Here is a 49,011-nt window from a genome sequence, read left to right on the forward strand (position 1 = left end):
CGAAGCTACACGCCACGCCGGGTTTCGTTTATGCGCAACACCGTGCCGACGGTGTCTACCGCCGTGCTGACAGGCGTGACCAAAAACATCGGTCACGTTCATCGGAATCAGCGGTCACGTTGCCGGAATCCCTCCGGTCACGTTCACCGGAATGTCGGTCACGATCCCGGAATCACCGGTCACGTTGGTCCGGAATACTCAATGGGACTCGCGGGACCCACTGGCCGTGAACTGACTGACTCATTTCCTTAACCAGAACTGAGGTTATGGAAGGGCAATCGCCTAGCCAAGTGAAGGCGGCGCTGCGCACTTCGCCCGGCCTGGCGGAGCGCCATCCCGATGCCGAGCAGTATGTGAAGGAAGCGGTGAAAAATGCGGACCAGGCGCTGGATGCCTCGGCGCCGTGAGCCGGGCCAGAAAAAGGTAAGCTTGACTGACTGGTCATTTTGCCCGGGTGAACCCGGGTCGATGGTCTGCCGGGTGTGCATGCGGCGCCATGATGTGGCCAAGGTCTCCTGCTCTCTATTCCGAGGGCCCGTAACCAAAAGCCTCCTGGGGTTCGTTCCCCCAGGGGAAGCCCTCTTCCTGATCCCCTTTTCTTTCTCTTTTCAACCTCGCATCACTGCCCTGCCTGCCCGGCAGGCGGTGTCGCCCGTCAGTCGGCCATCGGCGCCATGAGCTCGAAAAATGTGCCATCGGCTAGCCGCCAGATCTCCTCCTTTTCAAGATCAGTAGGCGACCTTGAAAGTCGGCGAATCCTCCGGCCTGGAGCCGCGCCGGTCATAGACCCGGGTAGTGCCGATGTTCGCGTGGCCCAGCCACTCCTGGACCCGAGCGATGTCGGCGTGGTGCTCCAGGGCGGAGGTCGCGGCGGTGGCGCGCAGCGCATGCGGGCCCATGTTTTCGCCCGTGATGCCGACTTGGGCCATGTACCGCACCACCACCTCCGAATACACGCCGCCGGGCGTGAGCGCCGTGGCGGCCATCCCCGCTTTGGGCGTACGGATGCGCCTGAAAAGCGGCGCGTCCGCTTCTCCGCCATGGCCGGCGGCGGCCAGGTACTCGGCCACCAGGCGCAGCGAGTGCGGGTGCGCGGGCAGGTAGCGCAGCTTGCCGCCCTTGCCCTGCACGCGCAAATGCGGCACGCCCCGGCGCTCCTGACTGAAATCCTTGACCAGCAATTTGGTCAGTTCCTCGCGCCGGAGCGCGTGGTACAGCAGCACCGACAGGATGGCCCGGTCCCGTTTTCCTTTCAGCGTGTCGCTGGGGGGCGCATCGAGCAGCCGGCGCGCCTGGGCGTCGCCCAGCGCGGGCGTCTTGCCTTCGCTGGTTTCGGCCTTGGGGCGCCTGACGCCCCGGACCGGGTTGTGGGTGACCGCATTGCACTCGCACAGGTAGTCATAGAGCGACGCGAGCGCGGCGAGCTTGCGCCGGATGGTCGCGCCGGCCAGATTCTGCTTTTCCAACTCGGCGCGCCAGGCGAGGATGTGGGCGCGCGTCACGGAGCGAAATTCCTCGGGCTGTTGGATGCCGGTGAAGGCCATGAAGGCGCGCAGGTCGTTTTGGTAAGCGCGCTTGGTCTGCATGCTGACCAGGTTGGCGAACCATGCCGCCTCGGGCGGTACGTCAGCGAGGCGGGCAAATTCGGGTGCAGTCAGGGCGCGCGGCAAGCTAAGCGCCACCAGATCATGGGTTTTCATCCCATCTCTTTCAAGTCAGTACGGCGCTGTCCTGATAGACCGTCACACTCATGGTTGGGAAAATTTAATACGCAGCTTGGCCAACTCATCGGAGGCATTCCAAAAGGTAGGAAATGACCCATAAGCAGCTTTTTTATCGTAGTCAATCACAAAAAATGCTTCTTCCCCGACGATCATCAATTCAGGATTAGCTGCAATGTAAAACCTTTTCTCCCAATTTTGAGAAAAAACGTTAACCTGCAGAAGGGCTTCCATAGCTGCCTTCAAATCGGCTAAATCCTTGCCGAGAATGATGCCGGCCTCGATCTTTTTTTCGATTGCTATCCATTCCCTAGCTTTTTCCAAGGTGTGTGTGACAAAGACAACCTGGGTAGTGCCCCTGATCACAAAAAATATCTTGGTCGGCGTATCCGCTGATTCATATTTCTGAGCAATCCATAGATCTTTATCAGCACCGTTTGTCATGAGCTCATCCTTTTGATTAAACTGATGATAACGGTTTTTATCAACGGTTGGAGGGCCTTAAAAACGTAGACGAAGCCGTTTCTTATGCAAATTCGAATCATGGAATGATGCGGCCTCGCTGTCATTACAAGGCCGTAATGTTATTGCCCTCTTTGTCATAGGCTTTCGACGAGTCGCATGTGCCACAGCAATTGTGTGACGGAAAAGCGTCGTAATCCATCACAAATGACCAGCAGTCTTAGCCGTATCAGTACGGCAGCCTACACTTCGAAAGCCGAGGAATTATGCATACGACTTGTAGGTCAGCTTAATCTTATTAAGAGTATAAATTATTCAGAATCAACTAAATAATTATTTAATAATATATGCTGGTCTAGCTTTGACCTCATCGTACAGACGTGCAATGTAGTGACCAATGATTCCTAAGCCCATTAGAATGGCACCACCTATGATAACCAGTAAAAGAATCACAGTCGTAAATCCATCTATTGAATGACCATTTATTTTTTGAAAGAGGCTGATTGCGCCGAACAGTGTTCCGATGATCAAGGTCAAAAATCCTATGATCGATACAATTTGCAAAGGGGCACTGGAAAAATTTGTGATGTTATTGATTGCATAGCGTAGCAACTTTATCCGGCTCCAGCGACTGGTCCCTCCAACACGTTGCGGGACCAAAAAATAAATTTGAATACTGGGATAACTTGTCCAGTGGACTAATCCTCGAAAAAACCGCACCTTCTCAGGAAGTGAGAGGTAGGTATCAATCACCTTGCGATCAATCAATTTAAAATCTGACTGACCATTAATATCAAAGCCTGAAAAATACTGAAAAACCGAATAAAAAAGTTTTGCGTATAAGCGGTTGGTAAGACATTCGTTCCTGCGGTCCTGCTTTCTAGCTTCAACGATCAATATGCCTTGACGCCAAATTGAAATCATTCTAGGAATTAATTCCGGAGGATGCTGTAAATCACTATCAAGGATGACGGCTACTGCGCCACGTGCATCGGCAAGTCCGGCTTGGATCGCGGCTTCCTTGCCGAAGTTGCGTGTGAAAGAAATGAGTCGAATCCGCTTGTCGTGAGTCGCCGCCATACTGATTTGTTTTTGGCTTTCATCCCGGGATCCGTCGTCGACCGCAATTAGCTCAAGATCGTACCACTGTGTCTGAGCAGATTTTAAAATCGTCTGTAGATTTGCAAGAATGTGTTCGCCTTCGTTATAAATCGGAACCACGAGACTCACCAAAGGTTTGGCTTCGTCATTTTTCGTCATGACAAAAAATGGGTTCCGTTTTTTGTCTGAATTATCGCGTTGCATTGCAACTGCAGTCTGTTCTTGGAGTTCCTTGACGTGCTTACGTAGACGCAGAATCTCACGCTCTTGCTTGTTGACGATATTGACTAAATCAAGTAGGTCGATGGTATCCGTTGAGAGAGACTCAATGATAGCTGTCGTCGCATTTTGGTCTTTCACCTTTTTACACTCTTTTTACTCCAGATGTTTGCTGGATAATTCTGGTTTAAACGTTGCGTCCAAGCATTCGCTTGGTCGAGGTTCCCTTCTGTTCGGGCCAACTCAGCAGCCGTGTAAAGTGCTTCCGGCACCCAGTAACCACTATATGTAAGGATGAGTTTTGTATAAAGGGCAAGAGCTTCCTTTTTTCGACCACCTAGTTCGCTTGCCTTTGCTGCCCAGAAAATAGCTTCTTCTGACCTGCCACGCCCGCGGCGTTGGCCAGCAGATTCGATGAAATAAAATTGCGCTTTGGCATAATCGTGATGCCGCATGGACTGCCATCCCAAGCGGTAGTTGCGCTCCGGAGACAATGCATGAATGACCATGGACGTTATAAAAAGTATTGCGATCCAGGCTATATATTTACTTGGTTCTGTTATATCAGTTAGTACATCACGGTGTAGCCTAATTTTCTGTTTGTAATTATAAAAAATCAGGATGCGCTTTATACAGATAAATGCAAGAAAAAAGCATGCAAAAGTTGAAACTACTTTGCCTACTTTTCCGATCAACGTAGTAGAGTAATGCAAGACTACTTGCGTTGTTTCAGGGACTACCAGCATAAATCCGGGTGCGGCCAAGGTGAGTGTTCCAGGGGATGCGAGTTGCCAGCGAGGATGAAATGCCATCTTGATCAGATGTGGCGTGCCTATGCCGGTTGTTGAAAATCGAATTTCTTCGCGTGAAATGTGTTCATCTGACACTTTAATTCGAGCAGGATCGGCATGAGAAATATGGATCTCGTGTTGATTCTTTCCCAGGTAATATGGTTGTGATCCGTCTCGATGGTCCTGGCGCCTGAACCAGTCAAAGGCATTTTCCATCCATCCTGCCATGGGAGTTTGCAATAGATCCCACGTCACAGGCGTAATCATTTGGCTGGAAAAATTCCGAAGCTGATACACAGCAAAAGGTGGCGCCTCACCAATTTTTTCAAAGAGCTTACTGGTTTGCGCTGCAAGTTTGGCAGCGTCGCTGCGGAGCAGTAGCGTGTCAGCATGCAGCCACTGCATGTGTACGGCCGCTTTCTCCAGGTCCAGGCTGCCGGATGGAAATCGGCTTAGGGGGGAAGATGGCTGCGCTGAAATTTCGGATTGCAACCAATAAATTGCAGGCCCCAGTAACGCTGATTCCATATATAGGCCTTCGAGCACGGGCCGTCCGCCAAGAAACATCGGGAGCGCTTCAAGTGCTCGTGTCGACCCCAGATCGCTGTTGGCTGGGGCATGTTCAAAAACGAGGCGTGATGAAGTCGGCGTGCCTTTAAGCAGGGGAAATAAGCGAGTCAGATTTTGCCATTGTGGTTTGGCCTCATATCCAGAGTAATTCCAGAAAGCCCAGTCGGGAGCCCGATGAACGCTGTGAGCAATCCAAGTGGTCGTACCGACGAGTAACACAACGGCAGAGCAGGCTATAGTCAGCATACCCCCCCGAACTGCTATGGCTGCGAATGCTTCACCGAACACAATCCCAGCGGTGATACCGCCGCATAACCAGGCCAGCGGGAAAAACCTAATATCAGCCATGCCAAGCGACTCGGCAGCAAGCCATCCGGTTACCGAAACGACAGCGGCAGCGGCAAAAAAACTTGCCGCCGTCACTGCTCCTGGGGATAGCTTTTTTAAGATGGATGGAAATAACCAAGCACTGCTGCCGATCAAACCCATGACGGTAAAAGGCAGAAGGCTGTTGGGAAGTAGATCATGCCAGTCTTCAACAAAATAGGCATTGTCATTGGCAACCGTATAGCCATGCATTTCAAGCAATGGCCACAACCAGCCGGCCAGAAGACAAAAGGCCAGTGCGTTTCCCTTGATGATAATCCACATTGTCTGCCGACAATTCTGACGAATGAAAAGCAGAGTGAAGCTGGAAATTCCGACGACCAATAATGGATACCCATGACTAGCTCCGGTAAAGGCTTCCAAAACACCCGCCACAATCCACATCCCGTCGCCATCTTTTGCTCGCAACCATGCGACAAGCGCCAATACCGCGAATAGTTGACCATAACTGTAGGCGAATTCACCGGATAGAGTTGACAAAAGGTTGCCACCCCATATCGAATTTTGCTCGTGCAGAAGATAGGCTAAGCTTGCCAGCGCCGCTGTTAATGCTGACAACCAGTGAAGTTGTAAAAATCTTCTCACAACGACAAATACAGTTCCAGGCAATAATAGTGAAGGTAAAACAGTTGCCCATTTAAAGCCAATAGCAAATCCTAATATTTTCTCTAGAGCCGCTATTGTTATAAACGGAAGAGGAAAATAATATGAAAGTGCTGGAAGCCCTCCAAATACTTCTGGCATCCAGGCTGTTAATTTTCCGGAAGGTAGAAATTCAGTTGTGAAATACCAGGCAGTCAGAACATGAGAGGCAAGGTCTCCGCCAGTCGGTAGCGTTGGCAGGTTTAGTAGCGGCCATTGCAGAGTAAAAGCAATAAGGCAAACAAAAAAACCGGTAACTCCGCAATCAATAACAATTAGCGGAAAGGCTTTTTTGATCATATACCGTCAAAATTGAAAAGTTTGATTATTCCTAAGTGAACTGCATCCGGGAATTGGAATGGTATTACCGTTTCCATCGCTTATGATAAAGGCAACACTTCCTGTAGTTGTCGTGCAAGTTCCGGAATGGCCACTCGATGCAATACTTGTTGCCGAGCATTGAGGTGACGATAGTCTCTCAATCTTGTCGCTATTGCCGTTTCCATGCGATAAAAAATTAATCAATTTTGACTGACATAAAGTTGTCGTAGTCGATGGAGTTACAGTGGTTGTCGTGGTCGTCGGTGATGTCGTGGTCGTCGGTGATGTCGTTGATGTGGTGCTAGACGAGTTGGTCGTCGTCGTTGCTGTGGTTGTGGTGGTTGAACCAGCAGTTGTCGTGGTTGTACTGGTCGTAGAAGAAATCAGATAGCCGGTCTGCTTTGGATCGTTGGACGCGATGTTGCTGTTGAGTGTGATAGATAAGGTGTTTGCCTTGCTATCGATCCATGTCACAGTAATAGCCACTTCCTTGTAGATTGGCGCCGTGGTATGGGAAGTGACCGTCCATGCCCGGTTATAGGTAGCATCACCACCAATGATCGAATCACTGCCAGTTGCAATATTTCCGTAAGCGGTCAAGTTGGCATATGAGCGAAGTTCATCGAGTTTTTGCTGAGCCCGCATGGTTGCTTCGGATCGCTGCTTTGCCTGGGAATTAACGTTGAAAAGCGTTGTTTGAAATTTCATTAAAGAAATAAGACCACCGGTCAGAATAACAAGGGTAACCAGCACTTCAATTAAGCCGAATCCGCGTTGGGAAACTTGCTTTAAAAAAACAAAAGGCAATAATTTTCGCATATTAAAAGTCCCGCCATGAGCCGGTTACTTTTGTGACAATTGCCGATGTTGATGCAGTATAAGGAGATATATTATTGCCGCTGTTAACATAAAGCTCAGTATTGGCAGTGAACTGTGTGAGTGGCGTGTCAATAATTAAAGAACCAAAAATTTTGGTTCCGCCCCAGCCATTCATATCAAAGCCTTTGCCGCAGTAAACTATTCCAACAATGGTCTGCCCTCCGTTAATTTTTGGGCAGTCGGTTGTTGTTTGTATATCGAAAACAAGAATAACTGGTTGACTTAAACTACCAATAGTTGATGGACTATAGCTGCCAATTGTTGCATCATTGTAGTAATATATAGGACCGGCGGTAGCTCCACCGGGTTGAGTTTTTGCAATCTGCGCCATGTCAGATTTTGAAATATCAAAAACATAATCCCATGAAGTACCCGAGAATCCAATAGGAGTCACTGCCACTGGGTTTCCATTTTCATCTTTCATGTGGCCCATATCAATGCTACTTAGTGGCGCGGAGCTGACTACTGCTTGGCCAATTGAGTTAGTTCCAACAATATTTGGATTGCCTGTTATTCCAGAAATGGGACCATTGACAACCAATGGCGCAATTGTCGGAACCTTGAATTTCAGTGTTACTAGATTAATAATCTGCTTTACAGTTGCTGTAGCATCTCCAGTAGAGATCGCATTGATTTCTACCACCTTAGGACTTGTAGTGCTTCGCCATAAGGTCGTTGTGACAAGGAATTTACCAATCGTCTGCGCAGGTAAAGATGTCGTGTTTCTTTGGTTGTAAGGCGGATAGGATGTATTACTGGTCCATGCAGCACCGGTGGTCCCTGCTACTGCGTTCCATGCAATACTGCTTGCATTTCCACCAGTTGCCAGCCAAGCCATCGTATAGTCAATACCACCTTGTGCAGCTTCGAACGACCCGGAGTGGTTGTACTGGTTGGCGGACATTTTCTGTTCAAGAATAGCGCCTCGGTTTGCATAAAGCGTAACAAACGTGATTAGAAATAAAATTATCACGGATATAGACAGGATTGCGGCTCCACCCTGCTTTGTACGCGAAACAAGTGAGTTCGGAGAAAATGGCTTTTTTCGCCAGCTACCGCGTAACGGCTTATGTTGGGCTAAATAAATCATTTTGCAGCTTTACCGTTTCAGTCAGCGATTGAGTAATTTTCCCATCACTTTTGACCTGCCCAGTCAAAGTAATAACAATCTGACGAATTTTAATATTTGGACCAGATGTGCTGTTGACATAGATTGGCACGGAGTTGGTTTCGGCAAAAGTCAGTGCTGTGATCGTGGTGGTTTTGGTATCTGACAAGTTATCCAAGGCGTTGGTGCTCGCTGTTGTACAGTCAAAAGTGGTAGCATTCACCCCAGTCCGCATCATGATACCGCCGGCATTAAGTAGAAAACCGAATTCTTCATCTGAAGTTTTTACTCCGTTGCCATTTTTGTCATACGCATACAAGATACATCCGGGTGTTGCAACGTTAACGGTTGCAAATGGGTTGCTATATGTGGATCCATAGCCAATTCCGTTGATGGCTCCATTTGAGAAAAGTGGGCTGCCCCAATAACTGGCACGCCGTATGTCGCGAACCATTAAGGTCATGACAGCTCGAAGCTCCTGATTCAAACTGGCCGCCTTCAAAATAGCCGCGTTAGCCCTCAGATGCGCGGCAAGAAAAGAGGTCAACCCCAGCATCAGGAAAAGCCCTATAGTGATTGAAATCATTAACTCCACTAGCGTGAATCCCTGCTGCCTTGCTTTATTCAGCATGAGGGATACCCTGCAGATATTGCGCCGGTGGGCGTGCAGATTGCAGCTTTTCCGAGGAGGGTAAGACTAATTTTCGCCTGCTTGCCGAGGGGAGATTCGAACAGGGAACTGCCTGTTGGCGTAGCAAGTCCCCGTATTGGGTCAAAACTAGGATCTGTCGAAAATGTTGATGTTGAAAGCGTTGCACCCCTAAAGTCGGTTGAACTGACTCGTTGGAGATCGCAATAGTCCGTGTCCGTCGTAGTTGCGCTCGTGCAAGTACATGTGGCACCTAATTTCATGCCGTAACACCATGTGATGCCCGTAGAGAAATTGATAAATACGGTCTGGTTGTTTTTTATTGCCGATGTTCGGGCAAATTGAAGATTTGTCAGTAGCGCGTCGGATGCGCCTTTGAGTCGATATTTATCCAGTGTGGACTGGTAGGACGGTAGCGCAATGGCAGCAAGAATGGCGATGATGCCAAAAACGACAAGCACTTCTATCAGTGTTAAGCCTGATTGAGGCTTCCGATAGGTCAAACCTAACCTATTCATCATTTTCCCCAGCAAGTCAAAGGGGTGTAGCTCGTTACAGCTCCAGTTTGCGTAAGCGTCAAACTCGGACATTCAGTGTCCGACCCCTGTGCCTTGGTTGTCACAGGGGTCGCAACCAGCGTGTACGCCGTAGCCGTACCAACGGGGACCGTTAACGTGTAGTAGCCACCTTCAGAAAGGGACGCACCGCCGATTTGCGCGAGCGTGCCGTAGGTTGTGTTGCTGATACGATATTTCTCTTGTGCCAACTGCAACGTGCTGAGGGCCACTATCGCATCAGACCGGTTTGATTTCCTGATATACGATTGATAGGAGGGCAGTGCGATGGCGGCCAAAATGCCGACAATGGCAACCACAATCATCAGTTCAATCAGGGTAAAGCCTTGACTCTTCGTGTAGTCTTTGAGAAAACGGTGTCTCACCGAAGTCTCTGTTGGACTAAAGAGGTTTCTTTTGCGATCTAAAAAAATTTTTTTCTCCCAGCTATTCACCGTGTAGCCACCTAATGGGTACCCATCTTAGGGTAGTAGCTTTTGAGCGATATTGTGCCATTTTGTAAAAAACATTTATATGTAATTTCTACTGCTATGCGTCTCCGGGACGTTCAGTGGAGCCACTTTATGAGTGCTGGCGATGTGCACAAAGCCAAAAAACGTGAAGTCGCGCTTGTCAAAGCAGGTGGCCACACGGCGAAAGACTTTCATGCGCTGGAAGAGGTTTTCAACCAAGTGGCATGCCTTGTAGCGGTGCCGGTCCAGAATGCGTAGTTTTTTGCGGTTCACCCTGGAGGGGATGACGAACTGCATGCCACGCTTTTGTGACGCCTGGACAATCTTGTCTGAGTCGTATGCCTTGTCAACCAGCAGGGCCTGGGCCTGCAGGACATCAAGAAACTCGGGCACGGGTTTGAGACAAAACTTCGGAAATTTGCCAGGCTCATAACTTGTAAGTTGTGGGCCTGGCCGAAAAGCCTCATGAAGCCAGGCTCAAAAGACGCTTAAACAAGTTTCGAGCCTGGCTTAAATTTGACGAACTATCTTTTGAACCAAAAATTGGCGACATTGCCAACTGCCGTGTCTCCACCTCGCAGGGGAGCATCGAAGCCCAACGGGTTGGCAGGGGCCTGGCGCCAAAATAGCTGCAAGGCAAAAACAGGCAAGACTACCTGATGGGCCCAGTCAATTGAATACGCCATTAAAGCCAGCTTTCGAGCAGGCTTTTTTATGCCCGGCGTATGCCGGTGGTAAAAAATATTGCGCCTTGATGACCACCATCAGGCGCAAAGCCTGGTCAGGAGATTCGATACGCTGGTTTTATGCCAAGTGCGCCGGCGCGGCGTAAGGATGCCCCGTGCATTGAGCGCCCTGGCGATATTGCCCAGGGAAATGATGCCTTCTCCTTTCAGGGAATCGATTACCGGCCGCAGATCGGCCGCGTGGTGATCGGCTTTGGCCTTGATGACCGATATCGCTGCCGTGTTTCCTTTTGCGGCTTTTTTCAGTGCAGCAGCGCCATTGGGGTTTCCAAGAATCTGCCTTCGACGTTTTGCTGCCTGTAAAGCGTCCTTGGTGCGTTTAGAAATGGCTTCGGCCTCCTGCTGCGCCACCAGGGCCATGATGCCAATGGTCAGGTTGTTGGCCTGGGGCAGGTCGGCGGCGATGAACCGCACGCCGGCGTCCTGCAGCGTCATCAAGAAGGCGGCGTTGCGGCTGAGCCGGTCGAGCTTGGCGATCACCAGGGTCGCGCCGGTCACCTTGGTGAGGTGCAGCGCCTGGGCCAGTTGCGGGCGGGTGTTGAGCTTGCCCGTCTCGATTTCAGTGTAGGTCGCCAGGATGCTCGCGGGCAGCGAGGTGGCGTAGTGCTCGATCGCCTGGCGCTGCGCCTCCAACCCCAAACCCGACGATCCCTGCCGAGAAGTGGAAACGCGCAGGTAGCAGACGATTTTTTTCACTTTTGGCCTCAGGTATAGAAATGGCTAACGGTCGTTACGCCATCTTATACCGCACCAAAATGGAGAAAAAATGTGTCTTGGGTTCCGGGAACCTGGCACTTGAAAATAGCCAGAGGCCGGTGCGTGAAAGCCGATCGCCATCAAAACCGTGCGCTGGAACTGGTGGCTGCGGGGCAGTCGTACCGGGAGGTCGATCTGCCCTTGAGCATCAGCAAGCGCGACCGCGCAAAACAAGCAACGATTACAGGCTGAGGTTCGGTGGGTAGTTCCACCAAAACGTATCTGTCAAATCCCTGAAATCCAAGCCTGGCGCGGGTTTGCGGGCGATCTTACTCATTTACGAACGAATCCTTACGCCTAGCCAATCCCAGCCGACCCTTTACTAGTCCCCCCAATCCCGTTAAGCGTTGGCAGTCCGGATTCTCGCTCCTCAGCCGCACATAGAACTATCTTTTCGTTCAGGCTCAGGCCTGTCGATGGCAGTGCGCGCTTCCCTTTCCTGGTAGTTCACCGGGGCGAGGACAATGATGGTGGGAGGTGCCTCCGCGGTAAGCATCGATTGCAAGGTCCTACCGTCCAGTAAGCACAGGCCCTCAGGCAGCGAATCGGAGGTCGCGAGATCTGCCTCAAGCGCGAGTCGCTGCTCTGGTTTCATTCCAATAACGATGAATAAATACCAGCGACTGCCCAAGCATAAAATCTCGCGATTGGCAATGCTCGGCGACTCATTGGGTACGCCCCTCCGGCAAAGGCTGATAGCAGCCCCGAGGTCGGGCGCATAACCGACTACTCGGCTAGGCGGCTTCAGACCTCGACTGCGCGCTGGCTGGGCCTCGAACGCGCCGAATTGGCAACCACTCGGCCCATCGTGAGGAAAGAGTACGAAGTCCGGTGGCTGTATGACTGTGGCTGTAACGGTGACGTGATAGACCGACAGCGGTACTAATTCCGACAGGGTGCCCCCATGTCGATCAAAGAAGTCGACCCACTGTGCACGTGGCGTTTCGTCTTCAAGTAGGACGGCAAACGTCAACGATGTCGGCGGAGTCCGATCCTCAGCGGAGGAGGGCGAAGGGTTCATTGAGTGCTCCGGATTGCCAAGCGCGAACGCCGAGATTTAGCGGGAACAATGGTCATGGGCTCACCAAAGGTTCGTTCGTAAAGCGCGCAAGTGCGCTCAAATGCCTCGTACTTCCTCTGCAGACGCAACTCGCTGCCAAAGCCAAGGTACGGAAAGTGATGGAGATACTCGCCGAAGAGGGCTTGCATGTCTTTGTGGTAGCTATGAGTGTCGAGGATGTGCGCATGCCAGACCGCGTCCGCGAACTTCGTCGGAACCAAAGGATAGGGAAGGCACGAATTCCAGAGCCGCAAGGTTAGCAAGCGTTTATACTCCCGCTCGGCCAAATCTGCCCGCTTGACCGACCAGCAACGCTCTGCCCGCAAGGTTGCTTTCACCGCCTCAAGGTTGATCGCCGCGACGCGAGGATCGACGCCGTCGCGCAGCAATCGCTTCAGGCACGCCTGGTCCATCGGAAGATCAGGGCGATTCATCAGGTAATCGCCCTCGCGGAGGCTTTGCACGGAGCGGGTCTTGCTGTCGAGCGTCATGCCGTGAACCTCGACGGTCAGCCGGGACCGATCCCGCGCTGCAGCCAGAACTCGATGAAGGAACGAGCATCGGAAACATCGAGCCCGAAGCCTTCGAGCACCGGAAATATCGCCAAGAAGTCCGAAAATCCCGTATAGTTGGTCTCCAGTACGGCGGCTACGTTGCAGGCAAAGACGGTGTTCTGGTCGTGAGGCAGGTGGCGCAGCATCCGCAGAACGAGCGCTCCGGCCTGTGTTGTCAGCTCGAATATGGGTGGCACCTGGATGCCCAGTCGTGCAAGTGATTGCAGCACGTCGATGAAGATCTGGCCTTTCCAGCCATCCCTATTGGAAATCGTGCGCAGCATGTAGGGGTCCACCTTGTCGTACCACGGCGCATGCCCATCACCATTTCTGGACAACAGGATGAGGTGGCGCTCGTTCGGAGCAAAGCCACGGTTCTCCGGGTCAATGTGCGGCCATTGGATAACACCCAGCATTTCCAGCGGTCGCGCCCAGTCCATCACCTGCTGCAGGCTGCAGGACCATTTCACAGCCGCATTGAGCAGATGACCCAGCGGCAACTGTCCGTCGATGCGACGGAAATCCCTACCGCCCAGGCGCAGATACTGGGTGAGCAGCACCAAGTGGCGCTCTTCGGGGATGAAGTCACGCACTGGCGCGACCTTCTCATGCAGTGCTTCGGGCAACGCACCCAACACAAGCAGCATGTCTGCCGCAATCCCCAGTGACATTTCCAGTTCTCCGCAGGCCCAGACGAGGTGGCTCGCGTTGACCTCCTGGACCCAGGGTGCCTGGCCATCCAGCTCTTCCGACAGCAGTATTTTGAACGCTTCGGTCGGACGGACGCCGCGATAGCGATCAAGGGTCGGCACCTGAATTCCCAGCGCGTGGAGCGATGCACAAGCGGCGACCACCGCCTCGTACTTGAAGCTCGACCGCGACAACGCTTCGACCACTTGACCGGGGGGAACCGTCGAGCGCCACGGCTCGCGCCCATCCAAGCGCCGCGACAATAGACGTGCCATCAGGTCGTCAGGTCGATAATTTGCCGGCAAGCCACTGCACGGTGGAATCTGCACGCCCAAGGCAGCCAGAGGCTCCGCCACCGCCAGAACGTCGCCCAACGTGCAAGACCAGTCGACGCAAGCCGTCACCAATCGAGCCGGCGCAATCGTGAAGGACCCCGAGCTATCTCTTGTTGAGGCCATCAGCGCCACATGCCGCTGCGTCGGCTGGAATTCCGCCGGCATGGGCGGCGGCGTCTCACCCGCCAGCGGCGGCAGGCGAGCTAAGGCCTTCTCGACATCGCCCCACGTCATGTCGTACTTGGCGGCCACCTCGACAAGGGCGGTCCATGGTCGTCCCATCCGAGAGAGGGCATCGTGTAAGTCGAGATCGCGCTGTCCTGGAACGAATTCCGCGTGTCCTCCGGGGAGGGACTCCGCCTCGAACCCGAAGTCCCGCAGCGCGAGCGCTGCTTCGGCGACAACCGTTAGTGGCAGCCTGTGCAATACGGCCACGGCAAGCTGGCGCCGCGCCGTCACGCACTTGGACAGGTAGGTTCTGTCATGGAATAGCAGATCGAGACGTAGCGGGTCGTTACCGAGCGCTTCCAGCTTTTCGATGGAAAAGCCCAGGCTCGGCAGCGACCGCAAACACTCAAGCGCCGATGACGCACCGCAGCTCAAGTGGTGCATCACCAACTGGAGGTCATCCGCTGTCAGGCAATTCGCACCCTGCAATGTCTCCTCATCATTGTTCCCGAGTTGATCCAAGAATTTCCGGTGGTCTGCGGTCAGCTTCGAGAGGTCCGCAGTGATCGGTGGCACGACAACTCGCAGCCCTGTCGATCGCAACTCGGCGCATGCCTGGGAGATATCTGCCATCGACATGCCCATCGACAACGCGGCGCTGAGAATTTTCCCTAGGGAGAGTACGTGGTGAGGATTACGATAGTTCCCACTAATCCTGCGAAGAAGGCTGATGGCAGCAACGCCAGGGACTTCGCAGCGCGCGAGATGGTCGACATCCGGCAGAACCACGCCTAGGTCGGCCAGCGGTCGGGCCAGGTCGGCGATCTCGGCAAGAGTCAAGGCCCATGAATCTGCGGCCTCAATCAGGCGAACGAGGGAAAGCTTCACGATGCCCGAGGCATTCCAATTCCAGCTAACGTCCGATGAAAGCAAGCGCAGGCCGAGGCTCTCCACGTCCGACCACCCACGCTGAGCCGCGTAGAGACCGAGCATTTTGTACGCTTCAGGAAGGACGGCGCTTGGCGCCAGTGCAGCCGCGCGAGCGGCCAACCAGCGAGCCAACGCCCCACCGCACGACGAACAAAAAAGGGCAGTGAGCCCGTTGATCTGCTCGTCGCGCCTGCCCCGGCCGTGCCAGAGCCATTCCTGCCGAAACAGCCAGGCATCGAGCATCGGCGCCACGCCGATGGGTCGTTTCAGCAGCATGCTGCTCAGCGCAGGAAACGCGGCTGTCTGCGTGCTATCGGCCCGCGCGGGCAGCAGAGCAGCGGCCAGGCTACCGCTGCGCCAGTTTCGGTCGATGAAAGCCAACGGCAAAAGCCAGTCTTCGAACGCCGCTTCCAGAGCAAAGAGATCGACCTTAGGCAGATCGAGCAGAGCGTGCCACCCGCCGTCACGGATGGCTTGGGTGAGGTGGTTGAATCCGCGTGGCCATGATGTCACCTCCGAGCGATCGACCTTCAGCTCCGGCCGCAGGTCCTCGTTGAGGTTGGCGAGCAGGTAAGGCGCACGCAGCGTCTTGGCAGCCGCCGTGGACACGCCGTCGACCAGCAGGTGAAGAGCACCGGCGTTGTCCTGCTCGCCGACCGAATGCCAATAGAAGCGAGCATGCCCATTGCGGTCGCGCCCGTGCGACATTGCCACGGCATCCGGCAACGCCCGCTTGAACCCCGGCGCTGGTTGGCCTGCTTCGAGCAGCAATGGGGGCTGTCCCGGTCGCTCGAGCTTCGTCTCGAATTCCGGCAGCCACAACCATCCGTGCATCGACTCCAGCAATTCATCCAGGTTGATGGCGCTTCGCAAGTAAAGGCGCACGGAGGTCCCGCGCGATGCCTGCGACGTGTCCCGCTGAATCCTGAACAGGTTGCTGCCGGCAATCACGCGCGCGCCGACGCCCGGATCCCGGTCCACGCCGTTGCGGCTGAGCCGGCGCGTGCGCAACAGCAATTCCTCGGCCACCATGAAGTAGCTGAAGACGCCGATGCCAAAGCGGCTGTTCGGGAAGATTTCAATGCCCATCTCGCTCCAGGCTGCCTTCTCGACGTGGAACTCGTGGCTGTCGGTGAAGCGCCGGCCGGCTTGCGCAAAGAACGAGCGCAAGTGACGCTCAGTCATGCCGATGCCGTCGTCCACGCATTCGACATAGGTCCGCTGCCGCTCTCCTTCGTCGTAGCCGGCGCGGAACACGATCAAGCCTGTATAGGCCGGAATGCTCGAATCCGACAATCGCAGGTAGTCGGTCCTAGCCCGCCGCAGCCGGCAGGCATCCATGGCGTTCTGGTAGAGCTCGCGCAACGCCAGTTCGGGTCGGCCATACAACTCCTTGCCCATCAGGAGCTGCATCACCCGACCATGGTCGAGTATGAATTGCAGGTGCGGCCGGATGTACACCTTGCGGCCGTGGGCGTCCTCCTCGGGTGTGACCCGGAGATCCGAGAAATGCCGCGGTAGCACCGAGAGCAACCCGCCGGCGTCGACGCGCGCCCTGGGTGCCAGCTTGTGCCCATGCGCGTCCAGCGCTTCCACCAGGCGTTGCGCCGCCAGGTCCACCGCCTCATGCGGGCACACTAGGCCCAGCACCAGCCCGGTACCTTCCGCGTACCAGCCGATCTTCGCGAAGATGCGCACGTAGGCCGCGGCCGAACTCTGCGCAGCCAAGCCTAGGTGGTCGACCAGAACCCTGTCGAGCCGGCGCGGATCCGCGCTCATGCTTGCCGCAAGGGACAGCAGGTGCGCTAGCGTGGCCTCGTGCAAGTGCCAGTCGCTAGGCGGCGGGCCGATCCGCTCATCGTCGAGGAGCTTGCCACCGCCCAGCGGTTCGCGACCGGCCTCGATCTCCTCAAAGTCGGCATACATCAGGCGAGCGAGCTGGACGATGCGTCGACCGCCGAGCACGACGCTCACGCGGTCGTCCCGCACGGCAAACTCAGGCAGGGCGAACAAAGTGCCCAGGTCGGCGTTGATCCAGCCGCCGATCGAATGCTCGGCCGCATCGGGCACGTATTCCCAGAGTTCACCGCTGACGTGGAGGAACCGGTTCAGGCACCAGGCCGCGAGATCCTCGGCTTCCGTCACGGCGCCGCGGTGCCAGAGCTGCGCATGCCGCTCGGCCAGCATCTCTTCCGAGCGGAACGAGTTGCGCCACGCGATCCAGGGGGCGCTCGGGTTCGCATCCGCTTCGTCCACCAGCGGGCGCAGAGGATCACCTCCAATTGTCAGCATCAGCGTACCGGCCGCCAGGATGGCCTCGTAGACATGGGGCACGACCAGAGCAATGGCCGCTTCCGCGGGCGACAGCATGGCAGCCTTGTCGCCCAGAAGCACCAGCAGTTGCCGGATGACGCGCGCCGGTGCTTGCAGGTCGCGCCAGCGGTCGGTCGGTACCGCCGCCACGGCGCGATGGACCATGGCCTCGGCATTCCAGACGATCTGCCGGATGCCAGTGGCCAGTTCCGGCGACCCGTCCGCCACCGTCTGCCACAGCGGGCTGCCCTCGATCTCGACGCACCACGGAGACCTCCGGCCCTGCTGGAGGGTGGGGCTGCCCGAAAGCGGATCGACCTCCCCGGGTTTGTCGTCAAAGTCAAGCTCCAGAGTGCCGTTGGAGGCTGCCCGGTACACGGCGCCGGAGGGATGCCAGTGCCCGTTGGGCGACCAGGCCCAGAACTTGACCCGCGCCTGCTGTGGGTGTCCGGTCTCGCCGACTGAGAGCTCGATCACCTGAAAGCCGTTGATCCAGCGCGGACCTTCGTCGCCCTCGTAGAGTGAGCCGGCGGCGAGGACACGCAGTTGACGGTCCGGATCACGGGTGGTCGTAACCCCCGGGTCGTGCATGTGCCCACGCAACGCCACGTCCACGTAGGCCGCCAGCAGGTTGAACGCTAGCTTCTCGTCGGCCAGATCGGTTAGCGGGTGGTGCATGAGCGCAATGGTCGGACCTTCCAGCCGCCTACCCCGGTCAGACGCCAGCAATTCGATCTGGTTCTCTGTCAGTTGCAGACGTTTGGCATCGTCATCGCCGCCCGCCAGCCACGCCGTGTCAAGCCCAACGATGTTCACGTGGAAGGGAAATCCCGGAAATTGCACGCGGGATCGATAGCCCACGGTTCGATGGGGATGCAAGCGAGGGTCGAGATCGCCGCGCCCGAGATGCGTCACCCAGTTCCAGAAGTTCTGGCTGCGGCCTCGTAGCGTGGCGCGCCATTCAGGGTGTTCGCCCAGCGTTCGGGTAATCCCGGCCAGCCAATCGCTGAACTCCGCCTGGCGTTCGTTCGCCACGGCACGGATCTGCTCCCAAAGTTCCTTCTCGTGCGTCCGCAGGATGTCGTGGTTGCCGGGAACCACGAAGAAGCGGTCGATGCTGAGCCCGCAGATCTTCAGCAGCCGGCGTACCAGATCGGTGGCAATGTCGTACTCTTCCTTCAGGCCCCAATCGGCGATGTCGCCGGTGAAGCAGATCAGGTCGATCGGTTCCGATCGGCAAAACTTCAATAGCTCGGCTTCGAAGTTGCTGGCCTGGAGCACGCGGTGACGGCCCGGCGCCTTGACCTCGATCAGGCGCAGGCGCTCTTCCTTCATCCAACTTAACGCCACGCGTTCGTGCAGATCCGAGATGTGAAGGATACGCAGTCGATAAACCATGAATCGCTGTCGTTGTTGGTATCTCCGAGTGCCCGTGACCGGCGGCCGTAATGCGTTGTCGTGAGCATGGCGCGCAGCCTGCGCGTACGAACGCTGGTTCATTCAGTATGCACGAACTGCGTTCAATATGCACGAACCGCGGATATACGCACGGGCGCCAGATCGCCTAATTGGTTTTAGGTTTAGGGAGCAATAGAACGTAAAACCCCGTTAAGGCTGCGCTTGTCGCATTCGCCAGTCTCTAGTTCCAGGGGAAACCGTGCACAAATTATCCTTTGCGCAACAGTACATTGGCTGTTGCCTTAGAAGTTACCGGCTCAACATCACTGAGAAGCCCTGCCTTTGACGACCAAAAGGTGCTGTACCGCAGCGACACCAAGGCGCCCTTGTCAGTGGTCAGCAGCCGCTACCAGGTAGTCCAGCCCAAGGCCGTGCTGGAGTTCTACCGCGACCTGACGGAAGTCTCCGGCTTCGAGCTGGAAACCGCCGGCGTCTTGAAGGAAGGCCGCAAGTTCTGGGCACTGGCGCGTACCGGCAAGTCCATGGCGCTCAAGGGCAATGATGTCGTCAACGGCTACCTGCTGCTGGCCACATCCTGCGACGGGAGTCTGGCCACCACGGCGACGCCCACGACCATTCGCGTGGTGTGCAATAACACGCTCACCATTGCGCTGAATGGCGCCAGCAGCGCGATCAAGGTGCCGCACAGCACCAGCTTTGATGCGCAAGCCGTCAAGAAGCAGCTCGGGATTGCCGTCTCGCAATGGGACAGCTTCATGTACCGCATGAAAACGCTGTCCGAGCGCAAGGTCAAAAACCACGAGGCCATGAACTACTTCCTCAAGGTGCTGTGCCAGACCGACAGCCAGCCCGATCAGGCCGCCGTCCTGACGAACGAGCGCGCGCTCAAGAAAGTCCAGTCCATGTACGAGGGGCAGGGACACGGCGCGGAACTAGCGTCGGCCAGCGGCACGGCCTGGGGATTGCTCAACGCGGTCACCGAGTTCGTGGACCACGAAAAGCGCGCCCGCAGCCAGGAGTTCCGGCTGGACAGCGCCTGGTTTGGCCAGGGCGCCAGCCTCAAGCAGCGCGCCCTGCACCACGCCTTGCTGCTGGCGGCTTGAAGCGATCTGTCTTCTTGCGGCCATCCGGCCAGCCACCCCTCCGGCCAAGCGCCGGCATAGATCCCCGTTCAATTTTCCGAATTGAACGGGGTTTTTCATTTGTGCCAACCCATTTCACCAACCCCAAGGAACCACCATGAACCCCTTCACCCAGGCCTCACCTACCGCTCCATCCACCGCCAAACCCCAGGCAGCCCTGAAGCTGGTCAAGACCAACCAGATCAACCGCGACGAGTGGCTGGCCGTGCGCAAGCGCGGCATTGGCAGCTCGGACGCGGGCGCTGCCGTCGGGCTGCACCCCTACAAGTCCCATCTGGAGCTGTGGATGGAAAAGACCGGCCGCGACGGCAATCTGCCCATCACCGACCCGAACGATGAGCTGAGCCCGATGTACTGGGGCACGCTGCTCGAATCCATCGTGGCGAGCCACTACACCAAACGCACCGGACGCAAGGTGCGGCGCATCAACGCCGTGCTGCAGCACCCGACTGAGCCCTGGATGCTGGCCAACATCGACCGGGAGGTCGTTGGCAGCCCGGACGTGCAGATTTTGGAGTGCAAGACCGCCGGCATGAACGGCGCCAGGCTCTGGAAGGATGGCGTGCCCGAATACGTCCAGCTCCAGGTCATGCACCAGCTGGCCGTCACTGGCAAGCAGGCCGCCGACGTGGCCGTCTTGATTTGCGGGCAGGAATTGCAGGTGCATCGCATCGAGCGCGACGACGCCATGATTCACCGCCTAATGGCGCTGGAACGCCAGTTCTGGAGCTATGTGGAGCGTGACCAGGCGCCGCCCGCCGATGGCTCGGACTCGGCCGATCTGGCGCTGCGCGCTTTGTACCCGCACGACAGCGGCCAGACGCTGGATTTCTCGCAGGACACCTCCATGTCGGCCGCGTTCTCGGACCTCCTGGTGATTCGCCAGGTGCTGGCCACGAACACCCAGTTCGAGGCCCAGGTCAAGCAGCGTATCCAGCAGCGCATGGGGATAGCGACCAAGGCGCTGTTTGAAACAGGCAGCGTCACCTGGAAACGCAGCAAGGACGGGGTTGGACTGGACATCCTGAGCCTGCTCAAGGACCAGCCCGAACTCGCGCAGCAGTACCCCTTGGTCAAGCCCGGCTCCCGGCGGTTTCTCGTCAACGGCTGATTCTCGTTCAGCCAAATCCGTAACGCCTCTTTAGGGGCCTGCGAAGCAGCCCGCTCCCGTTTATTCGGGCAGCGGGCTTTTTTACGTTCTTTCGCTTTTCTTCAACCGCCTCTTCAACCACCCAAGGAAACCACCATGCTCAAAGGACTCGCTTTAACACCCCCGGTCATTGGCCGGATTGCCATTGGAAAAATCATCGTGAAAGACGGCAAGCGCCTGCCGGAAAAGGACGACGAATTCACCGTCACCAGCCAGGTGCAAAACCGCGACGGCTGGGTGAACCATCCGCTGGATGCCACCTTGCGAAAAGATGCGTCCACCAAGCTGCGCAGCATTCCGGTGCGGCTGCTGTTCGATGATCCGGACCTGAACCTGCGCGCCAGCTACTCGCTGTTCGACCGGGGAACGGGCCGGCCGCTGTGCGTCGGCAACGGCGAGACCTGCCGGCGCTCGACCGCCTCGGGTATCCAGACACTGCCTTGTCCCTCGCCGGAAGCGTGCGACCTCGCCCTGGGCGGGTATTGCAAGCCCTATGGCCGGCTGAACGTTCGCATCGGTGACGACGATGAGCTGGGCAGCTTTGTCTTTCGCACCACCGGGTTCAACAGCATCCGCACGCTCTCGACCCGGCTGAAGTATTTCCATGCGGTGTCGGGTGGCCTGCTTTCGACCCTGCCGCTGGAATTGCGCCTGCGGGGCAAATCGACCACGCAGTCGCACCGCTCGGCAATCTACTACGTGGACCTGACCGTGCGGTCGGGCATGACGATGAACGAAGCCATCAGCGCGGCCAGGCTGCAGGGCGCCGAGCGCCACGTCACGGGCTTTGACCAGGCGGCGCTGGACATTGCGGCGCGCCAGGGCTTTGCCGACGGGGCGTTCGAGGAGTCCGAGGAGGAAGGCGCGGCGGTCATCGAGGAGTTTTATCCGGAAAACCTTGAGAGCTGCGCGCAAGAAATGCCCGCTGCCAAGCCAGCCAAGGTACTACTCGCCGACAAACTCAGCCAGAAAGCGGCGCAGCTCAATGGAAATGGCGCTTCGGCTTCTAGCACCGTAGCCGCGCGCGCATCTGACCGGGACGGACGGCCGTGAGCGCCAGGGACGTGATTGTCTTTCAGCGCATCAGCGGCGGCTGGGTGTACGAATACACCCGCGACGGCGAAACCTACCGTGGGTGTGACCACGACCCCGGGCAAGCCAGGGCGCGCCTGTTGCGCGTGCTGGGCTGGGACAAAAAGCGATTCGACAAGGCCGATTTCCGGCGTTTCTAGCACCTTCCCCAAACCCCGCACGCCGGGGGTTTTTTCTTTTCATTTTTTCTCAACAACTTTCACAGGAGTCAATCCATGAACCCATCTCTCAGAACCGCAACCAAAACCAAAACCGAAATCGTCATGGCCACCTGGGCCGGGCGCGCCGGACCAGGCTACTGGGGCGACAGCGACTTTCTCAGCTATGACAACCAGTCCACGGCTTTGTGGCTGTCGCTGCGCGGCGTGGTGTCGGGCGATCCGTACAGCTTCATGGCTAGCAGCTGCCGCGCCATGGCTGACCTGGGCCTGTATGTCTGGCTGGACATTCACGGCACCGTCAGCATCGACTTGCGGCTGCACGATGCGGGTTCCTTGACCTTGGCCGAAGGCGAGCAGCGCATGAAGCTGCTCAGGCGCCTTCACCTCAAAGGCAAGGCGTATCCGTTCAATGGCTTTGCGCGCAAAACCACGGTGCATGCCGAACTCGGCCGGGCGCTTGATGCCCTGGGCATTCGCCGGGCGCTGGTGTACCACGGCGTCAACACGGTTGAGACGTATGAAGCGGTCGGCGTGGCCGTCGAGCGCATCGCCGCCAGCCTGCACGAACGCCTGGCGGGCATGAGGCGACGCTGCACCGCTTGAGCCCTCTCGCGTGCGGCGCATGGGTTTGAAGTGAATGCGTAGGCGTTGGGCCGGCCACCGCAACGAAAGATGCGTTTTGCTGCCCTTCAACTTTACTTCGGTAGCCTCCAGCTATCCCAGGCGCCAAGCGCGGCTGGGTTTTAGCCGGTCTATTTTTTTGCCGTTTTTCCAATCGGCTGGCCGATTTGACATGCAGCTCGACAGCTGTAGACTGACCGGAAGGCGCTGCTATGGATGAGGTTGCGCAGGCATACACCGATCCGTTGACTTTTCTGATGACGCTCTCGCCGCAGGGTGGCATCTTCACGCTATTGGAAAGGAGAAAAAGCTTCACATCGAACCGGTGACACCTCCGGGAGGCAGGTGCCGTCAGCCGTCAGAACCCCAACAGGAGAGACCCATGCGCAAACCGTCCATGCTTGAGCCCAAACCCCCGCGCCTGACGCGTCACCTGCGCCGACTCCAGCAAGCGCTGGAAGCGAGCGCGCAGGACACAGCGCTGTTTTGGAAGCTGTGCGCCCCGAGCCGCAGCCGGCTGCATTGAATGCGCACGATGTCCAGGACCTACCGCCAGGACGAGCGGCCCCGGCCCAAGCCGCGCCAGCTCAAACGTCAACGGCTCCAGGAGCTGCTGCAGTGGGACCGGCCCCAGCCTGAGCTTCGCCCCGAACCCGTGCAGTACAAGCCGCTGGGATAAACGGTCTGACACGCCCAATCGCTCGTTCTGATAAGGGGGATTCAAAACGCGGCGCCTGCGACGGCGTGTCCAGCGCTGCATCGTTGCCGTGATGCATAGACGTGCCGGCCCGCGCCTGAAAAGACGTGAGTCACAAGCCGCTACCATTGCCTTCCATTCACAGGATCATCAATGAACAGCACGAGCCAAAGAATCATCAGCGCATTGCAGCAACTTGAGCAGTTCATGCCAGGGCACCACAGCAACGCGCCCGATTACGCTGAAAATGTTTTGACCGGCGCCCGCGTTGCACCTGTACCCGATCCGTCTGATGAAGGTGTGGGCTTGCTTACCGTGACGTTCCCCGGTGGCAAGCCAATGACCGTAAACGGGCGGCTGTATCTCAAACTGCAAATCATTGAGAGCGCCCGGCTGGAGTTTGACGCAGATGAAGCGCTATCCAAAGTCGGCGTGCGAGTTACCGAACTTTCAGACCATCTTCGGCATAAGCACGACCTTAATTGAGGGCGTAAAACTCCACTTGTGGGATCTGCCGAGTGGAACGCCCCAGGACTACTCGATGCCCAGCGCTGCATACCACCCCGCATAGGGCGTATTGCGCACCATGCGCCGGTTGTAATCAAGCGCGCCATCCGTCCACCATGGCGGCCCGCGTTCGCCCAGGCTGCGCTTGGCCGCATCGACGGCTTGGCGGGCCAGTCTTTGGGCATCGAGGTCTTTGCCGCGCAGTGCTTTTCCCACGTCCCGGCGCGCCTGCATCAGGTCGGCGACGAGACGGGCACGCTCAAGCTCAGACAGTTCGGGATTGGCCATGCGCCAGAGCCGGCCACGCACCACGAAATACCGGTAGTCTGGCGTGACTGGGTGGTGCGATGGTGAAGGGGTTGGCGCCATGCTCGAAGGATAGTTTGGGCATGGCCTATTGCTGAGCTACGATGGCTTTGTCAATAAGGAGGCAGGATGGCAAGAAGACGTAGACCTAAATATTTCAAATCACTTTGGTATTTACTGCCAGCAGTGATTGCTTTTGGTGGTGTGCTGTTTACCGACACAGTAGACAGCGTGCTCTGCGCAAGAATGCCCAAAACGATTGACTGTGCGCCAATGTTGCCGACCTGGCTTCACATCGCTGCGCTGTGTGTGGCTGTTGTGTCCATCGTTTGGACAGCCTGGGCTTGGTACAAAGACCATGTGCAAGGTGATTACTTGGTGGATTTGATGCATGGAACAAACCGGTATCGAGACTGAGCCCAGGCGTTAAAAAGCTCGCGCGGGGCGGGCTGGTGCATCCAGCGTTGAGCTTTCAGCCAGATACGGTTTCAAAGTTTGCAAGGGCTTCGCGCCCCTTTTCGGTAATGGCTAGAACCCGGGCGAATTGCCGCTTTGCATTGACGGACGGCAAGAGCATAGCCACATGACCTGACGCGTGCAAGACTCTCAGCTTGTCAATGCTCTCGATGTCGGTAACGGTCAACGGCAGGGCTCTACGCGATGTTTTTTGAAGCAGCTCTAGTGGCATTGCAAACTCCTTTCTTTGAATCAAGAATCTTGAGATGCTTATTTTGATATGCAAGAGCTCGACACATCAGGTAGCGTTAGTTGCTAAACAGTCGAGCTTTTTAGGGAAGACATAAAAAAAACCTGCGCGGGGTGGGCTGTTGGGGTCTTGCCTTTGGCGCGCAGCTGGGCGCAAACTCTGGGCAAGACAAGGAATTGGAGGTCAATATGCGCCGTATTTCCCCCGTGCTCTTGATAGCCTTGCTTGCCGGATGCGCGACAACGCCAGCAGAACGCGAAGCCCGAACGCAGCGAGAAGTTGACCGTATGGTCCAGTGGTATGGCCCAACTTGTGACAAGCTGGGGTACAAGCGCGACACCGATCCGTGGCGTGACTGCATTGTGAAGCTCGATACGAAAAGCGCTTATCAGCACCTGGCAAATCAGCCGTTCATGCCCCCTTACTTTGGCCCTTTCGGATTCCACCCTTACAGGCATTTTTGATCTCGATGGGCGTAAAAAAGCCCGCTCGGGGCGGGCTTGGTTGGGAAGTTGAAATTTAATTCAACTGTGGGAATAACTTTGATTGCAGGGGCGCACGATGCTCCCTCACTTTGGTGATCACGTATTCGCTTTTCAGGCCTGTATCCACAATGGATTGAATTTTCCGCAGGTCAACCACAAGAACATCGCCTTTGCCAAACCTGGAGAGCCCAGACTCGACGCCTGCAAGAAATACTTGATCAACGATTTCGGCGAAAAATGAATTAGTTCCGTCAGTAAATCGCCATTTATTTTTTTCTTTGAATACCGGTGATTCGATCTGCAGCACGCTTCCTTCACTGGTTATGTCGGAAACAACCTCTGCTTCATTTGCGGCCAGAAAAAAAGCTGCAATATCTTCCTTTTCGATGCTCACCTCTATCTTGCCATCGCGTCCAGCGACGAAAATGTCGATGCCTTCACGCTCCAAAGGTTTGACTACCTTGGCCAATGACTGGCGAACTACCTTGCTGTGATAAAGGCGTGCGGTGATCAGATCGGCTTCAAATGTTTCGTACGAATCCTCTTCCTGGATGACAAATACGGCGCGGTTTGTCTCAAAACGAATCTCGCTAGGATGGCGCCCTTTCAGCCATTTAATCAACCCAATCAAGTTCGATCCCGCAGCTTGGCCCACCATGCCGATGCCGCCGATGATACCTAGCAAATTGGATATTGCAGACACCTCGGGACCGGAGAATATGGCCACCAGTTGTTCGCGCACACTTTGTAAAACCGAGAAATCAATCCCAAACGATCCGCTTTGGAAGCTACCCTTTACATTGACGCGAACTTCTGGGGAGTCCGGATAAACGACTCGGTTTGCCTCTTCCAAGAGCGTCGAAAGAGCAAGCAAGGCAGGGGCAAGTTCGCGTACATCCATCTCATGGGTCGCAAGCGCCGGCCCATCGTATTTGATAGAAAAATGTACAGACGCAGTCATATTTTTATTATCGCTTGTCGAGCTCATGATTTCTTTCTTAATGCTTGCGAATTGCATAACTTTCAGGTAGGACGCGACCGCATCTGGGATGCCCTACTCGATTGCGATCAATGCTGATGTCGTGGCCAGGTTGTTTGCCGATGGATGAATGTTGCAACTTGTAACTTACGCCCTGCTGAGTATGGGCGATGCCGTTGGACCTTTACGCCAAACTCAATCGTTCCGGGGCGCTCCCGGCAAGAAGTTCACACCCGTGCGCTTGACCAGTTCGCCGTAGCTGATTGGTGGCCCAGCCTTCGTGCTGTCCGCATTCTGTTGCCAGTGCGCCCAGGCCCGCCCCGTCTGCGCGTCATAGACCAGTTTGAAGAGGTGGCTGGGCACGCGCACCTTGTTGGCGCCGATGGTGCCGCTGCTGACGTCGAACACTGGACCGGTGATGACAAACACGTCGCCCTTCGCCCGCGATGCGTAATGCCGGGTGTCTTTCTCGATCTTTGCCCACGGGCCGCTGTTTTGTTTCATGGACTGCGGGACCATGTTCGCGAGGCTGAAGCTCTGCGCCATGGCCGCCGGCGTGGGCATGTCACCGGCTGGCGCCATGTGACCACGGGCGTAGCCGGAACCCTTGTAATCGGTCAACTCGGCGCGTTCAGCGCGAGGCAGGCGCGCATCGCCGAAAAACTTGTCGCTCCGCTTTTCGTCGGCATCCAGGATGCTTTGCCGGTTGAGCTTTTCGGCCACAAAAACAGGCGTGCGCGTCTCGCCACTGTGCAGAATAGCGAACGCCTCGTAGCACAGCGCGCGGTGCGTCGGCCGGGGCGCAACGGCGGGCGAGCGTCCTCCTGCAAAAAATTGCCGGCAGGCGGCAAAGTCGCCGGTGCTATCGCTGTTGTCCACCTCCCCCTTTGCAATGCCAGGGGCAGGCCCGGACGAGTTCACAGACGCGACTGCATGCTCGCGCACCACTGTGCCCAGTTCCTTGACCAGCTTTTCCAGGCCTGCGCCAGCGGCCGCCAGTTCGCGCTGCGCAGGAACCGGAGCGCACGAGTGCAGCGACAGGCCCACTAAGAGCGTGAGCAGCGTGCCGGATCGGCGGATCAGTTGGGAAGCGCGAGAACGCGAAGACAGACTGCGTTTTTTCATGGATTGGGCAGGGCACACTTCAAAAGGAATCTGGGCCAGAGAGGGGGGGCCTCAGGAATTTAAAGCAATGTGCGCGGGGCATAGCGTGCAATCGCGCTGTTATGAGTTTTTAAGCCGGAACCGCCGAAAATTCCGCCGCCTGTCCCGGCGATCAACCGGCAAGCTGTTTGATGCGCTCGACCAGGTGTCTGAACGCTTCGTTCACGTATTCCAATGCCTTGGGTTGCGCGTCCCGTACAGAAGCTTTGAAACTGTCCAGATCGGCCAACCATTGCCGGTGTAGCCGGCCCAGTTCATAGACTTGTTGCTGGAAGACTTGTAGGTTGCCGCTTGCACGAAACGCCTGGTAGCCGCGCTCAAGGGTCGCGGCCGTGGCCAGCAGTTGAACCGCCTGTTGCTTGTGCGCATCAGAGAACTCGGCCACACCGTCATAGGGACGCGCTGCCTTGTAGCCCTCGACTTCGGACGCCTCTTCCATGATGAGGGCATAGCGATAGAACCCAGGAAATTCCTTGGACAGCGCCATGAGCTGAGCGTCGGATGTCCCGACCCAGATCTTGTGCAGGTCGGGCGTGTATCCCATCATGCGATGGATGATGGCATCGGGGTCGTTGACGCCTTGGGCACCGAGCTGCTGCATGTGCTGGTCGATCCTTGCGGCCAGCCGGCGAAATTCATTCATGGGCAATTCAAGCCTCCCACGGATTGATGAGGGGGACGCCGGCCGCTTCGAAAGGCGCTGTGTCGCGCGAAGCCACGATGAAGCCGCGCGAGGCCGCAATCGCGGCGATGTACCCATCAGGCGTTGGGAACCCTCGCCCGCCCGCCCTGGCCCTTACGGCCAGCTCGGCATAGCGCTTGGCCGCCTCGGTGTCAAAGGGCAGCACCCGATCCCGAAACAGTCCCAGCAGACCGTCAAGCGCCTTGGCCAGCATGTCTTTGCGCTTGCCAGCGGGCAGCGCCGCGATGCCAAACAGCAACTCGGCCAGCGTCACACTGGACAGGTAGAGCGTTGGGGCGGCTTGCGCGTTCAGCCAGGCGCGCACGGCCGGGTGCGGCTCTGGCTTCATCGCCTCGGAAACAACGTTGGTATCGAGGACGATCATTCAAACCCCAGCGGCATGGCCGGCGCCCTGTCTCGGACTCGCTCAAAAACCTCGAAATCCTCGTTGGTCAGGCCAATATCGCGGCTCAACGCCGCGAGCGCTTCGCCCAGGCGAACGCGCGCCTCGGGCTTGACCGCGATGGCCAGAATTTCCCGAACCTCGGCCTCAGTGCTGCGCCCATGAAGCGCGGCCTGCATCCGCAACGCGCGATGCACCTCATCAGGCAGATTTCTTACTGTCAGCATGGCCATGGCGTCACCTCGTCAAAATACATTCAATGCAGTCATTGTAATTAATTGCATGCAATACCTGCAAGCATTTGCGTGTCGTCAAGCATCTGTTTTCTGGCGTGGCCTACCATGGGTTGAAAACGGTACTCTTGGCTGGGGAAAACATGCATGACAAACCGTGTCGGATAGATTCAGTGGCCGCAAACATGGGTTGTGATGTTTTTCGGCAGAATTTTCAGGAGTTCCGATTTATAACCCCTGAAAGGTCACTCCAGGCGCCTGCGGTCTGCCGCACGTTCCACGTTCACGAGGTCACTCTTAGGGTCAATGTGGGCATTCAAGAAAAATCCGCGCTCGACCAACAACGCCAAGGCTGCCTTGAGCTCGTAACGGAACTTGCGCAACTCCTTCATTTTGGAAGCTGACAGTCGGTGAAGTGTTTCAACCTTGACTGGGAATGGGTCGCGGTGTGTGCTGTAGTAGGCGTGCAGCCACTTGGAAAGCGGCGGCAGGCTAAGCCGGGTCTGCCAGTGCAACAGTGAGTAGGCGTCCGGCGCAAACAGCTTGACGATGTTTTCTTCCAGCGAGACTGTCCATTCGCGCAGCGGATCGTCCGAGCCGGTTTCGCGCCAACTGAACTGCCCCATGAGCGAGCCGGAATAGCTGATGCGGCCGCCCTCTGGTCGCTCAATGGTCAGACGTAGTGCAGTTGCCTTCATGCGGTTCATGCAGATCGCCAAACGCTCGTAGCTCTCCGAGTTGCGCGTCCACCCCAGTGCCAGGATCATCGAGTTGGCGGTAAAACGAATGTTTTCGCCGAGCTTTTGTTCCTTGGCTAAATGCAGCACTTGTAGAAACACGTCCTGGTCATCCTGGCGCAGTTCGGCGCCGGTGTAGACCAGGCTGATGCCGCGTGTCGATGCGATCTCTGCAAGATTGAAGTGGCGTCGCTCTGCGCTGCGCAGGTTTGACACGTTGAACAGCGCCGAGCGTGCCAGTGCGTTCGGGATGCCGCGCCAGTCTTGGTGCCATGCCGGCAGATTTTCAGGAAGTTCTTCAGACATAAATGCCTGTATGTTCATACATAGTGCAACGCTGACGCGGCATGTAGTGCAACGCTGACGCCTCGTTTTTTGGTGTAGTGCAACGTTGACGCTTGTGTAGTGCAACGTTGACGCCGATGTAGTGCAACGCTGACGCTTGTGTAGCGCAAGCCTGACAGGGCCACCTTGCAAGTGCTTGATTCCGTGCACAAATAAGCAATTGTCCACAGGCGCTAATCATTCTTAATCCCTTCTAATCTTTTTTAATCCGCCAAGTACTGTCAGCGTTGCACTACACCTTGTGGATAACTAAACACCAAACAGCCGTCTACCAATAGGAATACGGATCAGGGAGACCGGCCCAGCAGCATATCAACTGCCTCTACCAAAAGCTCCTGCGAGGTCTTGCCACGGTCAAGGCCAAGTTGCTTGAGCTGGCGATACCGCTCCCCATCCAACTTCAGGGTCATGGCCTTGAGATAACCCATGACAGGTGCTGGTGCTGGCAGGGACAGCGGTGCGCTCTGGGCAGCGGAAACCGCTTGACCCTTCACGGCGATCAGGCCGGCGCTGAGCGCGGTGGGTTTATTTTGCGTACTCATTGAGAGTGCTTCCTTTACTAATTCCTACGTACGTACGTGCCTACTTGCCTACTTTTTTACTTAGCTGGGTGCGGACGTACGCCCATAGATCGGCGACTTCCTCGGATGCCTTGCTCTTGGCGTCGATCTCGCCGGCGGTTCGCCCGTCCGTCATGGCGCTGGCCAGGGCATCGCGCTGGTACACCGTCACGGGCGCCACGGTGCCGTGCTGGCTAAGCGCGACGGCGGCCTGCCCAGTGATGCGGGCGCGGTTAGCTGCGCCATTGATGATGAACACCATGCGCTTGCCTTCGGCCTCGGCCATCTCAATCGTCGCGCCTACAGCTTCCAGATCCAGCGAACTCGGCCGGGTCGGGATCAGCACCAGGTCGGCATGCGCGATCACAGCCCGGATCGTTTCGGTCGCCTGCGGTGGCGTGTCGATGATCGTTAGTTTGACGCCGGATTCCTTGAGGGCGGCAAGGTGCTGCTTCAGGTTGGCCAGCGTGGCAGTCGAAAACACCGGCGTCAGAGCCAAGCGCTTGTTCCACCATTTAGCCAGGCTTTCTTGTGTGTCCATGTCGATGAGCGCAACCGGCCCGAAGTCATCGGCCTCGGCTGCCACGCCCAAGTGTGCGGACATGGTGGTCTTGCCGACGCCGCCCTTTCGACTGGCAATGACAACTGTTTTCATGATTTTTCCTGTAGACGAGGGGCCCAGTGTAGTACGCGCTTGCCCACGGAAGGACGCACGTAACTCAGTGGGTGCGTACGTACGTATTAAGGCTTGTAGGCGTAGCCGAATTACGGGCGCGCTTACCCTAACGTTGGTGCATATTGCAACGGTGCGCGTTAAGCGTGAACGGGGTCACTTACAGATGACCCATCTGTTACACAGGGGGCAAAACGAACTGTATGGCGGGGATAATGATCCATTCGCTCTGGCTGCGCTACATAGAAAAGATTAAAGAACATATGCCAACACTGCATTGGGTAGGAAAAGAGAAAGTCGTAAACCATCATCATCACGTGCCGTTCCGCGTGCTCAATAAGGTCTCCACCTTTCGTGCACCCAAAGGCCTTCCTACTAACAGCATTGACAACCGGATTATTCACGGTGACAACCTAGATGTAGCGGCTCGCGTTTCAAACCGACCGTGCTCGCATTCGAGGCCAATTTAGGCTCGAATTAACTGCAAATGAAAGTGGGCGCGTGCTCACGCTATCTGCAAACGTGCTTGCAATCGAAGGCGCCAGCTCGCATTCGGCGGAAGCGTGCTCACGCTAACTGCAAATGAAATGCTTGCGCTGACAGGCAGCTTTCGACCCAAAGCGGACCAATTGCTCGGTGCTGAGCGGACGTTCGATCCGAGGATAACGATCGGAACTCAGATCTAGCCTGGGGCCTTCTTTCTAGCGACTATGATGCGTTTTGCGCGTCTCGCGCGAACGGAGGAGTTCATGGCAGATCCCGTTACCGTGGGGGCATTCGTGGTGTCAGTGTTGACGATGGCCGGCGAGGCCACGCTCAAGGGCGTTGTCGGCGAAGCTGTCAAGGATGCGTATAAGGCTCTCAAGACTCAAGTCGGGAAATGGGCATCTGGCGACTTCGACAAGCTCGCTGAAGCACCGACTGCTGGGCGCCAGCTGGTCGTGGCTGAGGCGATCGATGGTCAACCGGAATCTGATCGTGCGAGCATCGAACAATTGGCGCGGATACTTCTTGATGCACTGAAGCAGTCACAATCGACGGCGGTGGGTATCGACGTGGATCAACTCCGTAGCCGCCTGGTCGATCTCAGTGGCCTCGAGGTCGCCAACGGCATCGGCCTGCGCGCGCGCGTGGTGGAAACCGAAGAGTTCGTCGCACGTGGCCTGAAGGTCGGCAGTAATTCCGGAAAAAAATCCTAGAGACAGCTGAAAACCCACCCGCTGCTGTCTCAATCGGGCTTTTGGCGTCGGTCGTAAAGGCTGGCACCATTAACCTTTATCAGGGAGGTCAACCAGAGACAGATCTGGGTGAGCGGAGCACGGCAGCTGCACGATGGATACTCGTGATCTGCACCGCAATCTTCGTTGATAACATGCGGCTGCTGTATGTCGTATCCGGCTTGGGTCAGGCGGCCAACCAAGGCAACGAAGAGCGCTATCTGGAGTTCGTCAGGATGTGCGAACAGCACTTGGCTGACCTGGACACTCAAGTTCAAAGATTCCATGCGCTGCTCGACATAAACTTCTTGCGCAACGACCTCCGCGAAGTCGAACTGGGGCTGAGACATTTGCTCGCGCAACTGCGTCACGGGCTGGACATGAAGGTCAGGGTGCTGCGGTTCATTCCTATCGCGGCACAGATCGCACGGCGAATTTTGGCTGCTTGTGAAAGGCACGATGTCGAAGGTCTTGCTTCGGCACGAATCCTAGTCGATCGGATTGGCCGGACGCTCGCAACGGATGACAAGGGGGCGCTGGTTGCCGGGAACTGGGAGGCATTCCGACTCAGGCTGGACATGCAGACCGAATTCCTAAAACAATGTCAGCAGCACAGCGAGATGCGGATCTTCACCATCGCCGACGACTATGCGATGGGCTATGCCCTTGCATACTTTTTGATCGATGCATGGCTACTGGACGCGGGGGCTCGCAATTGATCGTCTCGGCAGCCTTGGTCAAGCCGCCTGCTCCGCGCGCAACTGCCCGGCTGCTGAGCTGCTCAGCTGTTAGCCTTTCGACTATCCTTGCCATCGTCGTATCCCTGCAGCCGGGCCCATGATCGACGTTCTAGACGGTCGCTTCAACGCGAGAGCCGTGCTTTTCCCCCCAAAATCCGCGACTGTGCATATTGTTCTCTCACAGGCATTTCTTGGTGCGCAGGCGGTTGCCTAAGCTGAATACCGACTGGCCGCTTTGCGCAGTTTGAGCTAATGACCGCATTTGGCCGAAAGCGGAAGTTGCCTGAGACAATTGTACCGTACAGGTATACCCTAGGTTGACAGTCCAACTTGACGAAAATTGTGTTTTTCTGGGGTCGTTTTTGTCTTTGTTGGACAGAATGCGGTCAACGTCTTAGACCCTATCCCGACACTTTCTGGAATTTATCTGCAGCCGCGCCGAGCTGGCCGTGCGAACCTTCCGCTTGCTTGGCGGCTTCGCATGTATCGCTCATTGAGTCAGCAAACGATGTGATCTGGCGCTAAAGGAGCAGGACATCGTCTGGCGTCATGTCGTGGTCATGTGGCATCAGCCTCATCTTTAGCTGATTCGTGAAGTTGGCCAAGATCTCTGCAGTGTCACGCATTGCCTCTTTTGTGCGGTCGTCATCCCATGAATCCATACGGTCGCTCCCTTGTCATTTTTTTGTTGCGGCCCGGATTTCCCCAGGTGCCCTAGGCCTAGCTAAAACCAATTAAACAAGCTCTTCAATACGGGAACCTGACTTGTCCCTGTGTTTGGGGTATTTCCGAGATTGGCTCTTGCGCAGCAGCGCCAAGATCGGCCCGGGCAAGTTCAGACCGCTACGACCGCTGCAACCGGCTTAACGATTTTTTCCTTTTTCTGAAGCGCCCCCAAATAGACGGCTCTGCACAGAAAAGCAGAAATTCAATCAGTCTCACGCGAGTTGCACACGGCTTGCTACGATTTCTCTGAAGCGCCCAACCTGATCATTTAAAGTAATAGTAGTAATAATTTAATTATTACTACTTTCGCTAAAACTTTAATCGGAGTCCAAGGATCGCTCATCCATAAGATGATCCTGTCTGCGTGATTTAGGAACGAGGCACCTTGAGGTTTTTCTCAAAAAAGCAGTTCATCCTCTGCAGTTGCTCTGCATCCGGACGCGCATGCGAAACCGGCGGCGCTTCATACGCGGTCACTACCTCGCACGAGAGCGCCAAAGCCTTGGCAAGCTCGCTTCTTGTCATATGAAGCTTGTGCCTGTACAGCCTCACCAGGATATGGAAATCATCGGAAGCGGCATCAAGCATTTGAAATTCAAGCATAAGACCAGCTCTCGTTCTTAAGAAAATTGAGCCATGAAGGACATGGCCAGCAAAAACTCAGGCACAGGCCATCTCAGCCAAATGGATCTTTTCTTCTTCCGCCAGAGGGGGGAAGCGCTCCAGGAATTCAGGCACTTTTTCCAGGTTGAGCTTCACTGAATTGACGGCACGAAAGAAAGCCTTGTGTTTCATCTTGCTGCGCTCAAACAAGCCCGTCCGAACCAGCGAATCAATCAACTCATTGGTTGCCTGCATGGTGTTGACGTAAGGCGATTTCAGGCCCAGAAAGTCACGCCGGATCAAGGGATCCAGGGTCATTTGCTGGTCTTGCGGAAACTTTTCGTAGACCTGTGCGCGCTGGTTGACAGGTATCTCCAGGATGTTTTCGCGAGCGAGAAACTCGACCAGTCTGAGCACATCCAGCCGCGCCTTCGGCCCCCCATGGGGCAGGCTTACAAAGCGTTGTCCATCATCTTCGAAAGTCACCGCCGAGCCCACCTGATGCTGCAAGCGCACATAAGCCTCGTAAGGCAGGACGGCAAAAAGCGGCTGCGCATCCGCGCCATAGATGATTTGTGCTGTAAATCTCATGATTTTTTCCTAACAATAGTTTCAATGACCTTATTGTATTCAATTCTTTAATTGAACGCAATATGTGGAATGAAATTCATGGAAATTTCAATCTGCACTCTACAAACACTTTATTTGGCTTACCGCTGTGCTGTGGCGCCACCATCCTCGGGGTCGTGTGAGTCGCTACCCGTTGATCAATCGTGAGCGGTACCTCACGATTCCAATGCCGAGATTGGACCTCTACCTTGCTTGTGAGTTGATTGACTTGAAGCCGCTCAGGCTTGAGGCTGTCCTGCCGTCATGCCAACACAGGAACATTACGCGTGGGGAGTGCCTGGAACTCACTGAACCTGTCGCGCGACAAGCGGTCATGCACACCGAGAAGACACGCGTTATCAACACGTTGACACATACTAGTAATAGTAATAAAATTATTACTATTATTAAAATAAGAAGCCGCACCATGGACCAAGAGATCGAAAATCGCATTTTTGCCGCCGCCAACGCGCTTTACGAGGAGGGTGGTCGAGAGTCTTTTCCCACGGTCGATGTGGTGCGCAAAGCGGTCCGGGCCAGCATGAACGATGTGTGTACCGCCATGAAAACATGGCGAAACCTGCAAAAGATCCAGCCTGCACCAGCCGCGCTGATTCAGGTACCGCAGGCGATCGAAGAGGCCAGCCGCGTCCTGCTGGGGTCGCTGTGGCAAAGCGCGCAGGAGTTGAGCAACAATGCCCTGCGGTCGGCGCAGGCCGGGTGGGAGGTGGCGCGGCTCGAAGCAGATGCCTTGTCCAAGGAAGTGGCTGATGACTACGAAGTCAAGATCCTGGAGGTGGAAGCGGCGCAACGGGAAATCACCCGGCTTCAGGCCAGTGCTACGACATCGGCGAGCGACCTGGCGCAACTGCAGCGCGAACTGGAGGCCATGCGAGGCGAACTGGCTGCTGCCAAGGCTGAGCGGGTCAGTGCCTTGGCCGTGGCCGACGATCTGGGGGCCAAGCTGACCCAGGCAGGCACCGATGCCGGTGCACTGAAAAATCAGCTGACGGACGCCCAGGCCCTGATCCAGAGGCAGGTGTTGGAGCTCACCCAGGTACACGAACGCCTGAATGCGCAGGAAAAGCAAAGCAAGCAGGCCGGCACGGAGCATGCTGCTGAACTCGATCGGCTCAATACCTTGTTGAACGACGAGCGCAAGCGCCACGCGGACGCGGTGGCACAACAACGCGATGAACTGCAGGAACAAGCCAAGAACGCCGCCACGGCACGGGACGCGCTGAACAAGGAAATTGCGACCGCCAAGGCCGATGCCGTCGCTGCCAAGCAGACGCAAAGCCAGCACGAAGCCAGTGCCCAGAAGCGTGTAAACGAGGCTGAGACGAAAGTCAGCGAAGCCGACCGGGTAACCCGCGCAGCGCGGGAAGATGCCGCCCAACTGCGTGGCCAGGTCGAGGTCATGCAAAAGCAAACGACTGAGCTGCTGGCCATCATCGGGCGCTGGCAAGTGCCCATGGCAGGGGACAAAGCGGCCCCAGCGCAGGCTGCCGGGCAGATACCGGCCTCGGCTTCAATCCCGATCGATTTCGATCCTTCGAGCGCCATGCCCGAAGCCCAGGCCTAGCAGGTCAAGCCTGGCACGGGAACGCCTTTTCCGTGTCAGGCCGCGCCATTTGGGTATGGCGTCGTGCCCGGAAGGAGGGTGAACGCATCCCAGTTTCCAAGCACCGCCACTGCAAAACCGCGAACAATCCCAGGCAAGGAAAGCGCAGAAGCGCCAAATTTGACACGCCGCAGAGGCACCGGTATCATGGCCAATTAGGAGAAAATACGGAACTAAAGCAAGGGCTAATTTCGCTGCGCTTAATTCCCCCGACTTTCGCTTCGCTTCGTCGCCGGTTCGCTTCGCGCCCGGTTGAATACCCCAACAGCCAACAGCCCAAGTCCAAATGCCTGAACAGCCGAACTCCCCGCCCCGCGAGCCCGCCCCCGCCCCCCTGGGGCGCAAACGGCGCGGCCCCAAGCCCAAGCCGCACGGCGAAAAGCGGGGCGCCAGCGTCACCGGCCGGCTGACCCCGGCCGAGCTGGCCCAGCTGGATGCCGGCCGCGGCGCGCTGCCGCGCGGCGAGTGGCTGCGCACCTTGGCACTGGCGCGCCGGCTGCCGCGCGCGATTCCCGAAATCAATCTCGAGGCCTACGGCGCGCTGGCCCGTGCCGCCAGCAACCTCAATCAGCTGTCCCGGCGCGCCAACGCCGCCGACCGGCTGGAGATCGCCGAGCTGGCTGCGACGCTGGCCACGTTCCGCGCGGCGCTCCTGGGCGTGGGCAGCGAGCTTGAAGAACAGGCCAAAGCCGACGCCCAAGCCCAAGGAAACGAAGGCAAAGACGGTGACGACGGCGATCAACAAACCGGGCTGTTGCCATGAAAGGCATGCAGAAAATCAGCCGGGGCAGCGGTTTCAAAGGCGTGCTCAGCTACGCCTTCGAGGGCGAAAAGAAGCAGAAGGGCCACGGCCGTCTGCTCGGCGGGAATATGGCCAGCACCGGCATCAGCAGCCTGGCGGCGGAGTTCCGGGCCATCGCCGCGCGCCGGCCCGACATCGCCAAGCCGGTCTGGCACAACAGCCTGCGCATGCCCGCAGGCGAGGACATCAGCGACGAGCGCTGGATGGCGATCGGGAAAAGCTACCTCAAGCGGATGGGTTTTGATCTGAAAAACACCCAGTTCGCTTTCTTCAAGCACGACGAGGAGCACATGCACCTGATCGTCAACCGCGTGCTGATCGATGGCACGGTGTTTCTCGGCAAGCAGGAGAACCTCATCTCCACGCGGGTCATCGGCGAGCTGGAAAAAGCATTCAAGCTGACCGTCACCCGGGGCCCAAGCTACACGCCTGAGGGAAAGATCGTGATGCCTGCGAAAAGCGGGCTCAAGAAGGCCGAGATCGAGATGGCGCTGCGTACACAGACCAAGCCCGCGCGGCAGGTGCTGCAGGAACTGGTGGCCGACGCGCTGAAGGGCCGGCCGACGACGCTGCAGTTCCTGGAAAGGCTGGACGCGGCCGGGGTGAGGGCCGTGCCCAACATTGCGTCCACCGGGCGCATGAGCGGTTTTGCATTCGAGTGGGAAGGCGTGCTGTTGACCGGCAGCCAGCTTGGCGCGGCGTACAAATGGGCCGCGATTCAAAAGGAAATTGTTTATGACGAAGCTACAGACCGTGCAGAGCTTGCCCGACGCCAAAGCGAAGCACGCGACCGGCGAGCAAATGAGCCAGCTGCAGGCCGATCTGCAGACGCAGCGCCAGAGCCTGTCGGCGCTGCAGCCGCAACTGGAGGGCTTGACACAGCAGATCGCAGCGCTGCCGCTGCAGACCTCGGAGTTGGCCGCGGCGATCGTGCCGCTGGCGCAGGCGCTGCACGTGATGATTCCGCTGCTCGAGTCGCTGCAGGCGATGGACGAGAGGCTCCAGGCGATCGAGTCGGTGCTGCCCAAGGACAAGAACGGACAGCTGGTGATGCTGGCCAGCGAGGCGAGCACATTGACGGCCATCAAGGCGACAAACGAGGCGAAGGACAGCCTGACGCGGCTGACGACCGCGTTCCCGCAGGACAGCGCGGGGCAACTGCTCAAACTGGCGAGCCAGGGGAGTCTGGACGCGCTCAAGCCGTCCGGATTCTTCAAGAAATTGGTCAAGTAGCGGTTGCGCATGACGAAGACCTCAAGGTCAAGGCGTGGCGCCAGCAGGCGGCGGCGCTGGGCGCACCTGTCTACCGGCTGATCCTGAAGGATGGTTTGCGTCCCCTGGGGAAAGAGCGCGCGCCCCCCCGTATCGGCCTGCACAAGGCGGGCAAGCCTGCGCCTGGGTACAGCGCCGACCAGGTTGAAGCCTTGATCCCCAAACTTCGGGAATTCAGCGGGAAAGGGTTTGACGTGTACCTCACGCCCGTCGATCCAGCGCACCATTATTTGGTGGTGCAGGGCCTGACGCCTGCCAACCTGGACGGTCTGCGCGCGGACGGTTACGTGCCCGCGCTGGTGCAGCAGTCCGGCAAGCACGACCTGCGGGCAGTGCTGAAAGCGCCCCGGGAAAGTGACCGGGAGGATGAACCAAGCCTGGCCGATGCGGTCAGCCTGGAGCTGAATCAGCGCTGGGGAGGCCAGGCGCCAGAGGACGCCGGTCAAGGCCTGCCGATGGCAGGCTTTACCCGCCATGGGCCCGTGAAAAAGAGCGCGCTGACCGTCGTTCTGGAGGCCCTGGGCGCGCTTTGCATGAAGACGCTGGCGCGCCTGAAATCGTTGCGGCTGACGTCCGATGAGGACGCTAAAAAAGTGGCGCTTGCCCAGCAAAGCGCATTGAATACAGGGCAGTCGGCGGCGAAATTCATGAGCGACATAGATGCGAAGGTGTACCGCCGCCATGCAGCTCAATTCATTGGCTTAACCCCGGACCAGGTCGATCTGGAGGTGACCAAAAAAATGCTTATGGAAGGGCAATCGCCCGGCCAGGTGAAGGCAGCGCTGCGCACCTCGCCAAGTCTGGCGGAGCGCCATCCCGATGCCGATCGGTATGTGAAGGAAATCGTGAACAAGGCGCGCAAGGCGCTGGATGCCTCGGCGCCGTGAGCTGGGCAAAAGAGAAGGAAAAAAGAGAAAGGAAGCGTGCCCGGTCATTCGGTTCCCGGGGTGAAGGTGAAATGGGGTTAGATTTTCTGCCGGGTGCGCATGCGGGGCCATGATGGCCAAAGGTCTTTTACCCTGCATCCGGACGTCCCGCTACCAAAAGCTTTCTGGGGGTTCTTTTTCCAGGGGGGAAAAGTCATGGCTCAGCCGTTCTATTGAGAAGTTTCTAGTTGCACTTGTTTAGTGTATTTACCAATTAATTAGGAAATAAATCTTGTTAGGCTGTCATCATTCCAATCATTGCCATTTATCGTAATAAATAAAGCTTAGCCGAATAATGATTTTTGATTCGTTCTAATTAAGAAGGAGTGAAAAATGAATCCCAGTATTATTAAATCAATGAAGGCCAATCAGGCGATCATTGACAAGATTGGGGGAATAACGGCTGCAAGAACCACTTTTATTCGCCAAAATACGGCGCTTTTCGGGCCCAAACAGGCGGTTTCCGCTACGAAAACTATCGCTGGAAGATTTGTTGAACCTGGTCAGGCCAAGCCCAAATCGACCATGGTCTCGGTCGGGGAATCTCCAGATGGGTTTGGTAAGCAGATCCTTTGGGCGCCAGAGGACAAAAGCATCGCTGCAGTTATTTTTTTGAATGCAGGTGATTATTTGGGCGTGATGGTCAGCGGCGTTAAGAGCACAGACACGATCGAATTTTTCTCCTGTACAGGAATAGCTTCTTTTGCTGAAGAGACCAAAAACAAAGGAGCTGGCGCATTGATTGGTCTTATCGCAGCCGGCGCCACTGTGACGTCAGCCGCTTTTGGCCTGCCACAACTTGCGCCAGTCATCGGGGCAGCTGAGAAATTCGCCAACACGCAATTTGAGGAAAAGAAGGTCAAGACCAAGCGCCGGGATCCGTTTGGAGTAGACCCAAGCTCAGGACACAAGGCGCGGCAAGAAGGCGGTGTGCTGGTGAGCTTGCCCGAAGCGCGGCAAGCCTTTTACAGCGGCAACAGCGATCATAAGGAACGCTGGATCAAAGAGCCTGGCACGAGGGATGATGCCCATCGCCCGGACCACGTGAAAAAGGCATTCTTTTTACAAGCGGGCTCTCCCAATAAGCGTATCGCGAGCGCCGATGGCGACATCCTAATTTACCCATGGGATCACATTTTCGATGATAACTTTGGGTACTACCGTTTGCACGTTCTACTCAAGCGAGGCTCGGGTCAGAATCCAGTGATTGAGTAATTTTATTATTGGGTGTTAAATGCAGAGGGCGCTGATCGATGCGGCGCGTAGATTGACACCGGGTGATTTGCGCGCTCGTGAAGAGCGTTTGTAAGCTGGCTTCTAAAAGTCACAAAGTATGAATGCAATACTCAGCAGTGTTGGTGTTAGTTTGCTTTTCGGCTTGTTGATGTATGCCTTAGTACGACTTGCATTGCCGAACATTCCTGTGGAAAAGTTTATCAACGTCATCAGCCTGGCTGCAGTGGTCGGCGCCGGCCTCGCTGCGGTGGTGGCGTGACGACCAGCGGCGAGGGCTTCCAAACGAGGTCGCGTGATGCGGATAACAAATGATGCCGCATTAGGGCACTTTTTGATTCCTGCGCTTTTGATGGCGTTCGTGCTCGTCATCTGGCTACGGTTCGAGTCGCGGGAAAGCCTGTTCTATGAGACCGAAAGCTTTTCGCCGTGAGGTGTCTGGAGGTATTTCAGCATCCTGCTAGAGCTTGAATTTCCTCTTGATTGGGTTCAAAGTAAGAAATTAAATGCTGTTTTATCTGAATCAATAAACAGAAAAGAGTGGGAAGATGGACTGGAAAGTTGCAGTCACCATTGCAATTGTAATTGCACTACTTTTTTTGACACCAATCGTCATAGGTTATTCGATTACTCGCATTGCGCGTCAATACTTCCCCTCCGGGTTAGTTGCAGAGTCTCCCAGGTTAACTTACGTATTGGTTATCACAATTTGGATTATTGTGATTTTTTCATTAATAATTTTGAACCTGGGCATAAAAGAGGAGTCTAAGCCTACATCACAAAACATTCCCAACTGGTTATTTCCTTGGCCACCGCCTGCACCATCAGCTGTGATAACAATCCCGATACCACGGGTGCTTGCGAGACATTCAGTCCTGACGGATCGGTGGCAGGATATAGATGAAGCTCTGAGGCACGCGCTACGGGAGGCTGGACACTTTGAGGCAAGCTACTACGGAGTACCTAGGGGATTCGCCTTGGTTACCCGGCTGGAGAGCATCCAAGCCGATGGAATGCCTAAGCCAGGCTCCTTGCGTTGGGATACCGAAAGCAGAAATGGCAAATTTTTTTCGATCTCTTCATATATTGAGGCTCTTTTTAGGGCGCCTGTTGGACGATACCGTGTCATCGTATTCGTGGTGACGTCTGAGCAGTTCGCTGCAGTAGACGCTCAGCTCGGAAGAGACGATGCGACCCGTTGGCTTCGGGAAGGAACAAACACTCTCCCACTGGACCTCTTGCTTCAACCGATTGAGCCGGGTACGCTCTGCACCGCGCTAATCTACGAGTTCTGGAAAGATGGCAACTTGAATCAGTCGCTTCTTCTACATCCGGGATCAATCTCTGCAGACCGTCATATCGTTGGAACTGGACTTCAAAGGCTACTTCAATGACCGTGTCAATGTCCCGCTGCAAACGCCGTCTAGCTACCGTTTGGTTTCTTGGTGCCGGAACAATTTTCTTTGTGGTCTATCTTCAGACAATATTTGGTCGATATGGAGACAAGACAACTGAAGTTTGGAGCTGGCTTTTGCCTACTGTTATTCCCACTCTGTCACTCGCTATCGGTGTGTTAGTCATGGACGGACTAGGAAAGGGAGCGAAGGTTGCAAGGGCCGATGAGTTCCTTTACCGATTGACGCTTGGCATCTCGTGCGCATACCTTATCTCAGTCTTTTTTCTATTCTTGCTACAGCCATTTACGACTGTACCCCCGCTACAACTCATGCAGCAGTCAAATCTTTGGCTTGGACCCTTCCAGGGTCTTGTGGCGGCTGGAATGGGCGCTTTCTTCTCAACTGCACCAGATGAACCCTCTTTGCCACTTGTAAAAGAGGTCTAACGTGGACTCCGAGGCCACATAGACGCCGCTGTCGGCCAGGCGCGGCACGATCTGGCTCTGGCGGCAAGTCCTTGATGAACGCTTCGCTGTTGAGCGTGGCCATCACGGCCTGGCGCTCTTCTTCGCGCAGCTTGTTCGGCGGGCACACATAGCTTTCCCGAAGGGCGCTGGTCACCCTCGGCCGCCTCCGGGCGCTGCACGCTGCGCCACGACAGGCCGATCTGACGGCATGCCGGGTTCAAGCGCGCCCCGTCGGCGCAGGCCTGGGCTATCAGGCCGAGCAGGTTCTGGCGCTGCTAAACGGACGTCATTTGTCCGCGCCCTCCAGCAGTCCCGCCATCACGTCACACAAAGCAGTAGCTTACAAGAAGCCAAAGATTGCATCAGCACCGCAGTAGGCTTAATATGCTTCAGAGCCTGGGGTCTGAGGTGCAGTGGAACGGAAAACCTGTTTAACTGGTCAATTGAAGTAGCCAAATACGTTGTAGCCAACTTTCATCGACTTTTTAGCTTTTGTCCATCAGAATTTCGGGCGGCCAGGATGGGTGTACTCAATTTGGCTGCCCTTCAAAACGGCACCGATCGACAAAATCTAATGTGCGACATTACGAATTTCGATTGAAACTTGAAGTTTTATAGCCTTTTAAGCTGAATCATTGGTTCTTTATATTTTCGTGGCTTAAAACAATTTTCCGTTCCGTTGGACCTCAAACCCCAGCCTGTAAGAAAACTATGCGAGGGCAGCATGGAAACCATTCTATCAATCAGTGTGAAGTCAACTAGTGCTGCCGAGGCCAATCGACTTACATCAGATCTTGAGAGCTTTTTAAGATCACATATCGTAGGAGTGACGCTTAAGCGAGCCAAGGTCGACTCCACATCAATGGACGCCGGCACTGTTTTGATAGCAATGTTGGCAGCTCCTGCAGTCGTGGAACTTGCTCGTGGCCCGGCGATGGAGTTGGCAAAAGGAATTTCGGACTGGCTCCGCAAACGGAAAGCTACTATTTCTATTGGTGCAGATGGATCTGTCGCTGCTGAAAACGTGCAGCCTGAAGACGTGGAGCGAATCATCACCAATATATTTAAGTCAAAATTAGAGAGCGGCCTGCAGAATGAGTAGGCTTCAGGATCATGGTATCTTTTACAGCCGCTATTTTGTTGGGTGCGTCTACCTTCCCCCGACACACATATTCTGACAACATAGCTTTCGCTAACTCTCGGCGAGACTTTCGAGCATATTTGCAGAATGCAGTTAACGGACTCGACCTTTCAGACAATGTCATTCTTGATTTATTTGATTCGTCGCAAACAGCCGGAAATCAACTAGTAGAAATTGGACGTTTTTTAGACCGATTGAGTGGCGCAGCCTCACAGGACGTTACTCGAAACTTAATTGTTTATTACGTTGGGCATGGCTTTTTTACGGGCCCGTACAATAACGAATATCAACTAGCAATTCAAAGTTTGGAGCACGGCTATGAAGGGGCTAGCGGCCTAAGAGTGTCGTTCTTAGCTGAAGAGTTGAAATCTAAAGCAAGACGTTATTGTCGCTTTATCGTGCTCGACTGTTGCTTTGCCGCAGAAGCTTTAGCTACCTTTCAGTCCGAAGGAACGGACGCAATAATGCGCGGCGCGACAAAAGCTTTTGCGGAGGAAGGGCAAAGTGCCAAAAGTGAGATTCCGACGCGAGGCACTGCCCTTTATTGTGCTGCAGATAAAGATAGTGTTGCTAGAAGTCCTATAGGGCACGACCGAACGATGTTCACTGACGGTCTTCTTCGTGCGCTAGCTGCTGGTGATCCATTGCTGCCAGACGTGCTAACACTGGATCACCTTAGCCACTTGGTGTGGGATCAAATACGAAAACTCCACAATGAGCCTGTTCGTCCGTCCATTCACTGTCCCGATCAATCAGACGGCAATATTGCTCAACGGGTGCAGCTCTTTCCAAACTCGGCGAAGCGGTTATCCCCACCACTACCACTACCACTACCACTACCACTACCACCACGTAACAATAGAAACGTTGTTGCGGTTGCGCTGATGACGTGTGCGCTGCCCCTTTTATATTACTTGGCTGCAGCTCCGACTCCGACTCCGACTCCAGTTCCGGTTCCGGAGATTCCTTCTTTTACGCCAAGTGCTGCTCCTGAAGGAGTGCGGTTGATCATTGAACGAGGCACCTTTTACGACTTCTCTCAGAAGGAATTTTGGAAGGCAGGTGCTGGTGGTGATTTCGGTTATTGGAACGTTAACGGGGAGTTCGAGTTCTTGGTTTCCGATAAATTCATTAGTGGCCTAGAGGATCGCGGGCAATCCGACCGGGACCTTACGACGGTGAAGCCGAAGGGTCCCTACAGTGACAGCGTGAAGGCATTGCTTGGACATCTATATGTGTATAACAACAGAGGACAGAAGTCTATTAGGTTTGTTGTCTTTCGGGTATTGACTATGGATTCGGAGAGGGTAGAAATTGTCTACTATGCTTTCTGATTTAGGACGGAGCACACAACGACGAAAGGAGGGCATCTGTATTTTTATCGATACTTTGTTGAATCGGAATTTGATCGGTGAGAAAATATGACAGGAGGTGAAACGCCATGGCTACTCGTCTTGCTTTTCCTGCGCTGCCCGAGCGGCTCAAAGACTATGCAGTGCGGTTTGATCCGGTGTTGCACACTCCCGCTCAGCGGCGCGGTTTCCGACCGTACGTGAGTGGACTGCTGCTGCCGTGAGAACGCAACAAGACGCTCAACTCGTGCAAGCGCTCAAAGTATTCGAGGCAAACCCCCAGCGCATTCACAGCATTGCCGGCTAGGACTGGATCATCAATTCAGTTTCTAATGAAAAATAGAGTTATTTGTGGCCGAACTTCAGTGTTTTAGTGCCGAATCAATAGCTTTTCTCTAACTGCTGATGAATCGCGCACTTGAATACATCGCGTTCAGTGCCAATTTCCCTAGGGGATAGATTAAATGAAGCACCGGGCACAGAAATCCCTGGGGCAGGGATGAATGCGTCCGAAAGCAGGGAAACCGGGTTGAACAGGGGAAAAAACTCCACTGCCACTTGAAAGATGGCTCCGAAAAGCCTGCATTGAAAGTCAATCGGCTTGGAGGCGATGCGCTGCATCCCTACAGCCGTGGGATGAACCGTTGGTGGACGCTCAAGACTGATGCATTTGATCGTGTTCACCCCAAGCTCGGGAATGAACTAACAGAAAGTAATAGAAAAGAGGAGTGACTGTTCAGCCTACGCGAGCGCCAGGGCCTGTCCCGAGAAGACGGCGCGCATGGCGTGAAGCATGCCAAAGCCTTGCTTGCGCGCGGTGTCCAGATAGGAGCGGATGGTGCAGAAATTCTGCGCGCCCGGCAAGGTACGAAAGCAGCCTGAAATTCTCTGCTTGACCTTTGGCATGCGAATGGCGCGCTCGGCCAGGTTGTTGGTAAAGGGCACACCCAAATCGCGCATGAAGCGCAGTACCTCCTGCTCTCGCTCCAACAGCCGGCGCAGCAGGTTGAAGGCACCTGACTGCTTGGCCCGGCCACGTTGTCCTAGCGCCTTGGCCGCTGGCAGGTTTTGCGCCTGGCCTTCCTGCACCAAGGCGCGGTATTGGCTGGCAAAGACCTCGACCTGCACAGCCTGTAGTGCCGTATCGGTCTGACGCGCCGCCTTGCAGGCTTGGTCAGCGGCCAGCAACAACTCGATAAGGCCCTGGGGCCACGCTTGCGCAGTGGTCTCTTTTTGATAAATCAGCTCGCGCAGTAAGTGTGCGCCGCACAGCGAGTGCGCGCACTCCAGGCTCCAGTAGGGCGCCCAGCAGTCGTGCACCAGCGTGCCCGCGTAGTTGGGCAGCACCCCATGGTCGGCTATTGCTTGCATGCCCCGCTTGGGATGCACGCCGTACCAAGTGTGGGTGGCCGTGGCGGCCGTATGCAGCCACTGCAGGCAAGACGCTACGCGCAGGCCCGATTCATCGACATGCACCACCGCTGCGGCCTGCACGCTTTGCACGATGGCCTGCACCGTGGGCACCAGCGCCTGCGCGGCCTCGTGCACCCACTGCACCAGCGTGGCCGGCGAGATGTCCAGTCCATACAGGTCCTTGATGAGTTCGCCCGCCCGCGCGAAAGGCAGCAACTGGCCCTGCGTCAGGTGCACCGCCAGCGCCCGCACGTTCGGGCCGTATTGCGCGACTTCACACACTTCGGGCGCAAACTCGTTCTCGTGGAGCTTGCCGCACGGGCAGCGCAGTTGCAGCGTCTGGAACTCCACCACCTCAAAACGCACGGCCGGGATGTCAAACACCTGGCCGCGCCGGTGAACTTGCGCATCACTATTGGACAGCGTCGCCTGGCAGGCATCGCAGCGCTCGGGCAGCGCATGCCGGATGACGATGTCTGGCCTGTCTGTTTGCTCCAACGTCTTGCCCGCGTGCCCGGCCTGACCGCCCGGCTTCCTGCCCGAGGCCACGCGCAGCGAGGTCGTCTTTTTCAAGCCGTCCGAAGATGGCGGCTTGCTCGAGTTCTTGCTGTTCTTCGATGCCTGGCCTTCGAGCTCCTTGATGCGCAAACGCAGTCTTTCGACTTCGCTCGTGAGCGCCTGCACTTGCCCTTGCAGCGCTTGGGCTTTCTCGTTCATGGCCTGGAGCGTCAGGTCGGCAGTAGCGTCTGGTTCTTGCACGGCTTCAAGTTTGACATAAACCCCTTGGGCTGCAATTCAGGAGGGCTGAACAGTCACAAAGAGGAATGGTATGAGCGCGCTCAAGGCCTGCCCCTGGCCGGTTTTACCCGCTATGGGCCCGCGAAAAAGAGCACGCTGACCGTCCTTCTGGAGGCGCTGGGGGCGCTGGGGGTGCTTTGCATGAAGACGCTGGTGCGCTTGAGATCATTGCGGCTGGCGTCGGATCAGGACGCTGAAAAAGTGGCGCTGACGCGACAAAGCGCGCTGAAGACAGGGCAGTCGGCGGCGAAATTCATGCACGACATAGATGCGAAGGTGTACCGCCGCCATGCAGCTCAATTCATTGGCTTAATCCCGGACCAGGTCGATCTGGAGGTGGCCAAAAAAATGCTTATGGAACCTGAATTCTGGATAAGCGGAGCCTCCCTGCGGCGTGCAAACCAGAGGTGACTGGCTGCAAAATTGGCGCATCCGATGCCTATGGAGGTGCCCCATGATGGACAAGACCACGGAGCTGTTCTGTCTGATCGACGACTTCTGCCAGCAATTCGAGCCGCTGCTTGCGCAGCGTCTGCTCGACGAGCGCAGCGACAAGCAGCGGCGTAACCGGGAATGCGCCATGTCGCTGTCCGAGATGACCACGATTGTGGTGCTGTTTCACACAATGCGCGGTCGGCAGTTCAAAGCGTTCTACGGTGGCACCGTCTGCCGCTTTATGACTGTAACCGGTAACTGAACGGCGTCCTTCCTTGCAAAGGTGTCGCCGGGAACAATGCCTTCATCGATTTACGATGAGGAGCAACAGCGATGCAAGCCACGGTCAACGAGGGCGTAAAGCGCCGTCACCGTTTAAACGAGCAAGCCTGGCTCGAAGCGTTCAAACGCTTTGAAGGCGCCGGATTGACGGTAGAGGCGTTCTGCCGCCGTGAGGGTCTGTGCCGCAGCAGCTTTGCGCGCTGGCGTTCGCGCTTGCTTGGTGGGGCTGGCGTGCCTCGCCAGCTCAAGCACGACGCCCAAAGCCAGGCACCGGTGGCTTTCGTCGATTTGGGTACGCTGGGCTCGGGTGCGCCCGCGCCTTGCCCGGTACTGGAGTTGCGCCTGGACCTCGGCGCGGGTCTGACCCTCACCCTGGTTCGGCGCTGATGTTCTTCCCCGAAGGCCAGATTCGCGTCTTCCTTTATGGTCAACCGGTGAGCATGAGGCTGTCCTTCGATGGCCTGTACGCACTGGCGCGGCACG

General features: G+C 56.2%; 49 protein-coding genes and 5 pseudogenes. 27 read left to right on the plus strand and 27 right to left on the minus strand.

The window, feature by feature from the left end; translation table 11 throughout:
- Positions 1–266: 266 nt before the first annotated feature.
- Entirely contained in the window at positions 267–407 is a 141-nt protein-coding gene (locus EC86_RS29335) for a hypothetical protein (RefSeq protein ID WP_156955528.1), read from the plus strand.
- 321 nt (positions 408–728) lie between these two features.
- Here EC86_RS29335 and EC86_RS0125450 read toward each other — a convergent pair whose 3' ends face one another.
- The 11 genes and pseudogenes from EC86_RS0125450 to EC86_RS0125490 form a co-directional block, all read right to left on the minus strand.
- On the minus strand, positions 729–1,700 hold the full coding sequence (locus EC86_RS0125450) for a tyrosine-type recombinase/integrase (RefSeq protein WP_029528541.1): 972 nt from the start codon (positions 1,698–1,700) through the stop codon (positions 729–731).
- A gap of 48 nt (positions 1,701–1,748) precedes the next feature.
- On the minus strand, positions 1,749–2,165 hold the full coding sequence (locus tag EC86_RS0125455) for a hypothetical protein (protein ID WP_029528542.1): 417 nt from the start codon (positions 2,163–2,165) through the stop codon (positions 1,749–1,751).
- A gap of 351 nt (positions 2,166–2,516) precedes the next feature.
- Positions 2,517–3,644 carry a glycosyltransferase family 2 protein gene (locus EC86_RS0125460; RefSeq protein WP_084181793.1) on the minus strand — a complete coding sequence of 376 codons (1,128 nt, stop codon included), beginning with the start codon at positions 3,642–3,644 and terminating at the stop codon, positions 2,517–2,519.
- Positions 3,641–6,193 (minus strand): 6-pyruvoyl-tetrahydropterin synthase-related protein, encoded by a 2,553-nt coding sequence (locus EC86_RS28335; RefSeq protein ID WP_084181795.1) that lies wholly within the window; start codon positions 6,191–6,193, stop codon positions 3,641–3,643. The genes EC86_RS0125460 and EC86_RS28335 overlap by 4 nt, the downstream gene beginning before the upstream one ends.
- A 6-nt stretch (positions 6,194–6,199) precedes the next feature.
- Positions 6,200–7,033, minus strand: a complete 834-nt coding sequence (locus tag EC86_RS28340; protein ID WP_084181797.1) for a type IV pilus modification PilV family protein — start codon at positions 7,031–7,033, stop codon at positions 6,200–6,202.
- A 1-nt stretch (position 7,034) separates the two neighbouring features.
- Entirely contained in the window at positions 7,035–8,183 is a 1,149-nt protein-coding gene (locus EC86_RS29340) for a pilus assembly PilX family protein (RefSeq protein ID WP_156955529.1), read from the minus strand.
- Between the two features lie 568 nt (positions 8,184–8,751).
- A pseudogene (locus EC86_RS30665) lies at positions 8,752–8,832 on the minus strand (PilW family protein); the annotation flags it as partial.
- A complete protein-coding gene (locus tag EC86_RS28345; RefSeq protein ID WP_084181799.1) occupies positions 8,826–9,440 on the minus strand; it encodes a GspH/FimT family pseudopilin in 615 nt (204 codons plus the stop codon). The pseudogene EC86_RS30665 and the gene EC86_RS28345, both read right to left, overlap by 7 nt.
- Positions 9,368–9,859 carry a type IV pilin protein gene (locus EC86_RS30455; RefSeq protein ID WP_269635761.1) on the minus strand — a complete coding sequence of 164 codons (492 nt, stop codon included), beginning with the start codon at positions 9,857–9,859 and terminating at the stop codon, positions 9,368–9,370. The genes EC86_RS28345 and EC86_RS30455 overlap by 73 nt, the downstream gene beginning before the upstream one ends.
- A 75-nt stretch (positions 9,860–9,934) precedes the next feature.
- Complete coding sequence (locus EC86_RS0125485) at positions 9,935–10,270, minus strand: transposase (protein WP_051676425.1); 336 nt, start codon at positions 10,268–10,270, stop codon at positions 9,935–9,937.
- Positions 10,271–10,641: 371 nt separating this feature from the next.
- Positions 10,642–11,319: a recombinase family protein gene (locus tag EC86_RS0125490; protein ID WP_029528547.1), complete on the minus strand. Its 678-nt coding sequence runs from the start codon at positions 11,317–11,319 to the stop codon at positions 10,642–10,644.
- A gap of 123 nt (positions 11,320–11,442) precedes the next feature.
- Between EC86_RS0125490 and EC86_RS28350 the strand changes: the two genes are divergently transcribed.
- Positions 11,443–11,571, plus strand: coding sequence for a helix-turn-helix transcriptional regulator (locus tag EC86_RS28350; protein ID WP_232230072.1), 129 nt, complete (start codon positions 11,443–11,445; stop codon positions 11,569–11,571).
- Positions 11,572–12,396: 825 nt separating this feature from the next.
- Here the strand turns inward: EC86_RS28350 and EC86_RS27355 are convergent.
- Complete coding sequence (locus EC86_RS27355; RefSeq protein WP_051676426.1) at positions 12,397–12,930, minus strand: glycine-rich domain-containing protein; 534 nt, start codon at positions 12,928–12,930, stop codon at positions 12,397–12,399.
- Between the two features lie 17 nt (positions 12,931–12,947).
- Positions 12,948–18,827 (minus strand): wHTH domain-containing protein, encoded by a 5,880-nt coding sequence (locus EC86_RS27360; protein ID WP_198026927.1) that lies wholly within the window; start codon positions 18,825–18,827, stop codon positions 12,948–12,950.
- A 341-nt stretch (positions 18,828–19,168) separates the two neighbouring features.
- On the opposite strand from EC86_RS27360, the pseudogene EC86_RS0125515 reads away from it, so the two are divergent.
- From EC86_RS0125515 to EC86_RS0125545, 8 genes and pseudogenes are all read left to right on the plus strand, one after another.
- A pseudogene (locus EC86_RS0125515) lies at positions 19,169–19,951 on the plus strand (DUF932 domain-containing protein); the annotation flags it as partial.
- A 136-nt stretch (positions 19,952–20,087) separates the two neighbouring features.
- Complete coding sequence (locus EC86_RS0125520) at positions 20,088–21,101, plus strand: YqaJ viral recombinase family nuclease (RefSeq protein ID WP_029528551.1); 1,014 nt, start codon at positions 20,088–20,090, stop codon at positions 21,099–21,101.
- Between the two features lie 135 nt (positions 21,102–21,236).
- The gene (locus EC86_RS0125525) at positions 21,237–22,193 is read left to right on the plus strand and encodes a recombination directionality factor (protein WP_084181805.1); all 957 of its coding nucleotides are present in this window, start codon (positions 21,237–21,239) and stop codon (positions 22,191–22,193) included.
- Positions 22,190–22,372 (plus strand): hypothetical protein, encoded by a 183-nt coding sequence (locus EC86_RS0125530; protein ID WP_029528553.1) that lies wholly within the window; start codon positions 22,190–22,192, stop codon positions 22,370–22,372. Before EC86_RS0125525 ends, EC86_RS0125530 begins: the two co-directional genes overlap by 4 nt.
- A 75-nt stretch (positions 22,373–22,447) precedes the next feature.
- Entirely contained in the window at positions 22,448–22,996 is a 549-nt protein-coding gene (locus EC86_RS0125535) for a hypothetical protein (protein WP_029528554.1), read from the plus strand.
- Between the two features lie 400 nt (positions 22,997–23,396).
- Entirely contained in the window at positions 23,397–23,540 is a 144-nt protein-coding gene (locus tag EC86_RS29345; RefSeq protein WP_156955530.1) for a hypothetical protein, read from the plus strand.
- Positions 23,541–23,693: a hypothetical protein gene (locus tag EC86_RS29350; protein WP_232230073.1), complete on the plus strand. Its 153-nt coding sequence runs from the start codon at positions 23,541–23,543 to the stop codon at positions 23,691–23,693.
- A gap of 171 nt (positions 23,694–23,864) precedes the next feature.
- Positions 23,865–24,197, plus strand: a complete 333-nt coding sequence (locus tag EC86_RS0125545) for a hypothetical protein (protein WP_029528556.1) — start codon at positions 23,865–23,867, stop codon at positions 24,195–24,197.
- Between the two features lie 48 nt (positions 24,198–24,245).
- Here EC86_RS0125545 and EC86_RS0125550 read toward each other — a convergent pair whose 3' ends face one another.
- Positions 24,246–24,587, minus strand: a complete 342-nt coding sequence (locus tag EC86_RS0125550) for a hypothetical protein (protein WP_029528557.1) — start codon at positions 24,585–24,587, stop codon at positions 24,246–24,248.
- 66 nt (positions 24,588–24,653) lie between these two features.
- Between EC86_RS0125550 and EC86_RS29355 the strand changes: the two genes are divergently transcribed.
- Positions 24,654–24,941 (plus strand): hypothetical protein, encoded by a 288-nt coding sequence (locus tag EC86_RS29355; protein WP_156955532.1) that lies wholly within the window; start codon positions 24,654–24,656, stop codon positions 24,939–24,941.
- A gap of 55 nt (positions 24,942–24,996) precedes the next feature.
- Here EC86_RS29355 and EC86_RS0125555 read toward each other — a convergent pair whose 3' ends face one another.
- From EC86_RS0125555 to EC86_RS0125600, 9 genes are all read right to left on the minus strand, one after another.
- Positions 24,997–25,212, minus strand: coding sequence for a hypothetical protein (locus tag EC86_RS0125555; RefSeq protein WP_029528558.1), 216 nt, complete (start codon positions 25,210–25,212; stop codon positions 24,997–24,999).
- A 537-nt stretch (positions 25,213–25,749) separates the two neighbouring features.
- Positions 25,750–26,703: an LAPAL motif-containing putative phage structural protein gene (locus EC86_RS0125565; RefSeq protein ID WP_156955533.1), complete on the minus strand. Its 954-nt coding sequence runs from the start codon at positions 26,701–26,703 to the stop codon at positions 25,750–25,752.
- Between the two features lie 186 nt (positions 26,704–26,889).
- Complete coding sequence (locus tag EC86_RS0125570) at positions 26,890–27,819, minus strand: DNA/RNA non-specific endonuclease (RefSeq protein ID WP_084181807.1); 930 nt, start codon at positions 27,817–27,819, stop codon at positions 26,890–26,892.
- 151 nt (positions 27,820–27,970) lie between these two features.
- Positions 27,971–28,501, minus strand: coding sequence for a hypothetical protein (locus tag EC86_RS0125575; protein ID WP_029528562.1), 531 nt, complete (start codon positions 28,499–28,501; stop codon positions 27,971–27,973).
- A gap of 7 nt (positions 28,502–28,508) precedes the next feature.
- On the minus strand, positions 28,509–28,925 hold the full coding sequence (locus EC86_RS0125580) for a type II toxin-antitoxin system VapC family toxin (RefSeq protein ID WP_029528563.1): 417 nt from the start codon (positions 28,923–28,925) through the stop codon (positions 28,509–28,511).
- Positions 28,922–29,176, minus strand: a complete 255-nt coding sequence (locus EC86_RS0125585) for a FitA-like ribbon-helix-helix domain-containing protein (protein ID WP_029528564.1) — start codon at positions 29,174–29,176, stop codon at positions 28,922–28,924. Before EC86_RS0125585 ends, EC86_RS0125580 begins: the two co-directional genes overlap by 4 nt.
- 245 nt (positions 29,177–29,421) lie before the next feature.
- The gene (trfA, locus tag EC86_RS0125590; protein ID WP_051676434.1) at positions 29,422–30,219 is read right to left on the minus strand and encodes a plasmid replication initiator TrfA; all 798 of its coding nucleotides are present in this window, start codon (positions 30,217–30,219) and stop codon (positions 29,422–29,424) included.
- Positions 30,220–30,545: 326 nt separating this feature from the next.
- The gene (locus EC86_RS0125595; RefSeq protein ID WP_029528566.1) at positions 30,546–30,800 is read right to left on the minus strand and encodes a ribbon-helix-helix domain-containing protein; all 255 of its coding nucleotides are present in this window, start codon (positions 30,798–30,800) and stop codon (positions 30,546–30,548) included.
- Between the two features lie 40 nt (positions 30,801–30,840).
- Positions 30,841–31,473 carry a ParA family protein gene (locus tag EC86_RS0125600; protein WP_051676436.1) on the minus strand — a complete coding sequence of 211 codons (633 nt, stop codon included), beginning with the start codon at positions 31,471–31,473 and terminating at the stop codon, positions 30,841–30,843.
- Between the two features lie 767 nt (positions 31,474–32,240).
- Here EC86_RS0125600 and EC86_RS0125605 point away from each other — a divergent pair.
- Positions 32,241–32,690 (plus strand): hypothetical protein, encoded by a 450-nt coding sequence (locus EC86_RS0125605; protein WP_156955534.1) that lies wholly within the window; start codon positions 32,241–32,243, stop codon positions 32,688–32,690.
- A 143-nt stretch (positions 32,691–32,833) separates the two neighbouring features.
- A complete protein-coding gene (locus EC86_RS0125610; protein ID WP_156955535.1) occupies positions 32,834–33,427 on the plus strand; it encodes a hypothetical protein in 594 nt (197 codons plus the stop codon).
- Between the two features lie 1,116 nt (positions 33,428–34,543).
- Here the strand turns inward: EC86_RS0125610 and EC86_RS0125620 are convergent.
- The gene (locus EC86_RS0125620; protein WP_029528570.1) at positions 34,544–34,777 is read right to left on the minus strand and encodes a helix-turn-helix domain-containing protein; all 234 of its coding nucleotides are present in this window, start codon (positions 34,775–34,777) and stop codon (positions 34,544–34,546) included.
- Positions 34,778–34,834: 57 nt separating this feature from the next.
- On the minus strand, positions 34,835–35,368 hold the full coding sequence (locus tag EC86_RS0125625; RefSeq protein WP_051676438.1) for a hypothetical protein: 534 nt from the start codon (positions 35,366–35,368) through the stop codon (positions 34,835–34,837).
- A gap of 445 nt (positions 35,369–35,813) precedes the next feature.
- On the opposite strand from EC86_RS0125625, the gene EC86_RS27370 reads away from it, so the two are divergent.
- The 11 genes and pseudogenes from EC86_RS27370 to EC86_RS30460 all read left to right on the plus strand — a co-directional run bounded on the left by EC86_RS27370 (position 35,814) and on the right by EC86_RS30460 (position 45,824).
- Positions 35,814–36,971 (plus strand): DNA-binding protein, encoded by a 1,158-nt coding sequence (locus tag EC86_RS27370; protein ID WP_051676440.1) that lies wholly within the window; start codon positions 35,814–35,816, stop codon positions 36,969–36,971.
- A gap of 325 nt (positions 36,972–37,296) precedes the next feature.
- Entirely contained in the window at positions 37,297–37,773 is a 477-nt protein-coding gene (locus EC86_RS27375; protein ID WP_051676442.1) for a hypothetical protein, read from the plus strand.
- A 107-nt stretch (positions 37,774–37,880) separates the two neighbouring features.
- A pseudogene (locus EC86_RS30670) lies at positions 37,881–38,153 on the plus strand (relaxase/mobilization nuclease domain-containing protein); the annotation flags it as partial.
- A 394-nt stretch (positions 38,154–38,547) separates the two neighbouring features.
- Positions 38,548–39,045 (plus strand): hypothetical protein, encoded by a 498-nt coding sequence (locus EC86_RS29740; protein ID WP_198026929.1) that lies wholly within the window; start codon positions 38,548–38,550, stop codon positions 39,043–39,045.
- A 170-nt stretch (positions 39,046–39,215) separates the two neighbouring features.
- Positions 39,216–39,971, plus strand: a pseudogene (locus tag EC86_RS29745) (DNA-primase RepB domain-containing protein); the annotation flags it as partial.
- A gap of 372 nt (positions 39,972–40,343) precedes the next feature.
- On the plus strand, positions 40,344–41,225 hold the full coding sequence (locus EC86_RS0125645) for a hypothetical protein (protein ID WP_029528575.1): 882 nt from the start codon (positions 40,344–40,346) through the stop codon (positions 41,223–41,225).
- Positions 41,226–41,343: 118 nt separating this feature from the next.
- Positions 41,344–41,505, plus strand: coding sequence for a hypothetical protein (locus EC86_RS29360; RefSeq protein ID WP_156955537.1), 162 nt, complete (start codon positions 41,344–41,346; stop codon positions 41,503–41,505).
- 286 nt (positions 41,506–41,791) lie between these two features.
- Positions 41,792–42,637 (plus strand): hypothetical protein, encoded by an 846-nt coding sequence (locus tag EC86_RS29365; RefSeq protein WP_156955538.1) that lies wholly within the window; start codon positions 41,792–41,794, stop codon positions 42,635–42,637.
- Positions 42,638–43,831: 1,194 nt separating this feature from the next.
- A complete protein-coding gene (locus EC86_RS0125660; RefSeq protein ID WP_156955540.1) occupies positions 43,832–44,209 on the plus strand; it encodes a hypothetical protein in 378 nt (125 codons plus the stop codon).
- A 119-nt stretch (positions 44,210–44,328) separates the two neighbouring features.
- Entirely contained in the window at positions 44,329–45,582 is a 1,254-nt protein-coding gene (locus tag EC86_RS29375; protein ID WP_156955541.1) for a caspase family protein, read from the plus strand.
- A gap of 107 nt (positions 45,583–45,689) precedes the next feature.
- On the plus strand, positions 45,690–45,824 hold the full coding sequence (locus EC86_RS30460; RefSeq protein ID WP_269635763.1) for a hypothetical protein: 135 nt from the start codon (positions 45,690–45,692) through the stop codon (positions 45,822–45,824).
- A gap of 157 nt (positions 45,825–45,981) precedes the next feature.
- Here the strand turns inward: EC86_RS30460 and EC86_RS0125670 are convergent, their stop codons facing one another.
- A complete protein-coding gene (locus tag EC86_RS0125670) occupies positions 45,982–46,284 on the minus strand; it encodes a hypothetical protein (protein ID WP_156955542.1) in 303 nt (100 codons plus the stop codon).
- 57 nt (positions 46,285–46,341) lie between these two features.
- Entirely contained in the window at positions 46,342–47,772 is a 1,431-nt protein-coding gene (gene tnpC / locus EC86_RS0125675; protein WP_232229797.1) for an IS66 family transposase, read from the minus strand.
- Here tnpC and EC86_RS0125680 point away from each other — a divergent pair.
- The 3 genes and pseudogenes from EC86_RS0125680 (at position 47,767) to tnpA (ending at position 48,915) form a co-directional block, all read left to right on the plus strand.
- Positions 47,767–48,222, plus strand: a complete 456-nt coding sequence (locus EC86_RS0125680; protein WP_156955543.1) for a hypothetical protein — start codon at positions 47,767–47,769, stop codon at positions 48,220–48,222. The two genes, tnpC and EC86_RS0125680, sit on opposite strands and share 6 nt — an antisense overlap.
- Before the next feature lie 46 nt (positions 48,223–48,268).
- A pseudogene (locus EC86_RS0125685) lies at positions 48,269–48,493 on the plus strand (IS982 family transposase); the annotation flags it as partial.
- Between the two features lie 86 nt (positions 48,494–48,579).
- The gene (tnpA, locus tag EC86_RS0125690; protein WP_029528581.1) at positions 48,580–48,915 is read left to right on the plus strand and encodes an IS66 family insertion sequence element accessory protein TnpA; all 336 of its coding nucleotides are present in this window, start codon (positions 48,580–48,582) and stop codon (positions 48,913–48,915) included.
- The last annotated feature ends 96 nt before the right edge of the window (positions 48,916–49,011 follow it).

Origin of the sequence: Polaromonas glacialis, from assembly GCF_000709345.1 — a bacterium.
Taxonomy (GTDB): domain Bacteria; phylum Pseudomonadota; class Gammaproteobacteria; order Burkholderiales; family Burkholderiaceae_C; genus Polaromonas; species Polaromonas glacialis.

Excerpts from the sequence above, each read along its gene's own strand:
- EC86_RS29335 (WP_156955528.1), top strand. The coding sequence starts at position 267 with ATGGAAGGGCAATCGCCTAGCCAAGTGAAGGCGGCGCTGCGCACTTCG.
- EC86_RS0125450 (WP_029528541.1), bottom strand. The coding sequence starts at position 1,700 with ATGAAAACCCATGATCTGGTGGCGCTTAGCTTGCCGCGCGCCCTGACT.
- EC86_RS0125455 (WP_029528542.1), bottom strand. The coding sequence starts at position 2,165 with ATGACAAACGGTGCTGATAAAGATCTATGGATTGCTCAGAAATATGAA.
- EC86_RS28335 (WP_084181795.1), bottom strand. The coding sequence starts at position 6,193 with ATGATCAAAAAAGCCTTTCCGCTAATTGTTATTGATTGCGGAGTTACC.
- EC86_RS28340 (WP_084181797.1), bottom strand. The coding sequence starts at position 7,033 with ATGCGAAAATTATTGCCTTTTGTTTTTTTAAAGCAAGTTTCCCAACGC.
- EC86_RS29340 (WP_156955529.1), bottom strand. The coding sequence starts at position 8,183 with ATGATTTATTTAGCCCAACATAAGCCGTTACGCGGTAGCTGGCGAAAA.
- EC86_RS28345 (WP_084181799.1), bottom strand. The coding sequence starts at position 9,440 with ATGTCCGAGTTTGACGCTTACGCAAACTGGAGCTGTAACGAGCTACAC.
- EC86_RS27355 (WP_051676426.1), bottom strand. The coding sequence starts at position 12,930 with ATGACGCTCGACAGCAAGACCCGCTCCGTGCAAAGCCTCCGCGAGGGC.
- EC86_RS27360 (WP_198026927.1), bottom strand. The coding sequence starts at position 18,827 with ATGGTTTATCGACTGCGTATCCTTCACATCTCGGATCTGCACGAACGC.
- EC86_RS0125520 (WP_029528551.1), top strand. The coding sequence starts at position 20,088 with ATGAACCCCTTCACCCAGGCCTCACCTACCGCTCCATCCACCGCCAAA.
- EC86_RS0125525 (WP_084181805.1), top strand. The coding sequence starts at position 21,237 with ATGCTCAAAGGACTCGCTTTAACACCCCCGGTCATTGGCCGGATTGCC.
- EC86_RS0125535 (WP_029528554.1), top strand. The coding sequence starts at position 22,448 with ATGAACCCATCTCTCAGAACCGCAACCAAAACCAAAACCGAAATCGTC.
- EC86_RS29345 (WP_156955530.1), top strand. The coding sequence starts at position 23,397 with ATGCGCAAACCGTCCATGCTTGAGCCCAAACCCCCGCGCCTGACGCGT.
- EC86_RS29350 (WP_232230073.1), top strand. The coding sequence starts at position 23,541 with ATGCGCACGATGTCCAGGACCTACCGCCAGGACGAGCGGCCCCGGCCC.
- EC86_RS0125545 (WP_029528556.1), top strand. The coding sequence starts at position 23,865 with ATGAACAGCACGAGCCAAAGAATCATCAGCGCATTGCAGCAACTTGAG.
- EC86_RS0125550 (WP_029528557.1), bottom strand. The coding sequence starts at position 24,587 with ATGGCGCCAACCCCTTCACCATCGCACCACCCAGTCACGCCAGACTAC.
- EC86_RS29355 (WP_156955532.1), top strand. The coding sequence starts at position 24,654 with ATGGCAAGAAGACGTAGACCTAAATATTTCAAATCACTTTGGTATTTA.
- EC86_RS0125555 (WP_029528558.1), bottom strand. The coding sequence starts at position 25,212 with ATGCCACTAGAGCTGCTTCAAAAAACATCGCGTAGAGCCCTGCCGTTG.
- EC86_RS0125565 (WP_156955533.1), bottom strand. The coding sequence starts at position 26,703 with ATGAGCTCGACAAGCGATAATAAAAATATGACTGCGTCTGTACATTTT.
- EC86_RS0125570 (WP_084181807.1), bottom strand. The coding sequence starts at position 27,819 with ATGAAAAAACGCAGTCTGTCTTCGCGTTCTCGCGCTTCCCAACTGATC.
- EC86_RS0125575 (WP_029528562.1), bottom strand. The coding sequence starts at position 28,501 with ATGAATGAATTTCGCCGGCTGGCCGCAAGGATCGACCAGCACATGCAG.
- EC86_RS0125580 (WP_029528563.1), bottom strand. The coding sequence starts at position 28,925 with ATGATCGTCCTCGATACCAACGTTGTTTCCGAGGCGATGAAGCCAGAG.
- EC86_RS0125585 (WP_029528564.1), bottom strand. The coding sequence starts at position 29,176 with ATGGCCATGCTGACAGTAAGAAATCTGCCTGATGAGGTGCATCGCGCG.
- trfA (WP_051676434.1), bottom strand. The coding sequence starts at position 30,219 with ATGTCTGAAGAACTTCCTGAAAATCTGCCGGCATGGCACCAAGACTGG.
- EC86_RS0125595 (WP_029528566.1), bottom strand. The coding sequence starts at position 30,800 with ATGAGTACGCAAAATAAACCCACCGCGCTCAGCGCCGGCCTGATCGCC.
- EC86_RS0125600 (WP_051676436.1), bottom strand. The coding sequence starts at position 31,473 with ATGAAAACAGTTGTCATTGCCAGTCGAAAGGGCGGCGTCGGCAAGACC.
- EC86_RS0125605 (WP_156955534.1), top strand. The coding sequence starts at position 32,241 with ATGGCAGATCCCGTTACCGTGGGGGCATTCGTGGTGTCAGTGTTGACG.
- EC86_RS0125620 (WP_029528570.1), bottom strand. The coding sequence starts at position 34,777 with ATGCTTGAATTTCAAATGCTTGATGCCGCTTCCGATGATTTCCATATC.
- EC86_RS0125625 (WP_051676438.1), bottom strand. The coding sequence starts at position 35,368 with ATGAGATTTACAGCACAAATCATCTATGGCGCGGATGCGCAGCCGCTT.
- EC86_RS27370 (WP_051676440.1), top strand. The coding sequence starts at position 35,814 with ATGGACCAAGAGATCGAAAATCGCATTTTTGCCGCCGCCAACGCGCTT.
- EC86_RS27375 (WP_051676442.1), top strand. The coding sequence starts at position 37,297 with ATGCCTGAACAGCCGAACTCCCCGCCCCGCGAGCCCGCCCCCGCCCCC.
- EC86_RS29740 (WP_198026929.1), top strand. The coding sequence starts at position 38,548 with ATGACGAAGCTACAGACCGTGCAGAGCTTGCCCGACGCCAAAGCGAAG.
- EC86_RS0125645 (WP_029528575.1), top strand. The coding sequence starts at position 40,344 with ATGAATCCCAGTATTATTAAATCAATGAAGGCCAATCAGGCGATCATT.
- EC86_RS29360 (WP_156955537.1), top strand. The coding sequence starts at position 41,344 with ATGAATGCAATACTCAGCAGTGTTGGTGTTAGTTTGCTTTTCGGCTTG.
- EC86_RS29365 (WP_156955538.1), top strand. The coding sequence starts at position 41,792 with ATGGACTGGAAAGTTGCAGTCACCATTGCAATTGTAATTGCACTACTT.
- EC86_RS0125660 (WP_156955540.1), top strand. The coding sequence starts at position 43,832 with ATGGAAACCATTCTATCAATCAGTGTGAAGTCAACTAGTGCTGCCGAG.
- EC86_RS30460 (WP_269635763.1), top strand. The coding sequence starts at position 45,690 with ATGGCTACTCGTCTTGCTTTTCCTGCGCTGCCCGAGCGGCTCAAAGAC.
- tnpA (WP_029528581.1), top strand. The coding sequence starts at position 48,580 with ATGCAAGCCACGGTCAACGAGGGCGTAAAGCGCCGTCACCGTTTAAAC.